Genomic DNA, 57,671 nt, shown 5'->3' with positions numbered 1-57,671 from the left:
GGCCAGTTGACCGGCCCGCCGGGGGGCGTCGTCCACGGTGAAGAAGCTGGCCAGCGCGAGCCGGCCGCCCGGGCGCAGCACCCGTCCGGTCTCCGTGGCGAAGGCGGCCAGGTCGGGGAAGTGCTGGGCGGCCTCCACGCTGATCACGGCGTCGAACTCCGCGTCCCCGAACGGCAGCTGCTCCGCCGCTCCCTGGACGAACCGCAACCCCGGGTGCCCGGCGCGGGCCCGCCGCACCTGGTCGGGGTGGATGTCCAGCCCCGTCACCGCGATCCCCGGGTACTCGCGCACCGCCAGCGCACACCCCGTGCCGAGCCCGCTGCCCACCTCCAGCAGCTCCCCCGGTGCGGGGCCGCGGGCGGTGAGGGCGGCGGCCAGCACCTGCCGGTACAGCTCCTGCTGGCTGCCGATCCGCTGTTCCTCGGTGAGCGGGGCGGCGGTGGTCAGGTCGATGCCCCGCCAGTAGCCGAAGTTGATGAACCCCCCGCCGAACATGGGCGCCCCGCCAAGGTCCATTGGCCCGTACGTCTCCTGCACCACCGGCCGGACGACCGGCTCCTCATGGTTCATGTCCATGGCCTCCGTACTACCCGCCGGGCGTGCGACTCACCGGCTCCGCCGACGTGTCCTCAGGAAGCCTGCGGGCGGGCTCCACGAATCCCCGAATGCCCGTCCGCACGGCCTGCTACCTTGACGATCATGGCTGCGCACCCGGCACGTTCAGGCGCCATGACGGAAGCCCAGATCACCGGGATGCTGATGGGCGCGCTGGCCCTGACCGCCCTGGCCGGCCTCGCGGTGATCGTGGTCCCCGACATCTGGGGCGCCGCGCCCACCACCTGTGACCCAGGGAGCACCCGCCTCACCTGCTCGGCCTTCGGCGGCATCCTCCTGTGGGACGTCCCCCTGCTGGGCGTCCCCGCCACCTGGGCCGTCGGCCTGGCCGGCATCTTCCTGCACCGCGGCCGCCGCCCCGTGTGGACCCTGGCCTCCTTGCTCGGGCTGACCCTGCTCTACCTGACCGACTACTGGATCGCCGTCGCCTGACCGGCAGAGGGATGCACGGCGGAGGGATGCGCGGAGCGAGGCCCCGCAGGGGGCGAGCGCGGTGAGGGCCCGCCCCCGGGCGAGGATGCAGTCAGCGGAAGCGCAGCGGTGTTCGCCCCCAGAGTTCGCGGGCCAGGCGGGCCTCCAGGGGGGAGAGGGCGACGTGGGGGCAGAGGCGTTCGGGGTGGCCGGGCGGGGGGCCGGTCGGGTCCGGAGCGCCGGCCGGGGGCGGGGGGCAGACGTACGCCCGTCCCCCGTCCACCAGCGCCCGGTACAGCCGCCCGAGCAGCCCCCTCACCGCGAGGACCACGGCCGCGGCGACCGGTGCAACCGCTCCGCGAACCAGTGGGGGCTCCCCGCCCCGGTGTCCTGCGGCACCGTCACATCCGCCCGGGCCCGCAGCACCGCGAGCAGGGCCGCGGCGGTCACCGCGAGCTCCTCCTGCGTCGGGTTCCCGTGCTCCACCCGGAACAAGGTGTCCACGACCACCACTCCCCTCAGGTCGGCGAGTTGCCGTGCTTGCGGGCGGGGATCGGCGCCTGCTTGGCGCGCAGCATGGCCAGCGACCGGATCAGCACCGAGCGCGTGTCCACCGGGTCGATCACGTCGTCGACCAGCCCCCGCTCCGCCGCGTAGTACGGGTGCATCAGCTCGCGGCGGTACTCGCGGATCGCCTGCGCGCGGGCCCGCTCCGGGTCCGGGGAGGCGGCGATCTCGCGGCGGAAGACGATGTTCGCCGCGCCCTCCGCGCCCATCACCGCGATCTCGTTGATCGGCCAGGCGAAGGACAGGTCGGCCCCGATCGAGCGCGAGTCCATCACGATGTAGGACCCGCCGTACGCCTTGCGCACGATCACCTGGATCCGCGGCACGGTGGCGTTGCAGTACGCGTACAGCAGCTTCGCGCCGTGCCGGATGATCCCGTTGTGCTCCTGGTCGCTGCCGGGCAGGAAGCCGGGCACGTCCACCAGGGTGACCAGCGGGATGCTGAACGCGTCGCAGGTCTGCACGAAGCGGGCGGCCTTCTCCGAGGCGTGGATGTCGAGCACGCCGGCCAGCGACTGCGGCTGGTTGCCGACGATGCCCACCACGTGGCCGTCCAGCCGGGCGAACCCGCAGACGATGTTGGTCGCCCACTGCGCGTGCACCTCGAAGAACTCGCCCTCGTCGACGATCTCCTCGATCACCGCGTGCATGTCGTAGGACATCATCGGGTCGGCGGGCACCAGCGTGAGCAGCTTCTCGCAGCGCCGGTCCGCCGGGTCGGTGCACACCTCGCGCGGCGGCAGCTCGCGGTTGTTGGCGGGCAGCAGCGAGAGCAGGTAGCGCACCTCCTCCAGGCACTCCTCCTCGCTCTCGCAGACGAAGCCCGCCGCACCCGAGACCCCGGCGTGCACGGCCGCGCCACCGAGCTGCTCGTGGGTGATCTCCTCGCCGGTCACGGCCTTCACCACGTCGGGGCCGGTGATGTACATCTGCGCGATCCCGCGCACCATGAAGACGAAGTCGGTCAGCGCCGGCGAGTAGGTGGCGCCGCCCGCGCACGGGCCGAGCATCACCGAGATCTGCGGGATCACCCCGGAGGCCTTGACGTTGCGTCGGAAGATGCCGCCGTAGCCGGCCAGCGCGGTGACCCCCTCCTGGATCCGGGCACCGGCCCCGTCGCTGAGCGAGACCAGCGGCGCGCCGGCCGCCTCGGCCAGGTCCATCACCTTGTGGATCTTCTCCGCGTGCGCCTCGCCGAGCGAGCCGCCGAAGATCCGGAAGTCGTGCGCGTAGGCGAACACCGTCCGCCCGTGCACCTGGCCCCAACCGGTCACCACGCCGTCGGTGTAGGGCTTCTTCGCCTCCAGGCCGAAGCCCTGCGCGCGGTGCCGGCGCAGCGGCTCGATCTCGGTGAAGGTTCCCTCGTCGAAGAGCAGGGTAAGCCGTTCGTGGACCGTCAGCTTGCCCTTGTCCCACTGAGCCTGGGTGGCGCGCGGATCGGGCCCCTGCCGCGCCTGGTCCTTGACCAGGTGCAGCTCGGTCACCCGGGAGCGCAGGTCGGAGAAGTCCGACTCGACCAGCACGTCCGCCAGGACCTCGTCGTTGATCGTCACGATTCACCACTCCAATCGGGCGTTGAGCGCCCACGACCTCTGGCACATTGAAGCCCGTGTGCCGCGGCCGGGACATGGCCGCCGACCCCTGCCGAGGGGGTTCACAACCCCTGTGGCGCGGTAGGGGAGTTCTTGTCAGGCAACAACCGGCAACCGCAGCGGGCGAGGTCGAAAGCCCAGGTGCGCTGCACGATGGACGTCATCAAGCACGGCTCCACGGACGGGGGAGGAACCGCAGATGACCATGCCAATCACGACTCTGGTGGAGCGGGACGCCGAGCTGGGTGTCCTGCGGCGGGCGCTGGTCCAGGCGGCCGCCCGGCGCAGTGCGGTGCTCCTGATCGAGGGGGCGGCCGGCTGCGGCAAGAGCGAACTGCTGGACGCGCTGGCTCGGCTGGCCGGCGAGTCGGGCGCGGTGGTACTGGCGGCGGCCGGCTACCCGGACGAGCGGCAGCTCCCGTTCGGGGTGCTGCACCAGCTGACGGGGGCGGCCGAGTCGGCCGGGCTGGCGCTGCCCACCATGGCGTCGGGCGAGCCGGTCCGCTCGGAGCGGATGCGCGAGCTGCTGCAGGCGCTGACCCGGGCCGGCGAGCGGGCACCGGTGGTGCTGGCGGTGGACGACCTGCCACTGGTGGACCGCGAGTCCCAGCTGCACCTGGCGCACCTGGTGCAGCACGCCCGCACCGCGCGGCTGCTGCTGGTGCTGGCCGGGGCGGGGCGCGGGTACGGGCTGGCCGAGCCGGAGTTGGACGCGGCGCTGCTGCGCCGGGCCGACTGCCGCCGGGTGCCGGCCCGCCCGCTCAGCCTGGCAGCGGTCGGCCAGTTGGCCGACCAGCACGGCTACGGGGAGACCGCCGCGGCGGAGTTGCTGGCGCTGACCGGCGGCAATCCGCTGCTGGTGCGGGCCCGGCTGGCCGACCCGGGCTCGCCCGCCGAGCAGCAGCCGCCCACCGGTGGCCTGTTCGCCCGCGCGGTGACCGAGTGCGTGGCCCGCAGCGGCCCGGGCGCGCTGGCGTCGGCCCAGGCGGTGGCGGTGCTGGGCGAGTTCGCCACCCCGACCCGGGTGGCCGAACTGCTCGACCTGACCGGCTCGGTGGCCGAGCTGCGGCTCGCGGTGCTGGAGGCCTCGGGGGTGCTGGCCGAGCACGCCTTCCGCCACCCGGTGGGCGCGGCGGCGGTGCTGGACCTGATGGGCGCCACCGAGCGGGCCGAGCTGCACCGCCGGGCCGCCGACCTGCTGCGCCGTGAAGGCCAGCCGGCCCCGGTGGTGGCCCGGCACCTGCTCAGCGCCCAGCGGCCGGACCAGAGTCCGCCGACCGCCTCCTGGGCGGCCGACGTGCTGTGCGACCTGGCCGAGCAACTGCACGCCCAGGACCGGGCGATGGAGGCGGCCGGAGCGCTGGCCGCGGCCGAGCAGGCCTGCCCGGACGAGCGAAGACGGGACGAGATCGCCACCCGGATCGCCGCGGTGACCTGGCGGTACAACCCGGCGGCGGCCGAGCGGCAGCTGCGCGGGCCGCTGGAGCTGCTGCGCGCGGGCACCCTGCCCGAGGACCGGCTGGCTCCGCTGGCCCAACTGCTGATGGCCCAGGGGCGGGTGGAGGAGGCACTGGAGGTCAACCAGCAACTTGGCGGCCTGCTGGCGGCGCAGACCGCCGACCCGAAGTCCCGCCCGGCGCCGGCCGTGGCCGGCGGGCAGGCCCGGGCCAGCGTGTGGGCGGTGCAGGAGACGGCCGGCGAGCCGGTCGTCACCGAGGCCGAACGGCTGCTGCAGTCCACTCCGTTGACGGCGACCACGCTGCTGCTGCTGCACCAGGCGGCACGCACCCTGGCGCGCAGCGACCAGCCGGAGCGCGCGGCGCCCTGGTGCCAGCGGCTCAGTCAGGAGGCGGCCGAGCGCGGGGCGCCGGGGTGGGCCGCCCTGTTCGCCACCGTGCATGCCGAAGTCCTGCTGCACCTGGGCGAGTTGCGCGAGGCGGAGCAGCAGGCCGCGCTCGCCGTGGAGTGCCTGCCGCAGGCCGCGGGCAGCGCGTTCGCCTGTGCTCCGCTGGCGGCGCTGATCCGGGTGCGCACGGCGCTGGGCCGTACCGCCTCGGTGGTGCAGCTGCTCGACCAGCCGGTGCCGCGCTCGGCGCTGGAGTCCATCCACGGGGTGGCCTACCTGCGGGCCCGCGGACTGCACCACCTGACGGTGGAGCAGTACCAGGCCGCCCTCGCCGACTTCGGCGAGGTGGGGCGGCTGCTGCGCCGCTGGCGGCTGGACCGGCCGCTGCTCTACCCGTGGCGCACGGACGCGGCCGAGGCGCTGCTGCGCCTGGGCGAGCGGGACCAGGCGGAGCGGCTGGTGCTGCAGCAGCTGTCCGCGCCGGACGCGCAGCGGCCCTGGGTGCAGGGCCTCTCGCTACGGCTGAAGGCGGCGGTGGCGGACCGCACCCAGCGGCCCGCGCTGCTGGAGCGGTCGGTGGACGAGCTGCGCCGCTCCGGTGACCGGATCGAGCTGGCCCGCACGCTGGCCGACCTGGGCCAGGCGCTGCAGGCGGTGGGCGAGACCAGCCGGGCGGGCACCACCACCCGGCGGGCCTGGAACCTGGCGCACGCCTGCGGAGCCGAGGGGCTGCGCGAGCGGATCCTGCCGGGCCTGGCCTCGGAGTCGCACCCCGTCAACCGGCAGCCGGCCCCCGCCGGCGGCGAGCCGCGGCCCGAGCTGAGCGGTTCGCAGCACCGGGTGGCGGCGCTGGCGGCGCAGGGGTACACCAACCGGGAGATCGCCATGAAGCTGTACGTGACGGTCAGTACGGTCGAGCAGCACCTGACCCAGATCTACCGCAAGCTCAACATCACTCGGCGTCAGGACCTGCCGGTGGAGCTTCAGTTGAGCCTGGCCGAGCTGGCCTGACAGGGGGCAGCATCGCGGCCCCGGATTCCTGGTCGGGAATCCGGGGCCGCGGTTCGCCCGCGCCGGGACGGGGGAGGGCCCAGGCGGCTCGACATCGAGACTGCCGGGGCCCTCTTGTGCATCGCTAGGGTTCGACTGGATCCTGGGGCGCGCGAAGGGCGCGCATTACGGCGCGCAACGCAACGCGCAGCGCGGAGCGTGATTCGGCGCGCAATGCAGCGCGCAACGCGGCACGCGATTCAACGCGCGATTCGGCGCGCGGTACGGCAGGCAATTCTGTCCGCGGCGGGCGGAATTCCCCCGCCGCGTCACGGCCAACTGTCGTCCCCCGCACCTGCGGTCGCACTCCACGGGGCCGGTTCGCTGAGCTCGGGCATGGTTCGTCCTCGGTGTCGTGGGCCGGTCTATCGGCCGACTAGAGAACCGGTATAGGACCGGCTGCATCATTCGTACTGTGGCAATTCCGCAGCGGGGGGCTCAAGGATTCCGCGCTGGCTCCTAGTTGCCTGACACGTTATCCGTCCGGTCTGGCAACCGCCTATACGCCCGAGGGGGATCCGCGGCATGGTCGAACCAGTCGAAATCGACCCGGAGTTCGCGCAGTTGGACGAAGTGAGCGCCGCCACGTACCGGCAGGCCGCCCAGACCGGGCGGTTCATCGCCGGCGACGTGGCCAAGGCGCTCGGGCTGCCGCTCGGGGAGGTGGTGCGGGCTCGCGAGACGCTGCGCGAGCTACGGCTGCTGCAGGAGATGCCGGGCGATCCGCAGGTGCTGACCCCGGTCAGCCCGGACGCGGCCGCCGCCCAGCTGACCGGCGCGGTGGAGAACCAGATCCTGGGCATGCAGCAGGCGGTGACCTCGATCCGCTCCACCGTGCTCTCGCTGATGCCCGCCTACTTCGAGGGGCGCCGGCAGCGCAACCGGATCGACGACCTGGACCTGATCACCAACGCCGAGACGGTCCGCTCGATGCTGCACACCCACCGCATGACGGCCCGCCGGGAGATCCTGGCCATCCAGCCGGGCAATCTGGCCACCGAGCAGCTCTCCGGCATCCTGAGCCCGATGCTGGCCGCCCTGGACCGCGGCGTGCGGCTGCGCACCCTCTACCAGCACACCGCCCGCACCGACCTGGTGAAGGCCTCCTACGTGCGCGAGGTGAGCGCGCAGGGCGCCGAGATCCGCACCACCGACGAGGTGATCGACCGGGTGATCGTCTACGACCGGGAGGTGGCCTTCCTCCCCGAACAGCACCTGCGCGACCCGGGCCGCGGCGCACTGGTGATCCGCGAGCCCAACCTGGTCGGCTTCATCTGCGGGGTGTTCGAGCACCTGTGGCAGCACGCCACCCCGTTCGAGCCGGAGAACAGCGTCCCGCAGCCGGTCGGCGACGACCTGAAGCGGGCGATCCTGCGGCTGATGAGCCAGGGCCACAAGGACGAGCTGGTGGCCCGCCGGCTGGGCATGTCGGTGCGCACCTGCCGCCGGCTGATCGCCGAGATCGCCGACGAGCTGCACGCCACCAGCCGGTTCCAGGCCGGTGCCCGGGCGGCCCAACTGGGCCTGCTGGACGAGGACGTCACTGCTTGCCTGGCCACTAGCTGACAGCGGCGCGCGGTGGAGCCGCCGGGCCGCCGGGGGCACCATGGCGGTGGGACGCGCGAGCTGTGGAATGAGGGGCCATGGTGCTGGAGGGACACGGGGACGTGCTGGAACGCGGCACGGCGATCCGACACTTGGTACACCAGTCGCCCGACTGGGACCGGTACCTGCTGGACACGCCGTCCACCGGCGAGGAGCGCTTCACCCTGGCCGGGCGGATGCCGGACCACCACCCGCTCTTCAACGACGGCCCGGGCACCTTCCACGACCTCCAGGTGGTCGCCGAACTCGTTAGCGAGCTGGGCGAGTTCGTCGGCCAGCGGTACTTCGGCATCGCGACCGCGCGGACCGGCCTGTGCTACCGCTTCGACCTGGCGGTGACCGACCTGGACCGCTGGCGGGTGAGCGCGGCGGGCAACCGGCTGACCACCCGGCTGCGGGTGCTGCCGGTGCACGAGTTCGGCGGCGCGCCGCGCTCGCTGGCCTTCCACTACGAGCTGGAGATGGACGACGCGCCGTGCTGCACCGGCTCGGCGGACATCGTCTTCCTGACCCCGGTGCTCTCGCGCAGCTACAGCCGGCTCAGCCGCGGCCGGGCACTGGCCCTGCTGCAGCAGCAGGACGCGGAGGACCCGCCCCGGCTGTCCACCGAGCCGGTGGCGCCCGAGCTGGTGGGGCGCGGCAAGCCGGCCAACGTCCTGCTGGCCGAGCCGACCGTGCTGGCCGGGCCCCGGCTGGTGGCCCAGGTGCTGGTGCCCGAGGCGCACCCGGCCTTCCCCGAGCAGCAGCACACCCCGGGGCTGCTGCTGCTGGAGGCGGTGCGGCAGGCCGCGCTGCTGGCGGCCGGGCGACTGCGCGGACTGAACCCCGGATACAGCACGCTGGCCGGGGTGCGGATGCACCACCGCGGCTACGCCGAGCCGGACCTGCCGCTGCGCTGCGCGGTGCAGGCGGGCGCACTGGAGCGGGACACCACCGGGCGACCGGTGGTGCCCCTGACGCTCACCCTGACCCAGCACGGACGCACCGTCGCACAGGCCGGCGCGACGGTGGTGCAGGATCTGTGACGGCCCGTCAGCTGCGCTGCCGGGCCAGCTCCTCCGCGATGGCGGCCACCGCCTCCTCGTCGAGCATATTGTCGAAGTCGGTGTGCCGCAGCCGGCCGAAGCCGGCGTCGTACACCGCGGCGGAGACCACGTACTCGTCCAGCCCGAAGGTGCGGAAGCCCCACTCCTGGCCGGTTCCCGGGGTGCCGTCCGGCCGGTTCACCTGCACCGGGCGGTCGTCCGGGCCGAAGCCGAACTCGGTGAAGCGGAACGCCATGCCCTGGGCGATCGCCTTGCTGTAGGCCTCCTTGAGGGTCCACAGGCGCAGCAGCGCCTGGTTGGCGTCCCGGCCGCGGCCCACCTCCTCGGCCAGCAGCCGCATCTCGTCCTGGGTGCAGACGTGCCGGCCCATGCCCTTGGCGTACAGCTGCCGGTCGGCCCGCTCGGCGTCCACCCCGATCAGTCCCCGGGTGGTCAGCCCGACCAGCAGCAGGTCGTCGGTGTGGCTGAGGCTGACGTCCACCTGGTCGCAGCCGCGCAGGTACGGGCGGCCGGTGGGGCCGTAGCTGAGCTCCACGTCGGCCGGGTCGCCGGCGCCCAGCGACTTGCCGGCCGCGTACTTGAGCAGCAGCCGGGTGGCCGCGAACCGGTCCCGCAGCTGTTCGTGGGCGATGTCCAGGTACTTGCTCCAGTCCCGGCCGAGCAGCCGGCGCAGCTCCGGGCCCTCCGGTTCGGGCGGGCGCCAGTGCGGCAGCCGGGCGTGGATCAGCACCGTGCCCTGGGTGGCCAGGTCCGCCACCACCGGGGACCAGTCGTCGTCCCGGTGCCGGATCAGCCGGGCCTCGGGGATCACCGGGGGCAGCTCCGGCAGCGTGCCGCCCGCCATCAGACCCGCTCCAGTGCCAGGCCGGCCTTGATCCACTTGCTGGACTCCACCACGATCGCCAGCGCCCGCTCCTTCTCCTGCAGCTGCGGCATCAGCTCGGCCAGTTGGAGGAACGGCATGGCGTTGCCGGTGTTGCCGGTCCGGTCCACGCAGGAGACCTCCTTGACGCCCTCGATGCCCAGGTGGTCGACGATCCGCTGGGTCATCCGGCCGGACAGCTGCGGCGGGAGCAGGTAGTCGATGTCGGCGGCCGACCAGCCCAGCCCGTCCAGCAGCTCCCAGAGGATCTCCACCGACATCTGCGGCAGGCTCTCCTCGATCGCCTTGTAGTCCTCGTAGAGCATCGGCCGCTCGGTGTCCCGGTCGGCCGCGCCGTACCAGTCGACCACCTGGCCGGTGGGCCGGCCGCGGCCGGTGAAGCGGTTGAGCACCGCGCGCAGCGCCACCCGCTCCCCCGCCGGCTCGGCGCTGAGCACCGCGGCGCCCGCCCCGTCCCCGAACAGCACGTAGTTCACCAGCTCGTCGGTGGGCAGACGACTGATGTTCTTGCGCACATCCAGGTGCTTGCTGGTCACGTCGCCGCCGATCACCAGGCCGTGCCGGTGGCCGGCCGCGATCAGCGAGCGGCCCAGCTCAAGCACCTGGACCGCTCCGGAGCAGCCCGCCTGGACCTGGTAGACCGGCAGGTGGTTGAACTGCAGGGTGTCGGCCACCTCGGCGGCCGTGGTGGGCAGCAGGGTGTCGGGCGTGGTGCTGGAGACCACCAGGAAGTCCATGTCGGCCCCGGACAGGCCGCTGGACTCGAGCGCCCAGTGGCCGGCCTCGGCGCACAGGTCGGCCAGCCGGTAGCGCACCTCGCCGGTCTCCAGGTCCCGGGCGAAGTGGCGGGTTCTGGTGCCGACGAAGATGTCCACCCACTCGTCACTGACCCCGAAGTGCCTGCCGAGCTCCGTGTTGTCCACGGGTTTGCCCGGCAGGGCGGTGCCGACACCGGCGAGGTAGGTCGGCTTCTGACTCATGATCGCTAACTCCTTCCGGGGAGCGAGGGCGCGGCCACCTGGACGGTGATCCACTCGTTGAGGAACTCCGCGATGGTGGCCACCGAGTGGAGGGCCGGCAGCAGTTGCTGCACCGAGATGTCCGCCATCTGCGGCATCCTGGCCTCCAGCACGTCCTTGAGCTGCATGAGCATCACGGAGTCGAATCCGAGATCCTGGTAGAGGCGGGTCGCCGGGGTGACCCGGTCGGCCTCGTAGGCGCCCACCTCGCGGACCGCCTCGATCACCAACCGGGTGACCGGATCGACCTGCTGGGCGGCCATCACCAGGCTCTGCGCGATGGTGCGCGGAGCCCCGGCGGCGGCCGGCGCCGCCGCGGGAGCCGGCTGCGAGCTGGCCCAGGACCGCTTCCAGTAGCGGGTCTCGGCGCTGAAGGCGTACGGCAGCAGCCTTTCCAGGGTGCGGTGTTCGGCCGGGTAGCAGGCCTCCCAGGCCGGGTCCAGGCCGGCCAGGTAGAGCTCGGCCACCAGGTCGGCCAGCGCGGCCGCGCCCGCACCGGGCTCCGGCGAGGCGGACAGCAGCCGCCCGCCCTCCGCCAGGTCGGCGCCGGCCAGCTGGTCCAGCAGGTCGATCCGGGCGCCGATCTCCACCACGTGACTGGGCGTCAGGGCCGCGTTCAGCGCGGCGAACGCCTCGTGGAAGTGGACCGCGGTGAAGGCCTGGGCGCTCCAGTACGCCGCGTCCAACTGCTCGTCCACCAGCAGCCGCCCGTACAGCGTGGAGGCGAACGGCAGCGCGGGGGCGGCCGGCGTCACGGTGCGCGCGACCGAGGCGAAGTCGCCGCGCTCGGGCAGCGCGTGGGCGGCCAGCAGCCGGGCCGCCGCGTCCAGGTCCAGCGCGCCGGCGTGCACGGCGGCGGCGTACTCGCCGACCCCGTGGCCGAGCACCCCGGCCGGGTGCACCCCGAGCTCGCGCAGCGTGCCGGCCAGCGCGTAGCCGACCGCGAACTGGGCGGGCCGGGCCAGCGGGCCGCGGGCGGCCCGCTCGTCGCCGGCCAGCAGCAGGTCGCGCACCCCGACCCCCAGGTACGGGCCGAGCGCCGCGTCCGCCTCGCCGAGCAGCCGGCGGTAGACCTCGTGCTCGGCGTAGAGCCGGGCGGTCATCCCGGCGCAGGCCGCGCCCTCGCCGCTGAACAGGAAGACGGTGACCGGGCCGCGCCCGGGCCGCACGGCCACGCCCGCCCGCAGCAACTCGTCCTCGGCGGCCGCGCGCAGCTTCTCGGCCAGCTCCACGGTGTCCCCGGCCACCACCGCGGCCCGGTAGGCCAGCCCGGTCTTGACCCGGTTGCTGCTCCAGCACAGCGGGGCGGCCTCCCCGCGCGGGCGGCGGCCGATCGCCTCGGCCGCGGCGGTCAGGTTGCGGCGCAGCGCCTCGGGGGTGTCGGCGGTCAGCGTGAACACCCCGCAGCCCACCGGACCGTCCACCCGGCGCGGGCGGCGCACCGGCTCGGGGCGGGGCGCGCTGGCCAGCACCACGTGCGCGTTGGTGCCGCCGATGCCGAAGCTGCTCACCCCGGCCAGCACCTCCTGCCCGCCGAGCCGCAGCGGCGCCTTGAGCAGGCTCAGCCCCCGGTCGGCCAGACGCAGTTGAGGGTTCTCCTGGTGGCCGAAGCGGGTGGCCGGCACCATCCGGTGGCGCAGGCTGAGCGCGGTCTTGATCAGCCCGGCGATCCCGGCGGCCCCCTCGGCGTGGCCCAGGTTCCCCTTCACCGAACCGATCGCGCAGGGCAGTTCGCGCTCGATGCCGTGCACCAGGCCGAGCGCGCGGACCTCCAGCATGTCGCCGAGCACGGTGCCGGTGCCGTGGGTCTCCACGAACCGGATCTGATCGGGCGTCACTCCGGCGCGCCGGTAAGCGGATTCGAGCACCGCCTGCTGGGCCCACGGGTTGGGCGCGGTGATCCCGTTGCTGCGCCCGTCCTGGTTGACGGCGGTGCCCCGGATCACCGCGTAGACGGGCTGCTGGTCGGCGAGCGCGTCGTCCAGCCGGCGCAGCGCCACCAGGCCGACCCCGTCGCTGCGCACGATGCCGTCCGCCTCGGCGCCGAACGGCAGGCAGCGGCCCTGTGCCGAGGCCAGGCCCAGGTGGCCGTAGACCACGCCGAGCGAGGGGGTGAGCACCAGGTTGGCCCCGCCGGCCAGCGCCAGGTCGCACTCGCCGGACAGCAGCGAGTTGACCGCCAGGTGGACCGCGACCAGCGAGGAGGAGCAGGCGGTGTCCACCACCAGGCTGGGCCCGGTCAGGCCCAGGTGGTGGGAGATCCGGTTGGCGGCCATCGCGACCGTGCTGCCGACCCCGAACTGGGCGTTGACCCGGGTGTGGTCGGGCAGGTGCAGCTGGGCCCACTCGCTGCCCATGGTGCCGACGAAGACGCCCACACCCTGGCCGGTCAGCGAGCGCGGCGCCCGCCCGGCGTCCTCCAGCGCCCGCCAGGCGCACTGCAGCAGCAGCCGTTGCTGCGGGTCCATCGCGGCCGCCTCGCGCGGGGCGATCGCGAAGAAGGCGTTGTCGAAGACGTCCGGGGCGGCCAGGAAGCCGCCCTGGGTCATCGCGCCCCGGCTGCCGCCGGCCACCTCGCGCGGGTCCCAGCGCTGCTCCGGGATCGGGCCGACCGCCTCCGCGCCGCGCATCAGCAGGTCCCAGTAGGCCTCCGGATCGGGTGCGCCCGGGAAGGCGCAGTCCAGGCCGACGATCGCGACGGCCGGCATCAGTCGTCCACTCCGACCGGGACCGCTTGCAGCGCGGCCAGGTGCACCACCAGTTCGTCGATGGTCGGCCGCTCCCAGACCAGGATCGGGTCGACGTAGATCTTCAGCTCGTCCTCCAGGTCGCCGCACAGGCTCAGCGCGTCCACCGAGCTCATCCCGTACTCGGCCAGCGGCACCTGCGGGTCCAGCTCGACCGCGGTCTTGCCCAGGTAGCCGCAGAGCCGCTGGACCAGCCACTCGCGCATCGCGGCCTCGGCCGCGTCCTTCCCGATGATCGACTCGTGCATGGTCAACGCTCCTTCGGCTCAGCCGGCGACGGGGGTGTTGTAGAGGTCGAAGCTGCGGCGGTCGCCGAACCGGGCCAGCACCTCGTGGTGGACCCGGGTCTGGCACTCGGCCGGCAGCTCGGGGACCCGGGCGCCCAGCGCCCGGGCGATCTTGCGCAGCGCCAGCACCGCCCAGGCCGGCGAGGCCAGGAACGGGTCGCGGTCGTCCTGCTGGTGCCACCACCAGACGCCGACCACGGCGGCGGCGGCCAGCACCAGGGAGTACCGCTCGGACAGCGCGAAGGCGCCGGGGCCCACCGGGGTGCCGTGCGCGGGCACCGGCAGTGCCAGCAGCCGGTCCCGCAGGTCGCGCAGCTCCTCGGTCAGCTCGCGCACCAGGGTCGCGAAGACCCGCAGCAGCGGGGTGTTGCCCGGCAGCGCCGAGGCGACCGCGACCAGCACGGCGGCCAGCGAGTCGTGGCCCGAGGCGATGTCCAGCTCCTGGTAGCGGAACGGGCCGAGCTCGTCGCCGGGGCGGAAAAGCTCCGGCGGCGCCTCCTGGTCGTTGAACCAGGAGTGCCGGGCCAGCCCGCGCAGCTGAGGCAGCAGGGTGGCCTGGCAGGCGACCGAGCCGGCGTGCCCCAGGGTGATCACCTGAAGGTCCCTCAGGTGCTTCTGGAACGCGCCCAGGGTGCCCTCGCGCACGTACAGCTGGGAGCCGAGCACGATCGACAGGTCGTACATGGTGGTGCCCAGCACCCGGGGCAGCAGGTACTTCACCGCCGCCGAGTACAGGCTGGTCTGACCCGGCAGCAGGTGCACCGCCCGGGTGGCCACCATCGCCAGCGCGTCGAACAGCAGCAGGTCCACGAAGGCGCCGGAGAGCGCGCCGGCGGTGCGCTGCGGGTCCAGTGCCTCACGGCCCGAGGGGCGCGAGCCGTCCTCGTACTGGCAGCGCACCGCGATCCGCAGCGAGGCGTCCACCGCGCCCACCGCCAGGGCGGCGGCCAGCGTGCGGCTGATCTGGAAGGAGCGCAGTGCGGTGGTCAGCCCGCTGCCCTCGGGGCCGAGCAGCCGGTCCCGGCTCACCCAGTTGCCCGCGCCCAGCTCCAGCCCGGCCCACTGGCAGCCGCGCATGCCCACCGCCGGCGGGTACGGGCGGACGGTGAACTCCCCCGGCAGCTCGGCCGGGTCGATCAGCATCACCGAGTGGCTGCGGCTGCCCTGCTCGTGGCCGCGGCAGAACAGCGCGACCGCCCCGGCCCGGGCCAGGTTGTTGATCATCGGCTTGGTGCCGCCGAGCAGGAAGCCACCGCCCGCCGGGGTGGCCCGGATCTCGCTGCGCACCAGGTCGTTGGAGTGGGCGGTCTCGTGCTGGGCGATGGAGACCTTGCCGCCGGCCAGCAGCAGCTCGGCCACCCGGGCCCGCTGCCGCTCGGTGCCGGCCATCCACACGTCGCTGGCGCCCATGAAGGACATGAAGCCGTAGCCCATGCCGGTCGACACGTCGCGGCGGAAGACCGGGCGCATCACCCGTACCAGGGTGTCCACCGAGTCCAGCCGGCCGCCCAGCGCGGTCGGCACGTACTCGGCGCTCATCCCGAACTCGTCCAGCAGGCCCTCGGCCTCGTGGCACAGCTCGGCCCGCCGGTCGGCCTCCAGCAGCCGGGTGTAGCCGACCGGGTTGGCCGGCTCGGTGGGGTCGCCCAGCAGCTCCTCCAGCCGGGCCACCCGCTCCGGCACGGCCAGCTCGCCGGTCGGCCGGTGCAGCGCGGTGCCCATCACTGCCACGCCCCCAGACCCGCCAGCTCGCCCGGCCGCACCAGGGCCCGCACCTCGGGCTCGAGGATCTCGTAGGCGCCGGTCAGCTCGCCCAGCAGGAACCGCTCCCGGGTGCGGGTGCGGCGGATCTTTCCGCTGGTGGTGCGGGCCACCGAACCCGGCTTGACCAGCAGCACGTTGGCCGCCGGGATGGCGAACTCGCGCCCGATCAGCGCCTGTACGGCGGTCGCCTTCTCGCGCAGCCGGCTCCAGTCCGCCTCGCCCGCGCGCACCTCCTGGACGATTACCAGCCGTTCCACGCCGGCATCCACGGTGAACGCGGCGCCGAACGAGAAGGCCGGGCCGAGCTCGCGGATCGCCCACTCGATGTCCTGCGGGAACAGGTTGCGGCCGTTGATGATGATGGTCTCCTTGAGCCGCCCGGTGACGTACAGCCGGTCCTGCTCGTCCACCGTGCCCAGGTCGCCGGTGCGCAGGAAGCCGCCGGCCACCGGGGTGAGCGGGTGCTCGACGGTGGCGTGGAAGGTCAGCCGGCTCTCGTTGGGGCGGTGCCAGTAGCCCTGGGCCACGCTGTCGCCGCCCACCCAGATCTCGCCCACCTCGCCGGGGGCCAGCTCGGCCCGGCTGACCGGGTCGACGATCCGCACGTCCAGGTCGACCACCCGGCCCACCGACACCACCGGACGGGTCGCCGCCCCCTCGGCGGCCGGGGTGAGCCGGCCCCGCTCCAGGGCCGCGGCGTCGGCCGCCAACTCGGTGGCGGCCTCCCCGGGCACCGGACCGGAGACCATCAGCGTGGCCTCGGCCAGCCCGTAGCAGGGGTAGAGCGCCTCGGGCCGCAGGCCGTTCTCGGCGAACCGGGCGGCGAACGCCTCCAGCGTGCTGGAGCGCACCGGCTCGGCGCCGTTGAAGGCCAGCCGCCAGCTGGACAGGTCCAGCCCCTGCTGCTGGGCCGGGGTGATCCGGCGCAGGCACAGGTCGTAGCAGAAGTTGGGGCCGCCGCCCGCGGTCACCCCGTAGTCGGAGATCGCCTTGAGCCAGCGCACCGGGCGCTTGAGGAAGCTGGTCGGCGAGAGCTGCACCGCCTGGCCGCCGACGAACAGCGGGTGCAGCAGGTGCAGGATCAGGCCCATGTCGTGGAAGTGCGGCAGCCAGCCGCCCAGCACGTCGCGCTCGGTGGTGCCCATCGACTGCTGGATCACCTGCTGATTGGCGATCAGGTTGGCGTGCGAGACCATCACCCCGCGCGGGTCGGCGGTGGACCCGGAGGTGTACTGCAGGAAGGCCAGCTCGTCGGCGCCGGTGCGCACCGGCTGCCAGGCCTGCGGGTCGCCGAAGCCGGCCGTGTCGGTGGCCAGGCAGACGGTATCGGGCACCCCCTCCATGGCCAGCCAGAGCGAGATCTCCGGGGCGTGCGCGGTGTCGGTGAGGAACAGGGTGGCCCGGGTGTCGCGGATGATCCCGCCCAGCCGCTCCAACTGGCCGTGGCCGCTGGGCAGGGTGGCGGGCACCGCGACCGCCCCGGCGTACAGGCAGCCGAGGAAGGCCTGGAGGAACTGCGGGCCGGCCGGGTAGAGCAGCACCACCGGCTGGCCCTTGACGCCGTAGCCCTGGATCCGGTGCGCGATCCGGCGCGCCGCGGTGTCCAGTTCGGCGTAGCTGCTCTGCTCCGGTACCAGCTCGCCGTCCCGCTCGCGCAGGAAGACGTGGGCCACGGTGTCGGCGGCGGCCTGGGCGCGCTCGCGGACCACCTCGGTGAAAGTCGACGGCTCGCGCATCAGTTCCCCCTTGGTCGTGCTCGCTCGGTCAGCATGTCCTGGCCAGCGTGCCGAGCACCCCTAAAGGGCAGCTTGCGGACCCTCGTTCGAGGCTTGGGCGGGTGAGCGGCGGCACGGTGCGCTCCTAGAGTTGCCGGGGAGAGGAAAAGGGGGGACACGATGAAGTTCCGGATCCTTGGACCGCTGGAGCTGTACCAGGACGGCGCCGAGGACACCCCGCTGACGCCGGGCGCCGCCAAGCTGCGGGTGGTCCTGGGCACGCTGCTGGCCCGGGTCAACGAGGTGGTCTCCGCCGACCGCCTGATCCACGAACTGTGGGGCGAGGTGCCGCCGCGCACGGCCGCCACCACGCTCCAGGTGTACGTCTCGCACGTGCGCAAGTTCCTGGACGCCGCCGACCCCGGCTACGGGCGGCGCGCCCTGCTCACCCGGGCCCCCGGCTACCTGATGCGGCTGGACCCGGACCAGTTGGACCTGACCGTCTTCGAGCGCCTGCACCACACCGGCCGGGCCGCGCTGGCCGCCGAGGACTACCTTCAGGCCAGCGAACTGCTGCACGGCGCGCTCACGTTGTGGCGCGGCGAACTGCTCGCCGGGACCCCGCTGGGCCCGATGCTGGAGCGGATCGCCAACCGGCTCGGCGAGCAGCGCACCACCGCACTGGAGCAGCGCTTCCGGGCCGACCTGCAACTGGGCCGGCACGCCGAGCTGATCCCCGAACTGCAGGGCGCCGCAGCCGAGCACCCGCTGCGCGAGGAGCTGCACGGGCACCTGATGACGGCGCTCTACCGGGCCGGCCGGCAGGGCGACGCGCTGCGCGCCTTCACCGAGGTCCGGCGCACCCTGGTACGGGAGTTGGCGGTCGAGCCCGGGGTGCCGCTGCGCCGGCTGCAGAGCCGGATCCTGGCCGCCGACCCCGAACTGCTGCTGCCGGAGGGAGTCGGCCCGGGCGCCCCGGCTCCGGTGCTGCGGCTGCCCCGGCAGGTGGTCGAGGCGCTGCCGCCGGCCGATCCCGCCTTCGCCGGGCGGGCCGTCGAACTCGCGCGGCTGGCCGAGCTGCTGGCCGAGGCCCGGGACCACACCGGGGTGCTGCTGACCGGCGCCTGCGGGGTCGGCAAGACCGCGCTGGCGCTGGCCGCCGCGCACGCGGCGGCGGAGCTGTTCCCCGACGGGCGCGCCTACCTCGACCTGCACCCCGGGCACCCGCTCAGCGCCGAGGAGGCCCTGGTCCGGGTGCTGCGGCTGGGCGGCGTGCCCGACCCGCTGCCCGCCGACCAGGGCGCGCTGCGCGCCCTGGTCGCCCAACTGCTGCGCGGGCGGAAGCTGCTGCTGGTGCTGGACCACGTGGCCGGCGCCGAGCAGGTCCAGCCGCTGCTGGACGCCGGGGCGATCGCGCTGGTGGTGGCCCGCCGGGCCCCCGCCGGACTGCGCGGGCTGGCGCCGCTGGCGCTGGGCGTGGTGACCGGCCCAGACGCCCGGGAACTGCTCCAACTGCCCTCCGGCGCCCCCGACGCGACCGCGATCGCCGAACACTGCGACCACCTGCCGCTGGCCCTGCGGGCGGCCGGCGCGGCGCTGGTGGCCCGCCCGCACTGGACGGCGGGCACGCTGGCCGAACGGCTGCGCGGCGAGCGGACCAGGCTGGCCACGCTGCGGATCGGCGACCCCGGCCTGACAGACCGATTGCTGACGCAGTATCAGGAAGTCGGCAAGGAGCTGCGGTCGGCGTTCCGGACGCTCGGCCTGCTGCCGGCCCAGCCGTTCGAGCTGTGGGCTGCCGCCGCCGCCCTGGACCTGGCCCCCGAGGAGGCCGAGCTGGTGCTGGAGGCACTGGTGCACGCGCACCTGCTGCGCCCCGCCGGCGCCGGGGCGGGCGGGCACCACGACCGGTACCGGCTGCCCGCGCTGCTGCGGCCGCTGGCGGTCGAGCTGCTCGGGGCGCAGCAGGGGCAGCAGGCGGAGCCGGGCGGGGAGTGCTCGGTGCTGCACCGGGTCTGCCTGGCGTACGCGGAACGGGCCGCCGAGGCGGACGAGTTGATCACTCCCGGGCGGCGCAGCCGGCCCGCCGCGGTGACCGGGCTGGTCGGCGGCCGGCCGCTGGACTGGTTCGCCCGCGAGCGGCGGGCACTGACCGAGGTGCTGCGGGCCGCGCACGCCGCCGGCCTGTGGGCGGTCACCGAGGAGCTGGCGGAGAGCCTGACCGGCTACCTGGAGACCTGCGCCGCCTGGGAGGACTGGGAGAAGGTGCAGCGGCTCGCCCTGGACGCCGCCGGGCACCTGGCGGACGAGCGCGGGCGGGCCGGCGCGCTCCGCTCGCTGGCCGACCTGGCCTGGCAGCAGGGCCACCTGGAGTCGGCGGCGGACCTGTACCAGCAGGCCAGGCAGGCCGCCGCCCGCTCCGGCGACCAGCGCCAGCTGGGGCGGATCCTGGTGGGGCTGGGCGACGTCCAGCTCAGCCTGGGCGAGTTCGGCGAGGCGGGCGAACTGCTGGACCTGGCGCTCGCGGTGGCCACCGAGCACGAGGACACCCGGGGCCGGTACGACGCGCTGCGCGCACTAGCCCTGCTGGCCCGCTCCCCCGGGGGCGGCGGCCCGGCCGAGGCGGAACGCCGGCTCACCGAGTGCGTCGAGCTGGCCCACCGCCTGCGCGACCGCCGCCTGGACGCCTACGCCCGCCGCATCCTGCGCGAACTGCGCACCGAGGACGCGGGACCGGGCCTGGAGGTCCGCCCGGGCGTCTGGCGCCTCGCGGCGGGGGCCACGGGCTGAGGGGCCGGTCCCGGGTCCCGTCCGGCCCGCGGGGCTCGCTCGAGGCCTGGAGGGCCCGGCGGCCCCGCTGTGCTCCTGGCCGCGGGTCCCCGGAGCACGGCGCGAGAGCCCCGGGCGCAGGGCGGGCCGGCGCCGGGAGGTGGGTTCCCGGGGCCGGCCCGCGTGGGTGGGGAGGTGGCTGCTACTGGGCCGTCACCAGGTCGCGCAGCTCGGTGCGGAGCAGCTCCAGCACCGCCGGGGCCTGCGCGTTCAGGTAGAAGTGCCCGCCGGCGTACACCTTGAGCGTGAACGGCCCCGTGGTGTGCCCGGCCCAGGCGCCCGCCTCGTCCAGGGTGACCTGCGGGTCGTCGTCCCCGGTCAGTGCGTAGACCGGGCAGCTGAGCCGGGTGTCCCCGGACCAGCGGTAGGTCTCCGCCAGCCGGTAGTCCGCCCGCACCGAGGGCAGCACCATCCGCACGATGTCCGGGTCCCCGAAGACCTGCTCGTCGGTCCCGGCCAGCTTCTTGATGTCCGCGATCAGCCCGTCGTCGTCCTTCAGGTGCACGTTCTCGTCCCGGAACCGGCTCGGTGCCCGGCGCCCGGAGGCGAACAGCGCGGCGGGCACCAGCCCGCGCGCCTCCAGCCGTTCGGCCACCTCGAACGCCACCGAGGCGCCCAGGCTGTGCCCGAACAGTGCGAACGGCTTGTCCGTCCAGCCGTCCAGCTCCCGCACCACCGCGTCGGCCAGCTCGCCCACGGTGGCCGCGTTCGGCTCGTGCCGGCGGTCCTGCCGGCCGGGGTACTGGACCGCCAGCACGTCCAGCTCCGGCGACAGCGCCCGCGACACCGGAAAGTAGTAAGAGGCCGACCCCCCGGCGTGCGGGAAGCAGATCAGCCGCGTCGGCGCCGCCGGCGCCGGGTGGAACCGACGGATCCACGCTCCGAGCTCTTCGCCCATGTCCGCTCGACATCCCTTCTGATGGCAGTCTGACGCCGATTCAAGCACCGCGCGCCGCCGCACCGGGATGCCGTCGGACCCCTAGAACGCCGCTCCGGCACCCCAGTCGGTGCCGAGCGCGCCGGCCACCCGGCCCAGCTCCAGGCCCAGCCCGAGGCCCACCGCGGCGGCGGCGGTCGCGTTGAACACCTGGCAGGCCCCGGGCCGGTCCAGCCGCACCGGGGCGCCGGCCCCGTGCGGGTCGGTGAGGGTGAAGGCGGCCCGCCCGGCGGGGTCCAGCCGGACCCCGACCGCGCGCACGTCCCCGTCCGTGCGGCCGAAGGTGAGCACCGGCGCGCTGCTGCGGGCGGCGAGCGCGCGGGCGTACGGGTCGTCGGCGTTGAGCACCGCCAGGCCGTCGGGCGGCAGGGTGTCGAGCAGTTCGCCGATCGCCTCGGCGGCCCGCTGCTTGCCGTGCCCGGTGCAGCCCACGTTGAGCACCACGGCCACCCGGGGCGCACCGGCCGCGGCGAGGGAGGTGGTGGCCGTGGTGGCAGCGCCGAGCAGCCGGGCGAGCAGGGCGGCGGTGCTGCGTTTGCCCAGGGCGCCGGTCACCGCGACCACCACCGGATCGCCCGGTGCGGGGGTGCAGACCACGGCGAGCTCGGGCGGTGCGATGGCCTCACGCGGCGTCATGCGGTCACCCCACCACACCCCCGCGCGTGTCGCCCGCCGACCGCCCCCGCCCGGGCGAGCCGGCTCCGCGCGCCTGCCGGGGCCCGTACCGCGCTACGCCGGCCCCGGGCAGCACCCCGCCGCAGCCAGCTCCGCCGCCTCCGGCACGCCCAGCGCCCGGTAGCCCGCCAGGGCGGTGCGGTGGTACTCACGGGCCGCCGACTCCTCGCCCAGCCGGTGCAGCGCGGCGCCCAGGTTCTCCTGCACCCGGGCGGCCTCGTACGGGTCGCCGGAGCGCACCACCAGTTCCAGCGCGGCCTGGTGCTCCGTCACCGCCTGGTCCGGCAGGCCCGCCTCGCACAGCGTCTGGCCCAGGTTGGTGTGGGCCTCGGCCAGCACCAGCGCGCCCTCCAGCCGCTGGGCGACCGCCAGCGACTCGCGGTGCCGGGCCAGCGCCCGGTCCAGCTCGCCGCGGGTGCGGTGCACGTTGCCGAGGTTGCCCAGCGCGATCGCCTCGCCGGCCCCCTCCTCGATCTCCCGGGCCAGCTCCAGCGACTGCTCGAACAGCTCGACGGCCCGGTCCAGTTCACCGCGCCGCTGGTGCACCAGGCCCAGGTTGTCCAGGGTGGTCGCCTCGCCGGCCCGGTCGTTGCCCTCGCGGTCCAGGTCCAGCGCGCGCCGGTGGTGCTCCAGCGCCTCGTCCAGCCGGCCGAGCCGGCGGCAGAGCACGCCCAGGTTGTCCCGGACGATGCTGACCCCGATCCGGTCCTCCAGCCGCTCCTTGATCACCAGCGCCTCGCCGAGCCGCTCCAACGCCTCGGCGTACCGGCCCTGCCGGCGCAGGATCACGCCGACGTTGGTCAGCGCGGTGCCCTCCTGCACCTGGGCGCCCAGCTCCCGGGCCTGGGCCAGCGCCTGCTCGAAGTGCGCCAGCCCCTCCTCGAGCCGCCCGCCGCGCCCGAGCGCCACGCCGATGTTGAGCAGTGTCGCGGTGCGCCCGAACGAGGGCGGCAGCCCCTCGGCGACCCGCAGCGACTCGTGCAGGTGCGCCAACGCCTGCTCGTACCGCCCCTGGTGCAGCACGATCAGCCCGAGGAAGCGCAGCGCTTCGGCCTGCGCCGCCGGGTCGCCCAGGGTGCGGGCGGCGGCCAGCGCGGCGGTGTGCACGGCCAGCGCGTCGCGGTAGTGCGCGCCGCGCTCCAGGTAGCGGGCCAGGAGCGGGGACAGGTCGCGCTGGTGGCCGGGGAAGTCGGCCAGCCCGCTGACCGCCACCAGGTTGGCCCGCTCCGCGTCCAGCCAGGCCAGCGCCTGGGCGACGTCGGCGAAGCCCGGTCCGAGCGGCTCCACCCGCGGCCGCTGCCCCTTCTCCTGCGGCACCATCGCGTCGGCCGCCGCGGCCGCCCGCCAGCGGTAGTGGTCCAGCAGCCGGCGCTGCGCGGCCTGGCGGCGGGGCGCCGGCTCCTGGGCGGTGACGGTGCGTCGGGCGTGGTCGCGCAGCAGGTCGTGCAGGCCGAACCGGTCCCGGGAGCGCTGCTGCAGCAGGTGGCAGTCGAGCAGCAGGTCCAGCAGGTCCAGCGCCTCGTCCTCGGTGCGGGCGGCCAGCGCGGCGGCGGCCGACCCGTCGGTGTCGCTGCCGGGCAGCAGGCCGAGCAGCCGGAACATCCGCTGCTGCTCGGGCTCCAACTGCTCGTAGGAGAGGGCGAAGGCGGCGCTGACCTCTCGGTGGTCGCTGTCCGGCTCGGCCCGCTCCCGGTGGGCGCGCAGCCGCCGGTTGAGGTCGGCCACGCTCCAGGCGGGACGGCTGCGCAACCGGGCCGCGGCCACCCGCAGGGCCAGCGGCAGCCGCCCGCACAGCGCGACCGCCTCGGCGAGGTCGGCGGGCGGTTCCTGGGCCTGTTGGCGGCCGGCGACCTTGACGAAGAGCGCGGCGGCGGTGGCCGGGTCCAGCACGTCCAGCGAGAGCGGGTAGACCCCGTCCAGGCCGAACAGGCGCCGGCGCGAGGTGACCAGCACCTGGCAGCGGGCGCTGCCGGGCAGCAGCGGGCGGACCTGGTCGGCGTCGAGCGCGTTGTCCAGCACGATGATCAGCGAGCGCCCGTCGCACTCGGCCCGCCACAGCGCGGCGCCCGCCTCCTCGTCCTGCGGCACCGCGGCCTCCGGCACGCCGAGCGCGGTGAGCAGCCGGGTCAGCGCCTGGGCCGGCTCCAGCGGCGGGCGGCCGGCGGTGTGGCCGTGCAGGTCGAGGAAGAGCTGGCCGTCCCGGTAGCGCCCGGCCAGGCGGTGCGCGGCGTGCACGGCCAGCGCGGTCTTGCCCACCCCCGGCATCCCGTCGATCGCCACCACCCGGGTGGCGGTGGCGCCGGGGCGGGCGTCGGTGAGCAGCTGGTGGAGCTCGCCGTCGCGGCCGGTGAAGTCGCTCAGGTCGCGCGGCAGGTCGTTGCGCGGCACACTCCCCGGGCGGGGATCGGCCGGGGCTGCGGGGGCGGCCGGATCGAGCTCCGGGTCGCCGCGCAGGATCTGCTCGTGCAGCTCGGCCAGCTCGGCGGAGGGCTCCGTGCCCAGCTCCTCGACCAGCACCGCCCGCGCGGCCCGGTACTCGGCCAGCGCCTCGCTGGGGCGGTCCGAGCGGTAGAGGGCGAGCATCAGCTGGGCCCGGAACCGCTCGTGCAAGGGCTGGTCGCGCACCAGCGTGCGCAGTTCGGCGACCAGTTGCTCGTGCAGCCCCTGGTGCAGCTCGGCCTCGATCCGCCAGCGCAGCACGTCGAGCCGGACCTGTTCCAGGTGCGCCCGGTGCGCCTCGCGCAGCTGCTCGCTGGGCACGTCCACCAGCGGTTCGCCGCGCCACAGCCGCAGCGCGGCGCTGAGCTGCTCGGCGGCGGCCGGCCACTGCTCGCTGCGGCAGGCGGCGCGGCCGGCCTTGTGGCGGGTGGCCAGCAGGTCCAGGTCCAGCTCGCCGGGTCGCACCTCGACCACGTAGCCGGGTGCCCGGGTGCGGATCCGGGCGCCGGCCTCGGCCCCCAGGGTGCGGCGCAGCCGCATCACGTGGTTGCGCAAGGTGATCAGCGCGCCCTGCGGGGGCGCGCCGTCCCAGACCGCGTCGATCAGCTCGTCGACGGTGACGATCGAGCCGGGGCGCAGCAGCAGGGCGGCCAGGATCACCCGCTGTTTGGCGGCCGGCACGGCCAGTGCCTGCTGACCGTCGTGCACGTGCAACGGACCGAGCAGCCCGAATTCCATCGAATCCCCCATGGTCACTCACGTGTCGCACTCCCGCGCGACGGCGACGCGACCGAAACGTTAACCGAGCTGGTGATTCTAGGAACAGCCGGGGACGCGGGATCAACCTCCGTGGGGAAGCGGGGTGCGGTCACGCGGCCCCGGCTGCACGCGCCGGATCCGGCCGCCCACGGGGGGTGGCCGGATCCGGGGCCTCCACGGCGCCGCTCGTCAGTAGCGCAGCACCGCCGCGATCGACTGGCGGTCCGCGAGGGTGCCGTCGGGCACGAAGCTGACCTCGCCGCCGGACTGCAGGGTGCGCTCGACCGCCTCGTCCACCACGTCCTCGCGCACCTCGCCGTCGGCGCCGGCCGCCTCGGTGGTCGGGACCAGGTGGCCGCCGGAGACCACCACGGCGGCCCGGAAGTCCTCCTCCACCACCAGCTCGGCCACCCGGCCCTCGGCCACGGCCTCCCAGACCTCGTCCAGGCCCGCCGCCAGCGTCTTGCGCCCGGCCGCCTGCTCCAGGCGGGTGAGGACGGCCTGCTGACGCTGCGTCGCATGGGCGGCCCGCACCGGCTGCAGGGCCGGGGCCAGCGCGGTGGCCGGGCCGTCGCCCAGCCCGCCCTTCTCCAACGTGCCGGCCAGCGCCGCCCTGGAGGTGAGCACCGCGTCGAACAGGCTGATCGCGGCCGGCACCCCGACCAGATAGAGCGGGCGCGGGTCGCGCTTGAGCAGCCCGGTCAGCGCGGTGTCCACGTCGCGGAAGAAGCTCTTGGTCTCCTCGGCCCGGTACACGCTGGGCGTGTCGCCGATCCGCTCCTCGCGCTGCGGGTCGAACTTCTCCGGGTTGGCGGGCAGCTGCGGGAAGCCCGCGACCCGCGCCTGGGCCAGCTCCGGCCCGGCCCCGCTCCACAGCCGCACCTGCTGCGCGCCCAGCGTGAGCACCCAGTACGGCGCGTGCACCGCGCGGGCGGCGACCAGATTGCGGGTCAGGAAGGTGTCGGAGAGCACCACCCGGCCCGGCACGGTGCGCGGGATCGACCAGACCTGGTGCTCACCGGGCGCGGCGAACAGCAGCAGCCCGTCCAGCGCGTGCCGCAGGTCCACCTCGGCCGCCGCCTGGTCCAGTTGCGCCAGCACGTCGAGGCGGTCGGCGCGGGCCAGCGACTCGTCCGTCTCGATCCGCCGGCGCGCCTCGCCGAGCAGGTTCTTCAGCCAGAGCGCGTCCTGCTCGTTCTCCGGCTCGCGCCGGTGGGTGGGCACCGCGACGGTGACGGCGGGCAGCGGGCGCGGGGCCGCCAGCTCGGCCAGCGCGGCGGGGGTCAGGTCGGTGACGTCCATGCAGGTCCTCCAGAGCGGTACGGCTACCGCTCCCACCCTCACCGCGGCCGGCCCGGCCCGCATCCCGAGTCGCACCCGAACGGCGGCCGGGCGGCCCGGACCCCGGGCGGCCGCCGGGCGGCCCCGGTGGACGCGCAGCGGGGCCGCGACGGTCCCCATCGAACCGTCGCGGCCCCTTCCCCAGCCGGTGGGCTACCGCTCCCCTTCGGCGCCCGCCGGGGTCATCAGCAGGCGCCCTGGTCGGACCAGACCGCCCAGGAGGCGGGGGCACCCGGAGCGGCTCCGGTGGAGTACCAGGTGGACTTCCACCTGTGGCCGCCGTAGGAGACCAGGTCGCCGGGGACGTACGAGGTGCCGGCGCTCCAGGCGGGCAGGCCCGCGCAGCCGCCGCCCCCACCGCCGCCGGTGACGGTCCAGCTGAAGCCGGCCGAACCGGTGGCGCTGCCCGAGTCGGCGGTGACCGTGACGGTGCCGGAGCCCGCCGTGGTCGGGGTGCCGCTGATCACGCCGGTCGAGGCGTCGATCGCCAGCCCGGCCGGCAGCCCGGTGGCCGAGTAGGCCAGCGGCTTGTTCAGCGCGTCACTGGCCTTGACCGGCAACGACACCGCGGTGCCGACGGCGGTGGACTGGTCCCCGGGGGAGGTCACCGTCACCGTGTCGCCGGTGGGCTGGGTGCGGATCGACCAGGCGAAGGTGACCGAGCCGGTCGCGGTGTCGGAGGCGGCCGTCACCGTGGCGGTGTACTGCGCCGAGGTGGTGGGGATGCCGGTGATCAGGCCGGAGGAGGCGTTGATCGCCAGCCCCGGCGGCAGCCCGGTGGCCGAGTAGGTCAGCGGCTTGCCGGCCGAGTCGGTGGCCGTCACCGGCACCTTGATCGCGACGCCGACGGTGTCCACCCGGGTGCCCGGGTTGGTCACCGTGACGGTCTCGCCGCCGGTGCTGCCGGACTGGAACCCGGCCGTCCCGATCGGGGTGCCCCAGCCGGTCGGGCCGTCGTAGCCGGTGCCCGCGGTGCACAGGTAGGACGGCGAGCAGCTGCCGTTGTTGCCGGAGGTGACGTCGTTGAAGGCGGCGGTGTGGTTGTACGGGTACTGGTTGGCCCGGTCGCCCGCGTTCGGCGCGCCGGCCAGCGCCCAGATCGAGGCGATGATCGGGGAGGAGGCCGAGGTGCCGCCGTAGACCGCCCAGCCGTTGCCGCCGTAGGTCTGGTAGACCGCCACGCCGGTGGCCGGGTCGGCCACCGCCGAGACGTCGGCCTCGGCCCGGTGGCTGCACCCGGTGTCGTGCTGCCAGGCGGGTTTGGCGATGTAGGCCGAGCAGCCGGAGCCGGTGCCCTCGGTGGAGCTGGTGTGCCAGACCGTCTCGTTCCAGCCGCGGGCGCTGGAGTCGCGCTTGAGCGCGGTGCCGCCGACCGCCGTCACGTACTGCGAGGTGGCGGGGAAGGAGGCGCCGTAGTCGGAGTCGCCGGCGCTGGCGGTGATCGCCACGCCCGGGTGGTCGAAGTACTGCGCGTCGGCCGAGGTGGTGCTGGAGTCCTCGGAGCCGCCGTAGCTGTTGGAGACGAACTTGGCGCCCTGGGCCACCGCCTGGTTGACCGAGGCGCCCAGGTCGCCCATGGTGGCCGAGGCGGCCTCCACCAGCAGGATGTGGCAGTTGGGGCAGACCGCGCTGACCATGTCGACGTCCAGCGAGATCTCGCCGGCCCAACCACTTTCGGCAGCCGGGTAGTTGCTGCCGCCGTTCTGGTCGATCTTCTTGAAGCAGCCGTTCGCCGTGGTGCAGGCCGGCAGGCCGTACTGGGAGCGGTAGGCGGCCAGGTCGGACTCGGCGTTCGGGTCGTCCATCGCGTCCACGATCGCCACCGTCCGGCCCGAGCCGCCGGAGCCGGCCAGCTGGTAGGCGGCGGCCAGGTCGGTGGGACCGTAGCCGGACGGGGCGGCGTTCGGGCTGAGCGCCTGCGGGCTCAGGTCGGTGCGCCGGAGGGCGAGGCAGGCGAACTCGCCGGGGTGGCTGGGGGCGGCGCAGGAGCGCGCCACGGTGACGCCGCCCGGGGCGGCGGCGGTGGCCGGGCCGGCGAAGGCGCCGGTGAAGGTGGTGACGAGCAGGCCGAGTGCGGCCAGTGGGGCGAGAGTTGCGGACCGTCCAGGGCGTCTCGAATGGAGCATGGCCACTCGGACTCCTTTCAGACTTGGCCCCGGTGGGGGGCGGACCAAGGGGCTCGCTCGGGCGGGGTCGCCCGGGAGCGCGGACCGGCGGGCGGTCGAGGTGTGGGGGGACCGCCCGCCGTCGTCAGCAAAACCAGGTTGAGCGCAAAACGTAAGCCGGGCAGCCGAGTTCGGTCAATGAATCAAAGCCCGATACCCACCCTTGCCCTTCACTTGCCATGGCGGGGGTGGACCCTTGTCATGACCCATCAGTAACCCCGGCGAGCTGAACAGTCGTCAGAGCGGCGCGGTCGCTGACGCCGTAGCGGCGGAACAGCCGGGTCAGGCTGCCCTCCACCGACTTGACCGAGACGTGCAGCGCGGCGGCGATCTGCCGGTTGGTCGCCCCGGCCCGGACCAGCCGGACGATCTGCCGCTCCAGCTCGGTCGGCTCGCCGGCCGGCGCGTCCAGCCGGGCCAGCCGGCGGCGGGCGTGGGCCAGCCAGGGCAGGCACTCGGCGGCCGCGAACGCCTCGGCGGCGGCGAGCAGTTCGGTGCGGGCGGCAGCTCGGCGCCGGGCCCGGCGCTCCAGTTCGCCCAGTGTCAGCCGGGCCCGGGCCGGCTCCAGCGGGTAGGGGTGGGCGGCGGGCAGCGCGGCCCGCAGCCGGTCGGCCGCGCCGCGCGGATCGCCCTCCACCGCCGTCAGCACCGCCGCGGCCCGGGCCAGGCCGAGCCGGACCACCTGCCGGTCCAGCCGGGCCACCGCCTGCTCGGCCTCGGACAGCACCCGCCGGGCCGCGGCCGGCTCGCCCGACCAGGCCAGCGCCTCCGCCAGGTCCGCGTCCACCAGGAACAGGGCCGGGTCGGTGTAGCCCAGCCCGTGCAGCAACTCCCGGCAGTGTCCCAGGTGTTCGGCGGCCTGCTGGGGGCGTTCGGCGAGCAGGTCGCTCCGGCCGCGCAGGCCCAGCGCATAGGCCGACCATTCGGCGTCGCCGGCCGCCCGACCGCTGCTCAGCGCCGCGTCGGCCAGTTCCGCGGCCCGCCGCACGCTGCCGCCGTTCAGCTCGGCGGCCGCGCTCAGCACCAGGCCCGAGGTCGCGGTCGGTCCCAGCTCCAGGCGCAGCCGCCCGCCCAGCACCCCGGCCTGGCGGGCCTGTTCGCAGCGGCCGGCCCGCTCGTGCACCGAGGCGACCAGGTGCAGCACGTGGCCCAGGTCGGTCAGCCGCCCGGCGCGCTCCACGTCGGCGCGCAGCTCGTTGACCGCCTCGATCGCCTCGGCGACCTCGCCGCTGCGCAGCAGTTGGACCACCAGGCAGCAGCGGATCTGCACCATCGCGGCGGTCAGCCCGGCCGACTCGCCGGCCAGCGCGGTGGCCCGGCGCAGCGCGGGCAGCACCCGCTCGGGGTGCAGCTGGATGTCGATGGGGGTGCGCAGCGCGATCACCTCGATCTGCTGCTCCACCTCCCCCACCCGCTCCGCCTCCGCCAGCGCGGCCAGCCCCGCACCGGTCCGCCCGGTGCTCAAGGCGTGCTCGCCCCTGGCCAGTTGGACCGCTGCCCGAAGTCTCGGGTCGGCCCCCGCGTCCTGCCGGGCCGCGTCCAGCAGGGCCGGCACCCCGGAACGGTCGCTGCCGGCCAGCTCGATCAGCAGCAGCCGGGCCCCCACCCGGGCGGCCGGCCCACCGCCGCGCAGCACCGCCCGGCAGTCCGCCCGGGCCTGCTCGGCGAGCCCGGCGTCGTGTGCGTGCCGGGCGGCCGCGAGCCGCCGCTCGGCGGCCAGTTCCGGTGCCCGCAGGGTGCGTTCGGCGGCCAGCCGGGACAGCTCGGCCGCGAGCGCGGGCACCCCGCGGTGCACCGCGATCCGCGCCGCCTCGGCCAACTCGGCGGCCACCTCCGGGCCGGGCCGCGGATCCGCCAGCGCCCGGTGCCGGGCCCGCTCCAGCGGATCGTCCAGCACCTCGGCCAGCCGCGCGTGGCAGGCCCGGCGCTGCTGCTCGCCCGCGTCGGCGTAGACGATCTCGCGCAGCAGCGGGTGGACGGAGCGCAACCGGTCGTCGGCGTCCGTCGTGACCACCCCGGCGGCCAACGCCTGCTGCCAGCCGTCCTGTTGGGGCAGCTGCGGCCGGGCCGAAGCTGCGAGCAGCAGCAGCGCCTGCGCGGCCTCCTCGGGCAGCGCCGCCAGCCGGTCGGCGAGCAGCTCGCGCAGCCGGCGTGGCACCGGCAACGGCTGCTCCGCACCGAGCGGTCGCCCACTGCGCACCGCGGCCCGGGCCAACTCCAGTGCGTAGAAGGGGTTGCCGCCGCTGGCCGCCCCGATCCGCCCGGCCGGCTGCTCGCCGGGCAGGCGCCCGCGCAGCAGTTCCCCGATCACCTCGACCGGCAGCGGACCGACGGCAAGCTCGGTGCGCGGCTCGGGCAGCAGCCCGCCGCACCGGCTCTCCCCCTCCTCGTCCACCCGCTCGGCGGCCGCCACCCGCACCCGCTCGCCAGCCAGTCTGCGCGCCGCGAAGGCCAGTACCTCGGCGCCGGCCGGATCCAGGCAGTGCACGTCGTCCAGCACCAGCAGCACCGGCTGCCGCCCGGCGAGTGCCCGCAGCAGCTCCAGCACCGCGACCCGGATCGCCAGTGGGTCGACCACCCGGCCGTCCCCCGGTCTGCGCAGCAGCACCGCGTCCAGCACCGCGCGCAGGTGGGGAGCGATCAGCTCGCCCCGGCCCGCCGCCAGCTGACGGGCGAACAGGTCGTAGAGCGCCAGGTGCGGCAACACCGCCTCACCGGGCGACGAGTCGGCCCGCAGCACAGATACCCGGCCCGGTCTGCCTCCAGGGCCAGCTGCTCCAGCACCGCCGACTTGCCGATCCCGGCCGGCCCGGTCAGCAGCAGCCCGCCGTCCGCCAGTGCGGCCCGGCACCGGTCGAGCAGCTCCGCCCGGCCGCGTAGCGCCTCGTCCTCGCCCATGCCGCGAGTCTGCCCCGGCTTCGCCGCATTGGTCTAGTCCTTAGCCGACTCCCGGCCCGGGGCCCGGGACCGGGCACCGCCAAGGTGCCGGTCGGTGTTAGGGGGCCGCTAGGGGTACAGCCGCTTCGTCCTTCGCCATACCGTCGAATTCACCTGAGGAATCTCCGATATTGGATCCTGGAGCCAGCATGACGGATCTGCCCACCCAGCCGGTGGAAACGACGGCGACGGCCACGCCGCGTCCGTTTCCGTTCACCCGGGGCTGCCCGTTCAGCCCGCCGGCCGAATACGCCGAACTGCGTGAGACCGAGCCGGTCTCCAAGGTGACGGTCAGTGTCAACGGCCGCGAGGCCTGGCTGCTCACCAAGTACGAGGACGTCCGCAAGGTGCTGGGCGACCGGACCATGAGCTCGGACATGCGCCTGGACGGGCACCCGATCCAGCTGCAGATCCCGGTCGAGCTGATCAAGATGGCGCCGCCGTCCCTGTTCAACATGGACCCGCCGGTCCACACCGCCCAGCGCCGGCTGCTGATGCCGGAGTTCACGGTCAAGCGGATCGAGTCGCTGCGGCCGCGGTTCCAGGAGATCGTCGACGAGTACCTCGACAAGCTGGTCGAGGCGGGCAACGACGGCACCCCGGTCGACCTGGTCAAGGGGCTGGCCAACCCGGTGCCCTCGCTGATCCTGTGCGAGATGCTCGGGGTTCCGTTCGAGGACCACGACTTCTTCCGCAACTGGATCCAGAGCCTGCTCTCCAGCGCCACCACGCCGGAGCAGCAGGGCATCGCCAGCATGGAGATGGGCGCCTACCTCGAGAAGCTCATCAACGGCAAGCGGGAGAACCCGGGCGAGGACATCATCTCCCGGATGCTGTCGCGCAACGCCGAGGAGCACCTGGTCGAGGACCAGGACATCTCGATGCTGACCCGCGGCCTGATCGCGGCCGGCCACACCACCACCGCCAGCATGATCGCCATGGGCGTCATCGCGCTGCTGCGCCACCCGGAGCAGCTGGCCGAGCTGAAGGCCGACTTCTCGCTGATGCCGCAGGCCGTCGAGGAGCTGCTGCGCTACTACAGCGTCTCCGACTCGGTCACCCAGCGGGTGGCGATGGAGGACGTCGAGATCGGCGGCGTGCTGATCAAGGCCGGTGAGGGCATCATCGCCTCCACCAACGCGGCCGACCACGACCCCGAGGCGTTCGCCGAGCCGAACACCCTCAACATCCACCGCAAGCCGAACAACCACGTGGCGTTCGGCTACGGCATCCACCAGTGCGGCGGCCAGTCGCTGGCCCGCATGGAGCTGGAGGTCGTCTACACCAGCCTGTTCAAGCGGATCCCCGAGCTGCGCCTGGCGGTCCCGGAGGAGGAGCTGGTGTTCCGCACCGAGTCGCTGATCTACGGCGTGCTGGAGCTGCCGGTCACCTGGTAGTTCCGACCGGACATTCCGAAGGAGTTCAACCATGCTCATCTCTGTCGAGAAGGACCTCTGCGTCGGCGCGGGTGCCTGCGTGCTGTCGGCCGGCGAGGTCTTCGACCAGGACGACGACGGCATCGTGGTGCTGCTCACCGAGCGCCCCGAGGACGCCGACCACGCCGCCGTGCGCGACGCGGTGGCGGCCTGCCCGGCCGCCGCGCTGAAGATCATCGAGGACTGACCAGCCGTCAGCCCGGCAAGGCCCGGCCGATCCCTCCAGCTCCGGAGGAGTCGGCCGGGCCTTCGCGTTCCCGTCACCGAACGTCATACCCGCAGCTGGGGTGCACATCCTGTCGCTAGGGGTGTAGCGGCCCTTTTGCGCTGACTACCGTGAGGGATCAGGCCCGGTATTCGATGGACTGGGGGAATTCCGTCGAAGCGCCGGCCACCCATTCAGTGGTCAATTCCCGGGCACCTTCAGTGAAGCAACGGAGAGCGGCGTTGGACAGCCACGAGAACACGACAGACGGCCCATTCTCAGCGACCAAACCTGATTCGCTTCCGGCCACCACCGGTGAACTGGTCCACGCCCTGCTGGACCAGGCCGTGGCCGAGGCGGCAACCGCACCCGCGGTGCGCGACGCCGACGGGGTGTGGGACTACGCGCGGGTGAGCGAGCTCAGCCACGCCTTCGCGCACTGGCTGCGCGAGCAGGGGGTGCTCCCGGGCGACCGGGTGGTGGTGCAGCTGCCGAGCAGGCGCGACCTGGTCGCGATGTTCTTCGGCGCCTGCCGGGCCGGCGCGGTCTTCGTGCCGCTCAACCCGGCGATGAAGGAGTTCCACCTCACCTCGGTGCTGGCCAACGCCGAGCCGGCACTGGCGATCGGCACCGGCAAGCAGGCCCAGGTGCTGCGGGCCCGGGCCGAGGTGCCGGTGCACGAGCTGACCGAACTGTGGCCGCAGGTACTGGAGCTGACGGGGCGTCCGTTCGAGGAGCAGCCGCCGCGCCCCACCGACCTGGCCGCGCTGATCTACACCTCCGGCAGCACCGCCGCGCCCAAGGCCGTGATGCTGCCGCACGCCCAGGTCGCCTTCGCCGCCTCCGCGATCCAGCAGGTGCTCGGCTACCGGGCCGACGACGTGGTCTTCTGCCGCTTCCCGCTCTCCTGGGACTACGGCCTGTACAAGGTGCTGCTGGCCACCCTGGGCCGCTCGGAGATCGTGCTGGCCGGCGAGGAGTCGGACCTGGTGCTGCTGCGCCGGATGCGCGAGACCGGCGCCACCGTGCTGCCGATCGTCCCCTCGCTGGCCGGGATGCTGGCCACCCTGGCCCAGCGCGACACCGAGCCGGCCCCGCCGGTGCGGCTGATCACCAACACCGGCGCCGCGCTGCCCGCGGCCACCATCGCCGCGCTGCGCGAGGCCTTCCCGGGCGTCAAGGTGGTGCGCCAGTTCGGCCAGACCGAGTGCAAGCGGATCTCCATCATGCCGCCCGACCAGGACCAGGAGCGCCCCGACGCGGTCGGCCTGCCGCTGCCCGGCACCAGGGTGCTGATCCTGGACGCCGAGGGCAACGAGCTGCCGCCCGGCCAGGTCGGCGAGATCGTGGCCGACGGCCCGCACGTGATGCCCGGCTACTGGCGCGCCCCCGAGCAGACCGCCAAGGCCTTCCGCCCCGACCCGGTCAGCGGCCGGCTGCGGCTGCACACCGGCGACTACGGCAGCCTCGACGCGGACGGCTACCTGTACTTCGAGGGCCGCCGGGACGACATGTTCAAGCGCAAGGGCATCCGGATGAGCACCCTGGAGATCGAGGCCGCCGCGATGGACATCCCCGGGGTGCGCACCGCCGCGGTGCTGCCGCCGGCCGCCGAGCGGGACCTGGCGATCTTCGTGGAGACCGAGCTCGGCCCGCACGTGATCCTCAAGGAGCTGGCCCAGCGCCTGGAGCCGCTCAAGGTGCCCTCCATCTGCCGCGTGGTGGAGACCCTGCCGCTGACCCTGCACGGCAAGAACGCGCGCGACGTGCTGGCCGCCATGCTCGAAGGGAGCACCCGATGACCCGTCAGACCGATCTGGAGGCGATCGCCGCCCGCTACGGCACCCCGGTCTACGTCTACGACCTGGACGAGGTGGCGGCCGCCCGGCGCGAGCTGTTCGCCGCGCTGCCCGAGGAGTTCGAGCTCTTCTACGCGCTCAAGGCCAACCCGCACCCGGAGCTGGTGCGGGCGCTGCGCGAGGGCGAGGGGCGCGCCTGCCGCCCGGAGATCAGCTCCACCGGCGAGCTGGCCGCGGCGCTGGCGGCCGGCTTCGAGGGCGCCGACGTGCTCTACACCGGCCCGGGCAAGACGCTGGGCGAGCTGCGCGAGGCGATCGGCGCGGGGGTGCGGCTGTTCTCCACCGACTCGGTCACCGACGTCCAGCACGTGGGCGCGGTGGCCCGGGAGCTGGGCGCCACCGCCCAGGTGCTGCTGCGGGTGAACAGCGCCTCGGCCAGCGCCACCACCAGCATCCGGATGACCGGCACCCCCTCGCAGTTCGGCTTCGACAGCGAGGTGCTGCCCTCGGTGATGCCCGAGCTGCGCGCCGTCCAGGGCATCGAGCTGGCCGGCTTCCACTTCTTCCCGCTCTCCAACGCCCGCGACGAGGAGTCGCTGGTCGGCGAGTTCCAGCACACCATCGCGCTGGCCGCCCAGCTCTCGCGCGAACTGGAGCTGCCGCTGCGGTTCCTGGACATCGGCGGCGGCTTCACGGTGCCCTACGCGGTGCCCGGCGGGCGCGGCCGGTACCCGAAGCTGCGCGAGGAGCTGGCCGCCGCGCTGGACCTGCACTTCCCGAACTGGCGCACCGAGGGCCCGCAACCGGCCTGCGAGTCCGGCCGGTTCCTGATCGGCGCGAGCGGCACCCTGCTGGCCGGGGTGAGCAACGTCAAGGTCAGCCGGGGCCGCAAGTTCGTCATCGTGGACGCCGGGATCAACACCTTCGGCGGCATGTCGGGCCTGGGCCGGCTGCTGCCGGTGGCGGTGCAGCTCGAGGTGGACGGCGAGACCGAGTCGGCCAGCCTGGTCGGCCCGCTCTGCACCCCCGGCGACGTGCTGGGCCGCGAGATCACCCTGCCGCCGCTCGAGGCCGGCGACCTGGTGGCGATCCCCAACGCCGGGGCCTACGGCCCGACCGCCAGCCTGCTGATGTTCCTGGGCCGCCCCGCCCCGGTGGAGGTGGTGGTGCGCGGCGGCGAGGTGGTCTCGGCCTCCCGGATCGAGCACGTCCGTTCCTACGAAGGGACCTTGCAGTGATCGAACCGATGCACGGCGGCGCCGCCCTGGTGGCCGACCGCCGACCGACCGTGGTGGTCTCCGGGGTCGCGTCCGACTCGCACACCTGGAACCTGGTCTTCCTGCAACTGCTGATCGAGGAACTCGGGTACCAGGTGGTCAACCTGGGCCCCACCGTGCCGGACGAGCTGCTGGTCGAGGAGTGCCAGGAGCTGGCGCCCGCGCTGATCGTGCTGAGCAGCGTCAACGGGCACGGCTTCCAGGACGGCCTGCGGGTGGCCGGGAAGCTGCGCGACTGCCAGGAGCTGGCCGCCACCCCGCTGGTGATCGGCGGCAAGCTGGGCATCGGCGGCGAGCAGAACGAGCGTCAGATCGGCGAACTGCTCGCGGCCGGCTTCGACGCGGTCTTCCAGGACGGCGCCACCGGACTGGCCGACTTCCAGCGCTTCATCAACACCGCGGCCGGTGCGAACCGGCTCGCCGGCAGTCCGGGGGTGCCGGCATGACCCTGGTCCGCCCGGCCGACGGCGAGCTCGCCGCCTTCGCCCCGGTGGACTTCGGCGCCTTCGTGCGCGAGCGCGGTGCGCACGCCCCGGTGATGCAGCCGCGGATGGGCATGAGCGACCCGGCCGCGATGCGGGCCGGGCTGGCGGCCACCAAGCGGGCCGCGGCCAGCACGGTGGGCACCATCACGCTGGACAGCTACACCCGGGTGGGCGACCTGGGCGCGGTCACCGAGGCGCTGCGCCAGGGCATCGCGCTCAACGGCTACCCGATCGTCAGCTACCCGGAGCGGCAGACCGCCGAGGTGCTGGCGGGCCTGCGCGGGCGGGACTTCCCGGTCCAGGTGCGGCACGGCTCGCCGGTGCCGCAGGCGATCTTCGCGGCGCTGATCCGGCTGCGGCTGAACGCCACCGAGGGCGGCCCGGTCTCCTACTGCCTGCCGTACGGGCGCACCCCGCTGGCCGACTCGGTGCGCAACTGGGAGGAGTCGGTGCGGCGGTACGCGGCGCTGCGCGAACAGGGCGTGGAACCGCACCTGGAGACCTTCGGCGGCTGCATGCTCGGTCAGATGTGCCCGCCCAGCGAGCTGGTGGCGATCAGCGTGCTGGAGGCGCTCTTCTTCCACCACCACGGGGTGCGCAGCCTCTCGCTCAGCTACGCCCAGCAGACCAACCACGAGCAGGACGTGGAGGCGGTCTGGGCGCTGCGCCGGCTGGCGGGCGAACTGCTGCCCACCGAGAACTGGCACGTGGTCGTCTACGCCTACATGGGCGTCTACCCGAGCACGCCCGGCGGCTGCTACCGGGTGCTGGGGCTGGCCGCCGAACTGGCGGCCCGCACCGGCTCGGAGCGGGTGATCGTCAAGACGGTGGCGGAGTCGGTCCGGATCCCCACCGTCGAGGAGAACGTGGCCGCGCTGGAGTACGCCGCGGAGGCGGCGGACCTGGGGCGGACCGGCACCCCGCGGATGCCGGCCGGGGAGTCGCAGACGTACCTGGAGGCCCGGGCCCTGGTGGAGGCGGTGCTGGAGCTGGACCCGGATCCGGGCCGGGCACTGGTGCAGGCCTTCCGGCGCGGGCTGCTGGACATCCCGTACTGCCTGCACCCGGACAACCGGGGGCGGGCCTCCTCCTACCTGGACGAGGCGGGACGGCTCTGCTGGGCCGACCTGGGGGCGCTGCCGCTGCGCCACCTGGTCCGCCCGGCCGGTGCCCGGCAGGTCAGCTCCAGCGGCCTGCTGGCCGACCTGTCGTACGTGCGGCGCAAGTTCGACGAGGAGTGCGCGGTGCTGCCGGGCGGCCGCGGCCTGCCCCCGGAGCAGCAGCGACGGGCGATCGTGAGCAGTAGGTGAGCGGCATCCGATGACCGGTACCGCCCATCACCTCTCCAGGGTGACGGGCGGTCGGTCTGGGGTGCCCAGGGGTGTAACCGACCGTCAGTTCCGTGATGCCCTGGCATGACCGGAGCTGAATGACGTCTGTCCGTTGATGACAGGGATTGCGTGGAGCGCGCAGATGAGCGAATCCGAAAGCCTCGTTACCGACCCTCGGGCCGCCGCGGCCGTGGATGAGGGGGCCCAGCAGCGATCCGGTCTCACGGACCGGATCGCCCCGTTGCCCGGGCAGGAGCAGAGCCGGGTGCTGCTGGACCTGGTCCTGGAGCACACCCTGGCCGCCCTGCGCCAGGTGCGGCCGGATGCCGCCGCCACGGTCTGGGCCGAAGTTGCCTTCAAGGACCAGGGGCTGGATTCGCTGGCACTGGTGGACCTGCAGAACCGGCTGAACCGGGCCACCGGGCTCGCGCTGCCGCCGACCGTGGCCTTCGACCACCCCAGCCCGCGCCGGCTGGCCGAGTTCCTGCGCGGCGAGCTGCTCGGCGAGGCGGACGAGGAGTCGGCCGCGGTCTTCACCAGCGAGCTCGACGACGAGCCGATCGCCATCGTCGGCATCGGCTGCCGCTTCCCCGGCGGGGTCTCCTCCCCCGAGGAGCTGTGGCAGCTGGTGGCCGAGGGCCGCGAGGTGCTGGGCGCGTTCCCGGCCGACCGCGACTGGGACATCGAGAACATGTTCGACCAGGATCCGAACGCCACCGGCAAGAGCTACGTGGCCAAGGGCGGCTTCCTGGACACCGCCACCCTGTTCGACGCGGACTTCTTCGGCATCGCCCCGCGCGAGGCGCTGGCGATGGACCCGCAGCAGCGCCTGGTGCTGGAGACCGCCTGGGAGGCGCTGGAGCGGGCCGGCATCGACCCGACCTCGCTCAAGGGCAGCCGGGCCGGCGTCTTCGTCGGCGCCGAGGTGCACGAGTACGGCGTGCGGGTGCACGAGGCTCCCGAGGGCCTGGACGGCTACCTGATGACCGGCAACGCGCCGAGCGTGGCCAGCGGCCGGGTCGCCTACGTGCTGGGCCTGGAGGGCCCGGCGGTCACCGTCGACACCGCCTGCTCCGGCTCGGTCGTCTCGCTCCACCTGGCCGCCCAGGCGCTGCGCCGCGGCGAGTGCTCGCTGGCCCTGGTCGGCGGCGTCACCGTGATGGGCAGCCCGGGCATGTTCACCGCGTTCAGCCGCCAGCGCGGCCTGGCCGCCGACGGCCGGGTCAAGGCCTTCGCGGCCGCCGCCGACGGCACCGGCTTCGCCGAGGGCGTGGGCCTGCTGGTGGTCGAGCGCCTCTCCGACGCCCGCCGCCAGGGCCACCGGGTACTGGCCGTGGTGCGCGGCACCGCCGTCAACCAGGACGGCGCCTCCAACGGCCTGACCGCCCCCAGCGGCACCTCGCAGCGCCGGCTGATCCGCCAGGCGCTCGCCGTCTCGGGCCTGACGGCCGACCAGGTCGACGCGGTGGACGCGCACGGCACCGGCACCCGGCTGGGCGACCCGATCGAGGCCCAGGCCATCCTCGCCACCTACGGCCAGGACCGGCCCGCCGACAAGCCGCTGTGGCTCGGCTCGGTCAAGTCCAACCTGGGCCACACCCAGGCGGCCGGCGGCGTGGCCAGCATCATCAAGATGATCATGGCGATGCAGCACGGTGAGCTGCCCCGCACCCTGCACGTGGACGCGCCCACCCCGAACGTGGACTGGAGCGCGGGCAACGTCAAGCTGCTCACCGAGCCCGTCGCCTGGCCGGCCGGCGAGCAGCCGCGCCGCGCGGGCGTCTCCGCCTTCGGCATCAGCGGCACCAACGCGCACGTGATCCTGGAGGAGCCGCCGGCCGAGCCGGCCGAGGCCGAGCCGGTCCCTGAGGCCGAACCGGGCGCGCTGCCGCTGCTGCTGACCGCCCGCAACGAGACCGCGCTGCGCGCCCAGGCCGCCCGCCTGCTGGACCAGCTCACCAGCAGCACCGCCGAGCCGGCCCTGGCCGACCTGGGCCGCGCGCTGGCCACCACCCGCGCCGCCCTCGGCGAGCGCGCCGTCGCGGTGGCCGGCGACCTGGCCGAGTTCCGCGCCCAGCTGGCCGCCCTGGCCGAGGGCAGCCCCGCCCCGGGCCTGGTGCGCGGCAGCACCGACCCGCACCGCCTGGCCTTCCTCTTCACCGGCCAGGGCAGCCAGCGCCTGGCGATGGGCCGTCAACTGGCCCGCCGCCACCCGGTCTTCGCCAAGGCGCTGGAGGAGGCGATCGGCTACCTGGACCTGCAGCTGGACCGCTCGCTCTGGCAGGTGCTGTTCGCCGCCGAGGGCACCCCCGAGGCCGAGCTGCTGCACCTGACCGGCTACGCCCAGTGCGCCCTCTTCGCGGTGGAGACCGCGCTGTTCAAGCTGCTCGACTCCTGGGGGGTGCGCCCCGACTACCTGGCCGGACACTCGCTGGGCGAGCTGTCCGCCGCGTACGCGGCCGGCGTGCTCTCGCTGGAGGACGCCGCCACCCTGGTCGCCGCCCGCGGCCGGCTGATGCAGCAACTGCCCACCGGCGGTGCGATGGTGGCCGTGCAGGCCACCGAGGCCGAGGTGCGCGCCCTGCTGGAGTCCATGGGCCTCACCGACGGGGTCGGCGTCGCCGCCGTCAACGGCCCGGCCGCCGTGGTGGTCTCCGGCGCCGAGCAGCCGGTGCTCGCGCTGGCCGGGGAGCTGGCCGCCCGCGGCCGCAAGACCAAGCGGCTGAAGGTCTCGCACGCCTTCCACTCGGCGCTGATCGAGCCGATGCTGGCCGAGTTCCGCCGGGTCGCCCGGATCCTGGACTACCACCCGCCGCGGATCCCGGTGGTCTCCAACGTCAGCGGCGCGCTGGCCACCGCCGAGGAGCTGACCGACCCCGAGTACTGGGTGCGCCACGTGCGCGAGGCGGTCCGCTTCGCCGACGGCCTGCGCACCCTGGTCGACCTGGGTGTGGACACCTTCCTGGAGCTGGGCCCCGACGCGGTGCTCAGCGCGATGGGCCAGGAGTGCCTGACCGAGGGTCAGCACGACACCGTGTTCGCCGCCGCCCTGCGCCGCGACCGCGACGAGCAGCGCGAGCTGCTGGCCGCGCTCGGCCTGGCGCACGCCCGCGGCGCCGAGGTCGACTGGGCCGCCTTCTACGCCGGCACCCCGGCCCGCCGGGTGGAGCTGCCCACCTACGCCTTCCAGCGCCGCCGGTTCTGGCTCAGCCCGCCGCGGGCCACCGCCGGCGACCCGGCGGGCCTGGGCCAGGTGGCCGCCGCCCACCCGCTGCTGGGCGCCGTGGTCACCCTGGCCGGCGCCGACGGCGTGCTGCTCACCGGACGGGTCTCGCTGCAGGCCCAGCCCTGGCTGGCCGACCACGTGGTGGCCGGCGTGGCGCTGCTGCCCGGCACCGCCTTCGTCGAGCTCGCGGTGCGGGCCGGCGACCAGGTCGGCTGCGCGCTGCTGGAGGAGCTGACCCTGGCCGCACCGCTGGTGCTGCCCGCGACCGGCGGGGTGGCGCTGCAGGTGGTGGTCGGCGCGGCCGACGCCACCGGGCGGCGCACCGTGCAGGTGCACGCGCGGCCTGAGGACGCGGACACCCCGTGGGTCCAGCACGCCGAGGGCCTGCTCGCCCCGCAGGCCGAAGCCCCGGCCCAGCTGCCGGGGTTCGCCGCCTGGCCGCCGGCCGGCGCGGACCCGATCGACCTGACGGACCACTACACCGCGATGGCCGAGCAGGGCTACGGCTACGGCCCGGCCTTCCACGGCCTCAAGGCCGCCTGGCAGCGCGGCGCCGAGGTGTTCGCCGAGGTCGCGCTGCCCGAGCCGGTGGCCGGCCAGGCCGGCGAGTTCGGCCTGCACCCGGCGCTGCTGGACGCGGTGCTGCACGCCACCGACTTCGCCGCCGTCCCCGACCCCGACCAGCCCACCCGGCTGCCCTTCGCCTTCACCGGCGTGACCCTGCACGCCACCGGCGCCGCCACCGTGCGGGTGCGGATCACCGCCACCGGCCAGGACCGGGTCGCGCTCGCCCTGGCGGACGCCACCGGTGCCCCGGTCGCCACCGTGGACTCCTTCCTGCTGCGCGCCGTCTCGGCCGAGCAGCTGCGCGCGGCCCGCACCGACTCGCTCTACGAGGTGCGCTGGACCCCGCTGGCCGCGCCCCGGGCCGCCGAGCCCGCGCTGCCCACGCTGGACGAGCTGACCGCGCTGGTCGGCGAGCCGGCCGGGGAGCTGACGGTGCGGTGGAACGCCCCCGCCGGTACGGGCGCGGACCCGGTGGCCGCGGCGCACGCCGTCACCGCCGAGGTGCTGGCCACCGTGCAGGCCTTCCTGGCCGAGGAGCGGTTCGCCGCGGCCCGCCTGGTGGTGGTCACCGCCGGTGCGGTGGCCGCCGGTCCCGGCGAGCTGCCGGGCCTGGCCCAGGCGCCGCTGTGGGGCCTGGTGCGGGCCGCCCAGGCCGAGCAGCCGGGCCGCCTGGTGCTGCTCGACACCGACGGCTCCGCCGAGTCGGAGGCGGCGCTGGCCGCCGCCGTCGCCACCGGCGAGCCGGAGCTGGCGCTGCGCGGCGGCGAGCTGCGGGTGCCGCGGCTGACCGCCGCCGGCGCCGCGGACCTGGGCGCGGACCCCTGGCAGGACGCGGGCACCGTGCTGGTCACCGGCGGCACCCAGGGCCTGGGCGCCACCGTGGCCCGCCACCTGGCCACCGCACACGGGGTGCGCCGACTGCTGCTGGCCGGGCGCCGCGGCGCGGACACCCCCGGGGTGGCCGAGCTGGTGGCCGAGCTGGCCGAGGCCGGCGCCGAGGCCACCGTGCTCGCCCTGGACGTCACCGACCGCGCCGCGCTCGAAGCGGCGCTGGCCGGCCACACCCTGACCGGTGTGGTGCACGCGGCCGGTGTGCTGGACGACGCGCTGCTGGCCGACCTGACCCCCGAGCGGCTGGCCGCCGTGCTGCGCCCCAAGGCGGACGCGGCCTGGCTGCTGCACGAGCTGACCCTGGACCAGCCGCTCACCGCCTTCGTGCTGTTCTCCTCCACCGCCACCGTGCTGGACGGGGCCGGGCAGGGCAACTACGCGGCCGCCAACGTCTTCCTGGACGCGCTGGCCGCCCACCGCGCCGCCGCCGGCCGGCCCGCCACCGCGCTGGCCTGGGGTCTGTGGACCGGCGCCGGCGGCATGGGCGAGCGGCTGGACGCCGCCGCGCTGCAGCGGATCGCCCGGCTCGGCCTGGAGCCGCTCTCCGCCCAGGAGAACCTGCGGCTGCTGGACGAGGCGCTGACCGCCGGCCGCCCGACCGTGGTCCCGGTCCGGGTGGACCGCCAGGCGCTGCGCGAGCGCGGCGAGGCGCTGCCCGCCCTGCTGCGCGCCCTGGCACCGGCCGCCACCGTGCGCCGCACCGCCACCGGGGCGGGCGGTGCGGTGGCCGTCGAGCTGACGCTGGGTCAGCGGCTGGCCGAGCTGGACGAGGCGGCCCGCGCCGAGGCGCTGCTCGACCTGGTCCGGGCCCAGGCCGCCGCCGTGCTCGGTTTCGCCGCCGGCGAGGAGCTGGCCGCCACCCGGGCGTTCAGCGACATCGGCTTCGACTCGCTGGCCGCCGTCGAGCTGCGCAACCGGCTGAACGCGGCCACCGGCCTGCGGCTGCCGGCCACCCTCACCTTCGACTACCCGCACCCGCAGGCGCTGGCCGGCTTCCTGGCCGAGAAGCTGTCCGCCACCGTCAAGGCCGCGCCCCGGCCCGCCGCCGTGGCGCCGGCCGCCGAGCAGGACGAGCCGATCGCCATCGTCGCGATGGCCTGCCGCTATCCGGGCGAGGTGGCCTCCCCCGAGCAGCTGTGGCAGCTGGTCGCCGAGGGCGCCGACGTGGTCACCCCGTTCCCCACCGACCGCGGCTGGCCCGAGGACCTGTACGACCCGGAGCTCGGCAAGCCCGGCAAGAGCTACTCCCGCGAGGGCGGCTTCCTGCACGACGCGGCCATGTTCGACCCGGAGTTCTTCGAGATCAGCCCGCGCGAGGCGCAGGCGATGGACCCGCAGCAGCGGCTGCTGCTGGAGACCTCCTGGGAGCTGCTGGAGCGGGCCGGGATCGACCCGGGCGCGCTGCGCGGCAGCGACACCGGCGTGTTCGCGGGCGTGATGTACCACGACTGGGGCCTGCGGCTGGGCCCGCTGCCCGAGGAGGTGGCCGGCTACCACGGCAACGGCTCGCTGGCCAGCGTGGTCTCCGGCCGGGTGGCCTACGCGCTGGGCCTGGAGGGCCCGGCGGTCACCGTGGACACCGCCTGCTCCTCCTCGCTGGTGGCCGCCCACTGGGCGGTGCAGGCGCTGCGGGCCGGCGAGTGCTCGCTGGCGCTGGCCGGCGGGGTCACCGTGATGTCCACCCCGGACACCTTCGTGGACATGAGCCGCCAGCGGGGCCTGGCGGCCGACGGCCGCTGCAAGTCCTTCGGCGCGCAGGCCGACGGCACCGGCTGGGGCGAGGGCTGCGGCCTGGTCCTGCTCGAGCGGCTCTCCGACGCCAGGCGCAACGGACACCGGGTGCTGGCGCTGCTGCGCAGCTCGGCGGTCAACTCCGACGGCGCCTCCAACGGCCTGACCGCGCCCAACGGCCCCTCCCAGCAGCGGGTGATCCAGCAGGCGCTGGCCGCCGGCGGCCTGACCACGGCCGAGGTGGACGTGGTCGAGGGCCACGGCACCGGCACCACGCTGGGCGACCCGATCGAGGCCCAGGCGCTGCTGGCCACCTACGGCCAGGACCGGGCCGGCGAGCCGCTGTGGCTCGGCTCGATCAAGTCGAACATGGGCCACACCCAGGCCGCGGCCGGTGTCGCGGGCATCATCAAGATGGTCCAGGCGATCCGGCACGGGGTGCTGCCGAGGACCCTGCACGCCGACCAGCCCTCGACGCAGGTGGACTGGGCCGCGGGTGCGGTCCGGCTGCTCACCGAGGAGCGCGCCTGGCCGGCCGTGGACCGGCCGCGCCGGGCCGCCGTCTCCTCGTTCGGCATCAGCGGCACCAACGCGCACGTGATCATCGAGCAGGCGCCGGCCGCCGCGCTCCCGCAGCCGCCGGCCGCCCCGGCCGGACCGTTGCCCTGGATGCTCTCCGCCCGCACCGGGGAGGCGCTGCGCGCGCAGGCCGCCCAGCTGGCTTCCTTCGCCGACGAGTTGGCGGATGATCAGCTGGCTCTGGCCGGCCACGCGCTGGCCACCGAACGGGCCGCGCTCGGCGAGCGCGCCGTGGTCTTCGGCGCCACCAGGGCCGAACTGACCGACGCCCTGCGGCTGCTGGCCGAGGGCGGCCGGGCGGGCCTGGCCCGCGGCACGGTGCGCCCGGCCAAGACCGCCTTCGCCTTCACCGGCCAGGGCGCCCAGCGGGCCGGCATGGGGGCCGAACTGGCCGCCACTTACCCGGTCTTCGCCACCGCCTTCGACGCGGCGCAGGCCGCGCTCGGCCAGGCGCTGCCGCTGCAGGACGCCGAGCTGCTGAACCGCACCGAGCACGCCCAGCCGGCCATCTTCGCCTTCGAGGTGGCCCTGTTCCGGCTGCTGGAGTCCTGGGGCGTCAAGGCCGACCTGATGATCGGTCACTCGATCGGCGAGATCGCCGCCGCCCACGTGGCGGGCGTCTTCTCGCTGGCCGACGCCGCCAAGCTGGTCGCCGCCCGCGGCCGCCTGATGCAGGCGCTGCCGGCCGGCGGCGGGATGCTCGCGCTGGAGGCGACCGAGGCCGAGGTCACCGGCCTGGGCGTCGACCTCGCCGCGGTCAACGGCCCGCGGGCCGTGGTGCTCAGCGGCCCGGTGGCCGAACTCGACCGGATCGCCGAGCAGTTCGCCGACCGGCGGGCCAAGCGGCTGAGCGTCTCGCACGCCTTCCACTCCGCGCTGATGGACCCGATGCTCGACGAGTTCCGCCGGGTCGCCGAGCAGCTCGACTACCAGGCGCCGACGTCGGTCCTGGTCTCCACCCTGACCGGCGAGCCGGCCGGACCGGAGCTGGCGAGCGCCGACTACTGGGTGCGGCACGTCCGCGCCACCGTGCGGTACGCCGACGCGGTGGCCTGCCTGCGCTCGCGCGGGGTGGCCGAGCTGATCGAGATCGGCCCGGACGCCGCGCTCAGCGCGCTGGACCAGGGTGAGCCCGCGCTGTCCTGCACCGCGCTGCAGCGCCGCGACCGGTCCGAGCCGCAGGCCCTGCTGCTGGGCCTGGGCCAGGTCTGGAGCCGTGGCACCCGGGTCGACTGGGCGGCCTTCTTCGGCGCCCAGCCCGCCCGCCGGCTCGACCTGCCCACCTACCCGTTCCAGCGCTCCCGCTACTGGCTGGACTTCGCCCCCGCCGGCACCGCCGACCTGGGCGCTGCCGGCCTGACCGCGGTGGACCACCCGCTGCTCGGCGCCGCCGTGGTGGCCGCCGACTCCGGCGGCGCGGTGCTCACCGGCCGGCTCTCGCGCACCGCGCAGCGCTGGATCGCCGACCACGACGTGCTGGGCCGGATCCTGCTGCCCGGCACCGGCTTCGTCGAGCTGGCCGTGGCGGCCGGCGACCAGGTCGGCTGCGGCCGGGTCGAGGAGCTGACCCTGGAGGCGCCGCTGATCCTGCCCGAGCGCGGCTCGCTCACCCTCCAGGTGGTGGTCGGCGCGGCCGACGCCGCCGGCGCCCGCACGGTGGCCGTGCACTCCCGCCCGGAGGGCGCGGACACCCCGTGGACCCGGCACGCGGCCGGCCTGCTGACCGCCGCCCCGGCCGCCGCGGCCTTCGAACTGACCGCCTGGCCGCCGGCCGGCGCCACCCCCGTCGCGGTCGAGGGCGCCTACCAGCGCCTGACCGAGCGCGGTTACGGCTACGGCCCCACCTTCCAGGGCCTGACGGCCGCCTGGCGCCAGGGCGAGGACGTGTACGCCGAGGTCGCGTTGCCCGAGGGCGCGCACGCCGAGGCGGCCCGGTTCGGCCTGCACCCGGCGCTGCTGGACGCGGCGATGCACGCCGACCTGCTGGACGCCGAGGGCCGGGCCGAGGGCGACACCCTGCTGCCCTTCTCCTGGAACGGCGTCACCCTGCACGCCGCCGGAGCCACCGCGCTGCGGGTGCACCTGCGCCGGCTGCGCGGTGACGAGCTCTCCGCGATCTACGTGGCCGACCAGGCCGGGCGGCCGGTGGCCACCGTGGAGTCGCTGGTCTCGCGCCCGGTGTCGGCCCGTCAGCTGGACGCGGCCCGGGACGAGCGCAGCGGCACCCTGCTCAAGGTCGAGTGGACCGAGCTGCCCACCCCGGCCCCGGCGCCCGCGCTGCCCGAGCTCGGCTCGGCGGCCGCTCCGCTGGTGCGCTTCACCGTGCCGGCCAGCGCCGCCGAGGTGCCGGTGGCCGGGCACGCGGTCGCCGCCCAGGTGCTGACGGTGGTTCAGGACTGGCTCGCGGACGAGCGGTCCGCCGCAGCGAAGCTGGTCGTGGTGACCGAGGGCGCGGTCGCGGCCCGCACCGGCGAGGCGGTCAGCGCGCTGGCCCAGTCCCCGGTCTGGGGCCTGGTGCGCGCCGCCGAGCAGGAGAACCCCGGCCGCTTCCTGCTGCTGGACACCGACGGCACCGCCGCCTCCGAGGCGCTGGTGGCCGCCGCCGCCCAGCTCGGCGAGAGCGAGCTGGCGCTGCGCGGCGGCCGGGTGCTGCTGCCCCGCCTGGTGCAGGCCGGGCACGGCGGGCGCACGGTGAGCTGGAACCCGGACGGGACCGTGCTGGTCACCGGCGGCACCAGCGGCCTGGGCGCCCTGGTGGCCCGTCACCTGGTCGCCGAGCACGGGGTGCGCCACCTGCTGCTGACCAGCCGGCGCGGCCCGGCCGCCCCCGGGGTGGCCGAGCTGGTCGCCGGGCTGGAGCGGGCGGGCGCCACCGTCACGGTCCGGGCCGCCGACCTGGCCGAGCGGACCGAGGTGGTCGCGCTGCTGGCCCAGGTCGACCCGGCCCACCCGCTCAGCGGCGTGGTGCACGCGGCCGGCGTGGCGGACAACGCGCTGGTCGGCGCGCTGGACGCCGAGCGGCTGGCCGCCGTGCTGCGCCCGAAGCTGGACGCGGCCTGGCACCTGCACGAGCTGACCGAGCACCAGCACCTGGACGCCTTCGTGCTCTTCTCCTCGGCGGGCGGCCTGGTGCTGGCCGCCGGGCAGGCCAACTACGCGGCCGCCAACGTCTTCCTGGACGCGCTGGCCGCCCACCGCACCGCCAGTGGCCTGCCGGCCACCGCGCTGGCCTTCGGCATGTGGGCGGTGGACACCGGTCTGGGCGGCCCGCTGGCCGACTCGGACCTGGAGCGGATGAACCGGCTGGGCCTGCCGGCCCTGGCGGTGGCCGACGGCCTGGCGCTGTTCGACCAGGCACTGGCCGGCGCCGACGCCCAGCTGGTCCCGGTCGGCCTGGACCGGGCCGCGCTGCGCGAGCGCACCGACGAGGTCCCGGCGCTGCTGCGGGCGCTGGCCGGCGGCGCTGCCGCCCGGCGCGCCCAGGCCGGGCCGGGCGCCGCCCAGGCGGCGGACCTGGCCCAGCAGTTGGCCGGGCGCACCCCGGCCGAGCGGGAGCGGGCGCTGCTCGACCTGGTGCGCACCCAGGTGGCCCAGGTGCTCGGCCACGCCGGCACCGCCGCGATCGGCGCCGACCGCGCCTTCAAGGAGCTGGGCTTCGACTCGCTGGCCGCCGTCGAGCTGCGCAACCTGCTGACCGCGGCGAGCGGGGTCCGACTGCCCGCCACCCTGGTCTTCGACCACCCCAACTCCAAGGCGGTGGCCGACTTCCTGGGCAGCAAACTGGCCACGGCCGCCCCGGCCCCGGTGGCGCAGGCCGCCCCGGCCCCGGCCGCGGTGGCCGCCGCCGAGGACGACCGGATCGCCATCATCGGCATCAGCTGCCGCTTCCCCGGCGGGGTCCGCTCCGCCGACGAGCTGTGGCAGCTGGTGGCCGAAGGGCGCGACGCGGTGGCCGGGTTCCCGACCGACCGCGGCTGGGACCCGGACGGCATCTTCGACCCGGAGCCGGGCGTGCCCGGCAAGACCTACGCGGTCGAGGGCGGGTTCCTGTACGACGCCACCGAGTTCGACGCCGAGTTCTTCGGTGTGATGCCGCGCGAGGCACTCGCCATGGACCCGCAGCAGCGGCTGCTGCTGCAGGGCGCCTGGGAGGCCTTCGAGCGGGCCGGGATCGACCCGACCGCGATGCGCGGCAGCCAGACCGGCGTCTACGCGGGCGTGATGTACCACGACTACGCCAGCCGGCTGCCCAGCATCCCGGAGGAGCTGAGCGGCTACGTCGGCAACGGCAGCGCCGCCTCGATCGCCTCCGGCCGGGTCGCCTACGCGCTCGGCCTCGAGGGCCCGGCGGTCACCGTGGACACCGCCTGCTCCTCCTCGCTGGTCGCGCTGCACATGGCCTGCCAGGCACTGCGCTCCGGCGAGATCTCGCTGGCGCTGGCCGGCGGCGTCACCGTGATGCCCACCCCGGACATCTTCGTGGACTTCGCCCAGCAGCGCGGTCTGGCCTCCGACGGCCGCTGCAAGGCCTTCGCGGGTGCCGCCGACGGCACCGGCTGGGCCGAGGGCATCGGCCTGCTGCTGGTCGAGCGGCTGGCCGACGCCGAGGCCAACGGCCACCCGGTGCTGGCCGTGGTCCGGGCCTCCGCGATCAACCAGGACGGCGCCTCCAACGGCCTGACCGCCCCCAACGGCCCGTCCCAGCAGCGGGTGATCCAGCGCGCGCTGACGGTGGCCGGGCTGACCACCGACGACGTGGACCTGGTCGAGGGCCACGGCACCGGCACCCGCCTCGGCGATCCGATCGAGGCCCAGGCGCTGCTGGCCACCTACGGCCAGGACCGCCCGGCGGACCGGCCGCTGTGGCTCGGCTCGATCAAGTCGAACATCGGGCACGCGCAGGCCGCGGCCGGTGTCAGCGGCGTGATCAAGGCCGTGATGGCGATCCGGCACGGGGTGCTGCCGAAGACCCTGCACGTGGACAAGCCCAGTCCGCAGGTGGACTGGACCGAGGGCAACGTCAAGCTGCTCACCGAGAACCGGGCCTGGCCCGAACTCGGCCGCCCGCGCCGGGCCGCGGTCTCCTCCTTCGGCCTGTCGGGCACCAACGCGCACGTCATCCTGGAGCAGGCGCCGGACGTCCCGGCCGTCGAGGTCCTCGACGACAATGACGGGCTGATCGCGCTGCCGATCTCGGCCCGGACCGCCAAGGCGCTGCCCGAGCAGGCCCGGGCACTGGCCGACCACCTGGCCGGCACCGCCGACCGGCTCACCGACACCGCGTACTCGCTGGTCGCCTGCCGGGCCGCGCTGCCGCACCGGGCCGTGGTGCTGGCCGCCGACCGGGCCGGCGCGGTGGCCGCGCTGCGCGCGATCGCCGACGGCGCCAAGCACCCGCAGGCCGTCACCGGCGCTGCCGCGCCCGAGGGCCTGACCGCCTTCCTCTTCTCCGGCCAGGGCGCCCAGCGGCCGGGCATGGGACGGGAGCTGTACGAGCAGTACCCGGTCTTCGCCGAGGCGCTGGACGAGATCTGCGCCCGGCTGGACGCGCTGCTGCTGGACCGCCCGCTGAAGGAGGTGATCTGGGCCGAGGACGCCGAGGCGCTCAACCGCACGGTCTTCACCCAGAGCGCGCTGTTCGCCTTCGAGGTGGCGCTGTTCCGCCTGGTCGACTCGCTGGGCCTGCGCCCGGACGTGCTGATGGGCCACTCGATCGGCGAGCTCGCCGCGGCCCACGTGGCCGGGGTGCTCTCGCTGGCCGACGCCTGCACCCTGGTGGCCGCCCGCGGCCGGCTGATGCAGGCCCGCCCGGCCGGCGGCGCGATGCTCGCCGTGCAGGCCACCGAGGCCGAGGCCACCGCCGCGGACCTGGGTGTCGACATCGCCGCGGTCAACGGCCCGAACTCCGTGGTGCTCTCCGGCGCCGAGGAGGCGATCGCCGCCGCCGAGGCGCACTTCACCGCGCTGGGCCGCAAGACCAGCCGGCTGCGGGTCTCGCACGCCTTCCACTCGGTGCTGATGGAGCCGATGCTGGCCCAGTTCCGCGCGGTGGCGGGCACCTTGACCTACCACCGGCCCGAACTGGCGGTGGTCTCCAACGTCACCGGCAGGCCGGCCACCGCCGAGCAGCTCACCGACCCCGAGTACTGGGTGCGCCACGTCCGCGAGGCGGTCCGGTTCGCCGACGGGGTGCGGGCGCTGGAGGAGCTCGGGGTCACCCGGATCCTGGAGATCGGGCCGGACGGCGTGCTCGCCGCCCTGGCCCAGGCCTCGCTGGAGCAGGTGGACACCGTGGTCCCGGCGCTGCGCAAGGACCGCCCGGAGGGCGAGGCGCTGCTCACCGCGCTGGCCCGACTGCACGTCTCGGGGCTCACCCCCGACTGGACCGCGCCGCTGGCCGGTCGCTCCCCGCGTCGCGTCGACCTGCCGACGTACGCATTCGACAAGCGGAGGTTCTGGCTCGACATGCCCGCCACTGCCAGTGATGTGACCGGAATCGGCCAGGTGGCGGCCTCGCACCCGCTGCTGAGCGCCGTCGTGGTCTCCCCCGAGAACGGCGGCCTGGTGCTGACCGGCCGGCTCTCGATCGAGACCCACCCGTGGATCGCCGACCACGACGTGCTCGGCACCGTGCTGCTGCCCGGCACCGGCTACGTGGAGCTGGCGCTGCGCGCGGCCGAGGAGGCCGGCTGCGACCTGGTCGAGGAGCTGACCATCGAGGCCCTGATGCCGCTGCCGCCCACCGGCGGCACCGCGATCCAGGTCGTGGTGGGCGAGGCCGACCAGGGCGGGCGCCGCTCGTTCAGCGTGCACTCCCGGGTCGAGGACGCGCCCGCGCACGTGCCGTGGACCCGGCACGTCTCCGGCGTGCTGGCGATCGCCGACCAGGAGCCGCCGACCCCGGAGAGCTTCGACGTGGGCTACCGGGCCTGGCCGCCGGCCGGCGCCGAGGTGGTCGACATCAGCGACGTCTACGACTACCTGACCAGCCAGGGCTACTTCTACGGCCCGATGTTCCGCGGCCTGAAGGCGGTCTGGCGGCGCGACAAGGAGATCTTCGCCGAGGTCGCACTGCCCGAGGACGCCGGCGACCAGGCGGCCGAGATGCGGGTGCACCCCTCGCTGCTGGACGCGGCACTGAGCGCCACCGACTTCCTGGGCGGGCGCAAGCCGCAGGACATCGGCGCCTCCCAGCTGCCGTTCGCCTGGACCGGGGTGCGGCTGTTCAAGGGCGGTGCGCCGCGCCTGCGGGTGCGGATCAACTGGTTCTCCTCGGACGCCAAGGTCGGCTCGGACGCGGTGCGCCTGGAGCTGTCCGACACCGTGGGCAACCCGGTGCTGGCGGTCGAGTCGCTGGTGGTGCGGGCCGTCACCCCGGACCGGGTGGCGGCGGCCGCGGCGGCCTCCACCGGCACCCGCCAGCGCGAGTCGCTCTTCCAGGTCGGCTGGACCCACACCACCACCGGCGTCGCGCAGGACGCGGCCGCCGGCGCCTGGGCCCAGCTGGGCGCCGGCGAGCTGGGGCTGGACCTGCCGCGCTACGCCGACCTGGCGGCGCTGGCCGCCGCCACGGCGGTGCCCGAGCTGGTGATCCACCAGGTGTCGTCCCCGCAGGGCGAGGTCCCCGGCGCGGTCCGCGCAGTCCTCGGCGAGATCCTGACGCTCACCCAGCAGTGGCTGGAGGAGCCCAAGTTCGGGAACTCCAAGCTGATGCTGGTGACCCGTCAGGCGGTCGGCATCGAGGGCGAGCCGGTGGACCTGGCCCAGGCTCCGGTCTGGGGCCTGATCCGCTCGGCCCAGCAGGAGAACCCGGACCGGCTGCTGCTGCTCGACCTGGACGGCGGCCGGATCACCCCGGCCGTGGTCGCCCTCGGCGAGCCGGAACTGGCCGTCCGAGGCGCCCAGTTGCGGGTGCCGCGGCTGACCGGGGTGCCGACCAGCGAGCCGGAGCGCCCCGCCCCCTGGGACGGCGAGTCGACCGTGCTGCTCACCGGCGGCACCAGCGGGCTCGGCGCGCTGCTGGCCCGCCACCTGGTCACCGTGCACGGGGTGCGGCACCTGCTGCTCACCAGCCGCAGCGGCTCGGCCGCGCCGGCCGCCCGCGAGCTGGCCGAGGAGTTGGGCACGCTGGGCGCGCAGGTGCGGATCGAGGCCTGCGACGCGGCCGACCGCGCGGCGCTGGCCGCGCTGCTGGACTCCGTCCCGGCCGAGCACCCGCTGCGCGCCGTGGTGCACGCGGCCGGCGTGATGGACAACGCCCTGCTGGGCAGCCTGACCGCCGAGCAGCTGGAGTCGGTGCTGCGGCCCAAGGTGGACGGCGCCTGGAACCTGCACGAGCTCACCAAGGAGCTGCCGCTGGCGGCCTTCGTGCTCTACTCCTCGGTCTCCGGCCTGGTGATGGGCGCGGGCCAGGCCAACTACGCGGCCGCCAACCGGTTCTGCGACGCACTGGCGCAGCACCGGCAGGCCGCCGGTCTGCCCGCCACCACGCTCGCCTTCGGCCTGTGGACCACCCAGACCGGCCTGGGCGGCGGCGCGGTGGACGCGGAGCTGGAGGAGCAGCGGATGGCCGCGCTCGGCCTGCCGCCGATGTCCTCCGCCGAGGGCCTGGTGCTCTTCGACGAGGCGCTCTCGCTCGCACTGCCGGTGATGGTCCCGATGCGGCTGGACGCGGCCGCGCTGGCCGCCTCCGGGGCGCTCACCTCGCCGCTGCTGCGCGAGGTGGCCCAGGCCGCGCCGGCCCGCAAGGCGCCGCGGGCCACCACCGCCGCCAAGCCGGTCGAGCCGGTCCAGCAGGGCGGCCTGGAGCAGCGGTTGGCGCCGCTGGACGCGGTCGAGCGCGAGCGGGTGCTGCTGGACCTGGTCCGCACCCACGTCGCGGCGGTGCGCCACGACGAGCCGGACGCGATCGACCTGGGCCGCGGCTTCACCGAGATGGGCCTGGACTCGCTGGCCGCGATCGAGCTGCGCAACCGGCTGCAGACCGCGACCGGGATGCGGCTGCCCGCGACCCTGATGTTCGACTACCCCAACCCCGGTGCGCTAGCCCGGTTCCTGCTGGAGGAGCTGCAGCCGCAGCTGCCCTCCGCCCCGGAGCCCGCTGCCGCGGCCGGCCCGGCCACCACGGCCGCCCCGGCCGGTGACGAGGCGGCGCTGCGCCGCCGGATCGACACCATCCCGCTGGCGGCGCTGCGCGAGGCCGGCCTGCTGGACAAGCTGCTGGAGCTGGCGGGCGGCGCCGAGGCGCCGGCCCCGGCGGCGGCAGCGATCAGCAGCATGGACATCGGCGACCTGGTCCGCGCGGCGCTCGCCGGCAGCGACAACAACTGAGCAGAAGGGCAGCGAAGTTCCCATGGAGACCTCGGTCGACCAGATCGTGGCCGCACTGCGCGCCTCGATGCTCGACAACGAGCGGCTGCGTCAGCAGAACCAGCAGCTCACCGAAGCGGCCAGTGAGCCGATCGCCATCGTCGGCATGGCCTGCCACTACCCCGGCGGCGTCAACTCCCCCGACGACCTCTGGAAGTTGGTCGAGGCCGGCGGGGACGCGGTGACCGCGTTCCCGGCCGACCGCGGCTGGGACCTGGCGGGGCTGTACGACCCGCGCCCGGGCACGCCCGGCAAGAGCATCGCCCGCGAGGGCGGGTTCCTGTACGACGCCGCCGAGTTCGACGCCGAGTTCTTCGGCATCTCCCCGCGGGAGGCGCTCGGCATGGACCCCCAGCAGCGCCTGCTGCTGGAGACCGCCTGGGAGGCGATCGAGAGCGCGGGCGTGGACCCGCGCTCGCTGAACGGCACCCGCACCGGCGTCTTCGCCGGCGTGATGTACCACGACTACGGCTTCGGGACCAGCGACGGCAGCCTGGTCTCCGGCCGGGTCGCCTACACCCTGGGCCTGGAGGGCCCCGCGGTCACCGTGGACACCGCCTGCTCCTCCTCGCTGGTCGGGCTGCACTGGGCGGTGCAGGCACTGCGGGCCGGCGACTGCACGCTGGCGCTGGCCGGCGGCGTCACGGTGATGACCACCGCCGACATGTTCGTCTACTTCTCCGCCCAGCGGGGCCTGGCCGCCGACGGGCGGTGCAAGTCCTTCTCGGCCGCCGCCGACGGCACCGGCTGCTCGGAGGGCGTGGGCGTGCTGGTACTGGAGAAGCTCTCCGACGCGCGGAAGAACGGCCACCCCGTGCTCGCCCTGGTCCGCGGCTCGGCGGTCAACCAGGACGGCGCCTCCAGCGGCATGACCACCCCCAACGGCCCCGCCCAGCAGCGGGTGATCAAGCAGGCCCTGGCCGCCGCCGGGCTGACCCCGGCGGACGTGGACGCGGTCGAGGCGCACGGCACCGGCACCAAGCTGGGCGACCCGATCGAGGCCCAGGCGCTGCTGGCCACCTACGGCCGCAACCGCCCGGCGGACGGGCGGCCGCTGCTGCTCGGCTCGATCAAGTCCAACCTGGGCCACACCCAGGCGGCGGCCGGGGCGGCCGGCATCATCAAGGTGATCATGGCGATGCGGCACGGCGTGCTGCCCGGCACCGTGCACCTGAACGAGCCGACCCCGCACGTGGACTGGACGGCGGGCGCGGTGGAACTGCTCACCGCGAACCGGGAGTGGAGCGCGGCGGACCGGCCCCGCCGGGCCGGCGTCTCCTCGTTCGGGATGAGCGGCACCAACGCGCACGTGATCCTGGAGGAGCCGCCGGCCGCCGGGTCGCAGGCGGCTGCGGAGGCGGTGGAGCCGGTGGCCGGCCCCGTGCCGCTGCTGCTGTCGGCCCGTTCGCCGCAGGCGCTGCGGGCCCAGGCCGGTCGGCTGCGGGCCGCGCTGACGGAGCGTCCGGCGCTGACCGTGCTGGACACCGCCTACTCGCTGGCCACCGGGCGCACCGCCTTCGAGCACCGGGCGGCGGTGGCGGTGGCCGACCGGGAGGCGGCGCTGGCCGCGCTGACCGCGCTGGAGCAGGGCGAGGAGCAGCTGACCGCCAAGGCCGACGGGCGCAAGCTCGCCTTCCTGTTCACCGGCCAGGGTGCCCAGCGGCTCGGCATGGGCCGCGAACTGCACGCCGCCTTCCCGGTCTTCGCCGCCGCCTTCGACGCGGCCGCCGCCGAGCTGGACCGCTTCCTGGACCGCCCGCTCAAGGAGGTGGTCTGGGGCGAGGACGCCGAGCTGCTGGACCGCACCCTCTACACCCAGACCGCGCTGTTCGCGCTGGAGACCGCGCTGTTCCGGCTGCTGGAGTCCTGGGGCGTGCGCCCCGACTACCTGGCCGGGCACTCGATCGGCGAGCTGGCCGCCGCGCACGCCGCCGGGGTCTTCTCGCTGGCCGACGCGGCCGCCCTGGCGGCCGCGCGCGCGGCGCTGATGCAGGCGCTGCCGGCCGGGGGCGCGATGCTCGCGGTGCAGGCCTCGGAGGCGGAGGTGGCCGGCCTCGGGGTCGACGTCGCCGCGGTCAACGGCCCGCGCTCGGTGGTGCTCTCCGGCCCCGAGCCGGCCATCGCCGCCCTCGAGGAGCGGCTGCGAGGCGAGGGCCGCAAGGTCAAGCGGCTGCGGGTCTCGCACGCCTTCCACTCGGTGCTGATGGAGCCGATGCTGGAGGGGTTCCGCTCGGTGGCCCAGCATGTGACGTACCGTCAGCCGGTGATCCCGGTGGTCTCCAACGTCACCGGCACGCTGGCCGACTCGCTGACCGACCCCGAGTACTGGGTGCGCCACGTGCGCGAGGCCGTCCGGTTCGCCGACGGCATCGGCTTCCTGGCCGGACGCGGCGTCACCACCTTCCTGGAGCTGGGCCCCGACGGCGTGCTCAGCGCGCTGGGCCAGGAGTGCCTGACCGCGGAGCAGCCGGCCGTCTTCCTGCCGCTGCTGCGCGCCGGGCGCGGCGAGCAGCGCGAGCTGGTCGCCGCCCAGGCCGCCGCCTGGACCCACGGCGTCGCCACCACCTGGGCCGCCCTGTTCGCCGGGCGCGGCGCGCAGCGGGTCGAGCTGCCGACCTACGCCTTCCAGCACCAGCGGTACTGGTCCGAGGCGCAGATCACCCAGGCCGCCGACGCCGCCCGGCTGGGCCAGCGTCCCGCTGACCACCCACTGCTGGCGGCCCGGTTGGAGCTGCCCGAGAGCGGGGAGCTGGTGCTCACCGGGCGCCTGTCGGTCACCGAGCTGCCCTGGCTGGCCGACCACGCCATCCGCGGCACCATCCTGCTGCCGGGCACCGCTCTGGTGGAGCTCGCCGTCACGGCGGGCGACCAGGTCGGCTGCCCCCGGCTGGAGGAGCTGACCATCGCGGCCCCGTTCGTGCTCCCCGCCGAGGGCGCGGTGGCCGTGCAACTGCTCGCCGCCGCCCCCGACGAGCTGAACCGGCGGGCGATCACCGTGCACTCGCGGGCCGAGGGTACCGAGGAGTGGGTGCTGCACGCCCAGGGCTTCCTGGCCCCGGCCCCCGACGCGCTGATCGTCGGCGACCTGGCCGAGTGGCCGCCGGCCGGTGCCGCCGAGCTCGACGTGACCGGCGCCTACCAGCGGATCGCCGAGCGCGGCTACGACTACGGCCCGCAGTTCCAGGGCCTGCGGGCGGCCTGGCGGCGCGGCGACGAGGTGTTCGCCGAGGTCGCCCTGCCCGACGCCACCGACGCGGCCAGCTACGGCCTGCACCCCGCGCTGCTCGACGCCTCGATGCACGCCGACCTGCTGGACGAGCAGGAGGGCTCCACCCTGCTCCCGTTCGCCTGGACCGGGGTCACCCTGCACGCCGCGGGCGCGGCCGCGCTGCGGGTGCGGGTGCGGCGCGAGGGCAGCGAGGAGGTCACCTCGATCCTGGTCGCGGACCAGGAGGGGCGGCCGGTGCTCTCGGTGGACTCCCTGGTGTCACGGCCGGTGACGCAGGCGCAGCTGACCGGAGCTCAGGGGCAGTCGCTGTTCCGGAT

29 protein-coding genes and 1 pseudogene (1 of these 30 running past the window's edge) are annotated in these 57,671 nt (G+C 75.1%); 13 read left to right on the top strand and 17 right to left on the bottom strand.

From position 1 onward, the window contains the following. On the bottom strand, window positions 1–570 hold the 5' portion of the coding sequence (locus C7C46_RS15725) for a class I SAM-dependent methyltransferase (RefSeq protein WP_110670074.1). Its footprint begins 246 nt before the window's first position; the window shows 570 of its 816 coding nt (coding positions 1–570); its start codon is at window positions 568–570; its stop codon lies off the left edge, out of view. Window positions 571–729: 159 nt separating this feature from the next. Here C7C46_RS15725 and C7C46_RS15720 point away from each other — a divergent pair, with 159 nt between their 5' ends. Next, a complete protein-coding gene (locus C7C46_RS15720) occupies window positions 730–1,047 on the top strand; it encodes a hypothetical protein (protein WP_110670072.1) in 318 nt (105 codons plus the stop codon). A gap of 91 nt (window positions 1,048–1,138) precedes the next feature. On the opposite strand, the gene C7C46_RS35950 is transcribed toward C7C46_RS15720, so the two are convergent. From C7C46_RS35950 to C7C46_RS15705, 3 genes are read right to left on the bottom strand one after another with little or no spacing between them, the layout of a single operon-like run. After that, the gene (locus C7C46_RS35950; protein WP_281278548.1) at window positions 1,139–1,345 is read right to left on the bottom strand and encodes a DUF6059 family protein; all 207 of its coding nucleotides are present in this window, start codon (window positions 1,343–1,345) and stop codon (window positions 1,139–1,141) included. Continuing rightward, window positions 1,342–1,530: an acyl-CoA carboxylase epsilon subunit gene (locus C7C46_RS15710; protein ID WP_181442371.1), complete on the bottom strand. Its 189-nt coding sequence runs from the start codon at window positions 1,528–1,530 to the stop codon at window positions 1,342–1,344. Before C7C46_RS15710 ends, C7C46_RS35950 begins: the two co-directional genes overlap by 4 nt. 14 nt (window positions 1,531–1,544) lie before the next feature. Further along, window positions 1,545–3,089, bottom strand: a complete 1,545-nt coding sequence (locus tag C7C46_RS15705; protein ID WP_425470082.1) for an acyl-CoA carboxylase subunit beta — start codon at window positions 3,087–3,089, stop codon at window positions 1,545–1,547. A 295-nt stretch (window positions 3,090–3,384) separates the two neighbouring features. Here C7C46_RS15705 and C7C46_RS15700 point away from each other — a divergent pair, with 295 nt between their 5' ends. The 3 genes from C7C46_RS15700 (at window position 3,385) to C7C46_RS15690 (ending at window position 8,711) form a co-directional block, all read left to right on the top strand. After that, entirely contained in the window at window positions 3,385–6,042 is a 2,658-nt protein-coding gene (locus tag C7C46_RS15700) for a helix-turn-helix transcriptional regulator (RefSeq protein WP_110670070.1), read from the top strand. Window positions 6,043–6,606: 564 nt separating this feature from the next. Next, window positions 6,607–7,647 (top strand): hypothetical protein, encoded by a 1,041-nt coding sequence (locus C7C46_RS15695; protein WP_110670068.1) that lies wholly within the window; start codon window positions 6,607–6,609, stop codon window positions 7,645–7,647. A gap of 77 nt (window positions 7,648–7,724) precedes the next feature. Next, on the top strand, window positions 7,725–8,711 hold the full coding sequence (locus tag C7C46_RS15690; protein ID WP_110670066.1) for an AfsA-related hotdog domain-containing protein: 987 nt from the start codon (window positions 7,725–7,727) through the stop codon (window positions 8,709–8,711). A gap of 7 nt (window positions 8,712–8,718) precedes the next feature. On the opposite strand, the gene C7C46_RS15685 is transcribed toward C7C46_RS15690, so the two are convergent. The 6 genes from C7C46_RS15685 to C7C46_RS15660 are packed head-to-tail and all read right to left on the bottom strand — an operon-like array spanning window position 8,719 to window position 17,168. Then, window positions 8,719–9,576: a 4'-phosphopantetheinyl transferase family protein gene (locus C7C46_RS15685; RefSeq protein ID WP_110670064.1), complete on the bottom strand. Its 858-nt coding sequence runs from the start codon at window positions 9,574–9,576 to the stop codon at window positions 8,719–8,721. Then, window positions 9,576–10,595 carry a 3-oxoacyl-[acyl-carrier-protein] synthase III C-terminal domain-containing protein gene (locus C7C46_RS15680; protein WP_110670062.1) on the bottom strand — a complete coding sequence of 340 codons (1,020 nt, stop codon included), beginning with the start codon at window positions 10,593–10,595 and terminating at the stop codon, window positions 9,576–9,578. The genes C7C46_RS15685 and C7C46_RS15680 overlap by 1 nt, the downstream gene beginning before the upstream one ends. 5 nt (window positions 10,596–10,600) lie before the next feature. Then, on the bottom strand, window positions 10,601–13,342 hold the full coding sequence (locus C7C46_RS15675; protein WP_110670061.1) for a type I polyketide synthase: 2,742 nt from the start codon (window positions 13,340–13,342) through the stop codon (window positions 10,601–10,603). Beyond that, entirely contained in the window at window positions 13,342–13,629 is a 288-nt protein-coding gene (locus C7C46_RS15670; RefSeq protein WP_110670059.1) for an acyl carrier protein, read from the bottom strand. The genes C7C46_RS15675 and C7C46_RS15670 overlap by 1 nt, the downstream gene beginning before the upstream one ends. 18 nt (window positions 13,630–13,647) lie before the next feature. After that, window positions 13,648–15,390, bottom strand: coding sequence for an acyl-CoA dehydrogenase family protein (locus C7C46_RS15665; RefSeq protein WP_110670057.1), 1,743 nt, complete (start codon window positions 15,388–15,390; stop codon window positions 13,648–13,650). Then, entirely contained in the window at window positions 15,390–17,168 is a 1,779-nt protein-coding gene (locus C7C46_RS15660; RefSeq protein WP_110670055.1) for a fatty acyl-AMP ligase, read from the bottom strand. The genes C7C46_RS15665 and C7C46_RS15660 overlap by 1 nt, the downstream gene beginning before the upstream one ends. A gap of 159 nt (window positions 17,169–17,327) precedes the next feature. Between C7C46_RS15660 and C7C46_RS37325 the strand changes: the two genes are divergently transcribed. Beyond that, the gene (locus C7C46_RS37325) at window positions 17,328–19,937 is read left to right on the top strand and encodes an AfsR/SARP family transcriptional regulator (protein WP_110670054.1); all 2,610 of its coding nucleotides are present in this window, start codon (window positions 17,328–17,330) and stop codon (window positions 19,935–19,937) included. A gap of 181 nt (window positions 19,938–20,118) precedes the next feature. Here the strand turns inward: C7C46_RS37325 and C7C46_RS15650 are convergent, their stop codons facing one another. The 7 genes from C7C46_RS15650 to C7C46_RS34320 form a co-directional block, all read right to left on the bottom strand. Beyond that, window positions 20,119–20,874 carry a thioesterase II family protein gene (locus C7C46_RS15650; protein ID WP_110670052.1) on the bottom strand — a complete coding sequence of 252 codons (756 nt, stop codon included), beginning with the start codon at window positions 20,872–20,874 and terminating at the stop codon, window positions 20,119–20,121. Window positions 20,875–20,955: 81 nt separating this feature from the next. Further along, window positions 20,956–21,549, bottom strand: coding sequence for a Mur ligase family protein (locus C7C46_RS15645; RefSeq protein WP_110670050.1), 594 nt, complete (start codon window positions 21,547–21,549; stop codon window positions 20,956–20,958). A 93-nt stretch (window positions 21,550–21,642) separates the two neighbouring features. Next, the gene (locus C7C46_RS37320; RefSeq protein WP_181442370.1) at window positions 21,643–24,765 is read right to left on the bottom strand and encodes an AfsR/SARP family transcriptional regulator; all 3,123 of its coding nucleotides are present in this window, start codon (window positions 24,763–24,765) and stop codon (window positions 21,643–21,645) included. A gap of 210 nt (window positions 24,766–24,975) precedes the next feature. Further along, complete coding sequence (locus C7C46_RS15635; RefSeq protein WP_110670047.1) at window positions 24,976–26,088, bottom strand: baeRF3 domain-containing protein; 1,113 nt, start codon at window positions 26,086–26,088, stop codon at window positions 24,976–24,978. Between the two features lie 224 nt (window positions 26,089–26,312). Further along, entirely contained in the window at window positions 26,313–28,253 is a 1,941-nt protein-coding gene (locus C7C46_RS15630; protein WP_110670205.1) for a putative Ig domain-containing protein, read from the bottom strand. Between the two features lie 238 nt (window positions 28,254–28,491). Further along, window positions 28,492–30,999: a helix-turn-helix transcriptional regulator gene (locus C7C46_RS15625; protein ID WP_146259099.1), complete on the bottom strand. Its 2,508-nt coding sequence runs from the start codon at window positions 30,997–30,999 to the stop codon at window positions 28,492–28,494. Continuing rightward, window positions 30,933–31,190 carry an ATP-binding protein gene (locus tag C7C46_RS34320; RefSeq protein ID WP_146259098.1) on the bottom strand — a complete coding sequence of 86 codons (258 nt, stop codon included), beginning with the start codon at window positions 31,188–31,190 and terminating at the stop codon, window positions 30,933–30,935. Before C7C46_RS34320 ends, C7C46_RS15625 begins: the two co-directional genes overlap by 67 nt. Before the next feature lie 188 nt (window positions 31,191–31,378). Between C7C46_RS34320 and C7C46_RS15620 the strand changes: the two genes are divergently transcribed. From C7C46_RS15620 to C7C46_RS15585, 8 genes and pseudogenes are all read left to right on the top strand, one after another. Then, window positions 31,379–32,626: a cytochrome P450 gene (locus C7C46_RS15620; protein WP_110670043.1), complete on the top strand. Its 1,248-nt coding sequence runs from the start codon at window positions 31,379–31,381 to the stop codon at window positions 32,624–32,626. Window positions 32,627–32,657: 31 nt separating this feature from the next. After that, window positions 32,658–32,852 carry a ferredoxin gene (locus tag C7C46_RS15615; protein ID WP_110670041.1) on the top strand — a complete coding sequence of 65 codons (195 nt, stop codon included), beginning with the start codon at window positions 32,658–32,660 and terminating at the stop codon, window positions 32,850–32,852. Between the two features lie 350 nt (window positions 32,853–33,202). Continuing rightward, entirely contained in the window at window positions 33,203–34,672 is a 1,470-nt protein-coding gene (locus C7C46_RS15610; RefSeq protein ID WP_425470081.1) for an AMP-binding protein, read from the top strand. After that, window positions 34,669–35,907, top strand: a complete 1,239-nt coding sequence (locus C7C46_RS15605; RefSeq protein WP_110670036.1) for a type III PLP-dependent enzyme domain-containing protein — start codon at window positions 34,669–34,671, stop codon at window positions 35,905–35,907. The genes C7C46_RS15610 and C7C46_RS15605 overlap by 4 nt, the downstream gene beginning before the upstream one ends. 8 nt (window positions 35,908–35,915) lie before the next feature. Then, window positions 35,916–36,392, top strand: a complete 477-nt coding sequence (locus C7C46_RS15600; RefSeq protein WP_110670203.1) for a cobalamin B12-binding domain-containing protein — start codon at window positions 35,916–35,918, stop codon at window positions 36,390–36,392. Beyond that, window positions 36,389–37,741, top strand: coding sequence for a methylaspartate mutase (locus tag C7C46_RS15595; RefSeq protein ID WP_110670034.1), 1,353 nt, complete (start codon window positions 36,389–36,391; stop codon window positions 37,739–37,741). Before C7C46_RS15600 ends, C7C46_RS15595 begins: the two co-directional genes overlap by 4 nt. Before the next feature lie 163 nt (window positions 37,742–37,904). Next, complete coding sequence (locus C7C46_RS15590) at window positions 37,905–54,086, top strand: type I polyketide synthase (protein WP_110670032.1); 16,182 nt, start codon at window positions 37,905–37,907, stop codon at window positions 54,084–54,086. Between the two features lie 55 nt (window positions 54,087–54,141). Next, window positions 54,142–57,671: pseudogene (locus C7C46_RS15585) on the top strand (type I polyketide synthase); the annotation flags it as partial.

The sequence above is a fragment of the Streptomyces tateyamensis genome, from assembly GCF_003205575.1.
GTDB classification, from domain to species: Bacteria; Actinomycetota; Actinomycetes; order Streptomycetales; family Streptomycetaceae; genus Kitasatospora; species Kitasatospora tateyamensis.
The sequence above is the reverse complement of the archived record's forward strand: the minus strand, read 5'-3'. Positions and strand labels throughout refer to the sequence as shown.

Excerpts from the sequence above, each read along its gene's own strand:
- C7C46_RS15720 (WP_110670072.1), top strand. The coding sequence starts at position 730 with ATGACGGAAGCCCAGATCACCGGGATGCTGATGGGCGCGCTGGCCCTG.
- C7C46_RS15700 (WP_110670070.1), top strand. The coding sequence starts at position 3,385 with ATGACCATGCCAATCACGACTCTGGTGGAGCGGGACGCCGAGCTGGGT.
- C7C46_RS15695 (WP_110670068.1), top strand. The coding sequence starts at position 6,607 with ATGGTCGAACCAGTCGAAATCGACCCGGAGTTCGCGCAGTTGGACGAA.
- C7C46_RS15690 (WP_110670066.1), top strand. The coding sequence starts at position 7,725 with ATGGTGCTGGAGGGACACGGGGACGTGCTGGAACGCGGCACGGCGATC.
- C7C46_RS15685 (WP_110670064.1), bottom strand. The coding sequence starts at position 9,576 with ATGGCGGGCGGCACGCTGCCGGAGCTGCCCCCGGTGATCCCCGAGGCC.
- C7C46_RS15680 (WP_110670062.1), bottom strand. The coding sequence starts at position 10,595 with ATGAGTCAGAAGCCGACCTACCTCGCCGGTGTCGGCACCGCCCTGCCG.
- C7C46_RS15675 (WP_110670061.1), bottom strand. The coding sequence starts at position 13,342 with ATGCCGGCCGTCGCGATCGTCGGCCTGGACTGCGCCTTCCCGGGCGCA.
- C7C46_RS15670 (WP_110670059.1), bottom strand. The coding sequence starts at position 13,629 with ATGCACGAGTCGATCATCGGGAAGGACGCGGCCGAGGCCGCGATGCGC.
- C7C46_RS15665 (WP_110670057.1), bottom strand. The coding sequence starts at position 15,390 with ATGGGCACCGCGCTGCACCGGCCGACCGGCGAGCTGGCCGTGCCGGAG.
- C7C46_RS15660 (WP_110670055.1), bottom strand. The coding sequence starts at position 17,168 with ATGCGCGAGCCGTCGACTTTCACCGAGGTGGTCCGCGAGCGCGCCCAG.
- C7C46_RS37325 (WP_110670054.1), top strand. The coding sequence starts at position 17,328 with ATGAAGTTCCGGATCCTTGGACCGCTGGAGCTGTACCAGGACGGCGCC.
- C7C46_RS15650 (WP_110670052.1), bottom strand. The coding sequence starts at position 20,874 with ATGGGCGAAGAGCTCGGAGCGTGGATCCGTCGGTTCCACCCGGCGCCG.
- C7C46_RS15645 (WP_110670050.1), bottom strand. The coding sequence starts at position 21,549 with ATGACGCCGCGTGAGGCCATCGCACCGCCCGAGCTCGCCGTGGTCTGC.
- C7C46_RS37320 (WP_181442370.1), bottom strand. The coding sequence starts at position 24,765 with ATGGAATTCGGGCTGCTCGGTCCGTTGCACGTGCACGACGGTCAGCAG.
- C7C46_RS15635 (WP_110670047.1), bottom strand. The coding sequence starts at position 26,088 with ATGGACGTCACCGACCTGACCCCCGCCGCGCTGGCCGAGCTGGCGGCC.
- C7C46_RS15630 (WP_110670205.1), bottom strand. The coding sequence starts at position 28,253 with ATGCTCCATTCGAGACGCCCTGGACGGTCCGCAACTCTCGCCCCACTG.
- C7C46_RS34320 (WP_146259098.1), bottom strand. The coding sequence starts at position 31,190 with ATGGGCGAGGACGAGGCGCTACGCGGCCGGGCGGAGCTGCTCGACCGG.
- C7C46_RS15620 (WP_110670043.1), top strand. The coding sequence starts at position 31,379 with ATGACGGATCTGCCCACCCAGCCGGTGGAAACGACGGCGACGGCCACG.
- C7C46_RS15615 (WP_110670041.1), top strand. The coding sequence starts at position 32,658 with ATGCTCATCTCTGTCGAGAAGGACCTCTGCGTCGGCGCGGGTGCCTGC.
- C7C46_RS15605 (WP_110670036.1), top strand. The coding sequence starts at position 34,669 with ATGACCCGTCAGACCGATCTGGAGGCGATCGCCGCCCGCTACGGCACC.
- C7C46_RS15600 (WP_110670203.1), top strand. The coding sequence starts at position 35,916 with ATGCACGGCGGCGCCGCCCTGGTGGCCGACCGCCGACCGACCGTGGTG.
- C7C46_RS15595 (WP_110670034.1), top strand. The coding sequence starts at position 36,389 with ATGACCCTGGTCCGCCCGGCCGACGGCGAGCTCGCCGCCTTCGCCCCG.
- C7C46_RS15590 (WP_110670032.1), top strand. The coding sequence starts at position 37,905 with ATGAGCGAATCCGAAAGCCTCGTTACCGACCCTCGGGCCGCCGCGGCC.